Origin of the sequence: Undibacterium sp. Di26W (genome assembly GCF_049340265.1) — a bacterium.
In the GTDB taxonomy this organism is placed as follows: domain Bacteria; phylum Pseudomonadota; class Gammaproteobacteria; order Burkholderiales; family Burkholderiaceae_D; genus Undibacterium.
This window is the reverse complement of record NZ_JBMPOR010000024.1, coordinates 56,637-112,291: the sequence shown is the minus strand read 5'-3', so window position 1 is coordinate 112,291 and position 55,655 is coordinate 56,637. Positions and strand designations below refer to the sequence as shown.

Genomic DNA, 55,655 nt, shown 5'->3' with positions numbered 1-55,655 from the left:
AATACATCCCAGGTGCCAGCGACATCACCCGACCAGGTGATGGCGGCATTGCGTTGCTGCCCCAGATAGGCAGAACGGGTCAGGATAATCGGGCGTTTTTCGGGGATGTCTTTTCGCATGCCGTCAAACACGGCGGTGGTGTGCATCAATGGGTAGGCGTTATACACTTCAGCACCCGGGCCTGCCGCTGTTTGTATGTTGCGCAGCTCGCCCCAATTGCCACCCAGTTCGGCTTCACTGGCATCCAGCCACCAGCCGTCAAAGCCGACTGTGCCCAGGTTCTTCATGATCTGTGACCAATACATTGCCCGCCCTTTGGGACCATACGGGTCATACCATTTGCCCTTGCCTGCGGGATACACATTGTTATACACCGGTGGGAAGATGGCACCGGCCTGCTCCAGTTCAGCCAGATTGGCCGTGCCGACATCAAAACGCGGCCAGACGGAAATGATGGCGTGGATATTTTGCGCATGCAGTGTGGCCAGCATGGCCTTGGGGTCAGGATAGCGGCTGGCCTCCATCACATGGCTGCCCCAATTAACGGGTGCCCAGTATTGCCAGTCCTGGACGACGGCATCGAAAGGAATTTTCAGCTCGCGGTATTTGGCGGCAACGCCCAGTATTTCTGCCTGGGTACTGTAACGTTCTTTGGATTGCCACAGGCCCCAGGTCCAGCGTGCCATCATCGGTGCGTCGCCCGTCAGGCTGCGGTATTCGGCAATGATCTGGTCGGCGTCGGGGCCATACATAAAGTGATAATCGATGCCACCACCCGCTTCTGAACGAATGCCCAGCAAGCCGTGGTTCTGCGGCAGGCGCACGTCGACATTGGTGACCGATGCATTGTTCCACATGATGCCAAAACCCTTTGATGCCAGCAACATGGGAACGCCGACATCGGTGTTCACCTGCTGTAAACGCACCGAGCTGCCGGTATAGTCCATCAAGCCATTCTGATGCTGGCCCAGACCATAAATGGCACCGCCATCACGAATAGCAAATTGCTGGCTGACTGCGGACGTGGGTGTCGGTTTATCTGCCAGCACACGCGCACCGCCGGGTTCACTCACGATCTCGTTGCCGGACTGATCGTGGAAAGACAGCGTGCCCTTGTTACGGTCAATACGCACCTGAAGAAAATCCGTGGCGATCTGATAGGCTGCCGGTGTTTCGCTGATGCTCCATTTGACTGATGTGGGCTGCGCTATCACCACAGGATTGTAGGTGCCAGGCCAGGCCGCATCCTTATGGAATCTGACCCGGATGTCCCGTGCGGACCAGGGTTCCAGCGTGATCGTGCCTTGTGCCGTCTGGGCGACGATACCTGTTTCTGTCTTGGTTATGGTAACTGACGACGCTGCTTGTACCGTACTGGCCGATGGCTCGGCTGCGATGACAATGTGGGGGGTGCTGTATGCGGCTAACGCCAGAATTGAAATGCACAGAGGTCGGACACAAGGGGACATTTTTTCTCCACTATTATTTTATTGGGTGCTCCTACCCAGAGAAAATAAAGGCTAACCACATGTCCTAATGAAATCCAATCACATTTTGCTTGTTGCTGATACCGATTCGAATATCAGCAACACGGGTTGAACAGACGTAGAACAGATGCTGAAAAAACGCTGATCACACGCTGCAATGCACAATCAGTCGTCAAACGCCCCCAAGTCAGGTGCTGCCCCTTTGTAAGGCAGGTTGACGTTGGTGCCCTTGTTTTTCAGGGCGCTGCCTGGTGCCAGGTGGAAGTGTTTGAGCACGGGCAGGCTGCCATCGGCTTGGCGGGGTGCATCCCAACCAGCGTTTGAGATACTCTGGAAGTCGGCTGCAGTGACACTTACCGGCAGGTTCCAGGAATTGAATTGATTATCTGTGCCTTCCATATTCGCTACCAGGGTTCCGCCGAAGGCAATGTTATTGCGCAAATTACCCAGATGGACTGGCTTGCCGTTTTCATCAATGCCCAGCATATTGAAATCGATACCGTTGTCAAAGCTGGTATTGTTGAAGAAGTCGTTCGCTAGCGGATGGTGATTGGCGTAAAAACCCGACACTTTATTATTGAATGCCACTGAATTCCGAATGGTATGCTTGACGCCATTTGCTACATATTTGCCGCCATAACCACCGAGCTTGAAGCCATTGCCATTGCCGTCTGGCAGCGATATACGGGTGCCCGGTATATAACCTTGCGACCACGTCCAGGAATTTTCTATCAGCACCGGGGAAAAAGCATTGATCAAATCAAAGCCATCATCGGTATTGGCCCAGGCGCGGCAACCACGAAATACATTGCCAGGGTTGTCGGCCTTGATGTGGGCACCAAAACCATCGGCACTTTGCCCGGCACCGTTCGAGGTGTAAGGGTCGTAGTTGTGGTGGGAATCGCTATTGAGGACCAGATTATAGCCGCCGTTTTTGATGAACACACCCGGCCCCATATTGTGATGGGTATTGAGTTGTTCAAAAATATTATGGCTGCCGTTGATCCACACCCCCCATGATTCATGGTTGAGGTGATTTTCTGGCTGCTGCGGCACGCCGGTGACTTCCAGCCCTTTTAAATGCAGCCAGTTGGCAACGACGTTAAAGCCTTTGACGCGGCAATCGTCTTTCATTTGCGAGAAATCAAAGACCGGTGTTTCACCCGGATAAGCCCAGTAACGAATCGGGCTGCCATCACTGCCACTCTTGTCCAGCGTGACAGCATTGACGGTGTCGGTGCGGGTGGCACAGGTATTGACGCCTGCGGTGTAGGTATAGTTACCGCCCCTGAAGTAGATGGTGTCACCAGCGGTTGCGGCAGTCTGCGCACGGGCGATGGTTTTCCATGGCGCTTCTTTGCTGCCGTTTGCAGCATCGTCACCAGTCGGTGCCACATAATAGGTGGCGGCGCTGCTTGCTGCGGACAGGCTCGCCGTCAGGCTCATCGTCAGACTTACCATCAGGTTGGCTACTATCAATTGCATGTTCATCTTGCGTTGACCTCTTGGGCATCTCAATAAAACAGAGGGACAAGATACACGCACCGCATGTACCCCATCCCCCTCATTCCTCTTACATCTGTTGCAAGTCTATCAGTTTTCAAACGCTCCCAAATCAGGTGCAGAGCCGTTGAAAGGCAGGCCGACATTGGTGCCTTTGTTGATCAGGTCACTGCCAGTAACCAGGCGGAACTTGTTCAACACCGGCAAGCTGCCATCGGCCTGGCGTGGCGCATCCCAGCCAGTGGTGGATATGCTTTGGAAGTCAGCTGATGAAACCGTGACTGCCAGGTTCCATGAATTGAACTGATCGTTGGCACCTGTCATATTGGACACCAGTGTACCGCCAAACGCAATATTATTGCGCAAGTTGCCCAGGTTAACTGCATTGCCATTCACATCAATGCCCAGCATGTTGAAATCGCTGTTGTTACCGTAGCTGGTATTGTTGTAGAAGTCATTCGCGATCGGGTGATGATTGGCGTAAAAACCCGCAGCCTTGTTATTGAAGGCGACCGAGAAACGTATAGTGTGCTTGGCGGCATTGGATACATACACGCCACCATAACCACCCAGCTTGAAGCCATTGCCGTTACCTGCTGTCACGGGTGTCGTGGTGCCGGGCAGATAGCCTTGCTGCCAGGTCCAGGAATTTTCTATCAGCACCGGCGAATACGCATTGATCAGATCAAAACCATCATCCGAATTGGCCCATGCACGGCAGCCACGGAATACATTGCCGGGGTTGCCCGCTTTGATGTGGGCACCAAAACCATCAGCACTTTGGCCCGCGCCATTGGAGGTGTAGGGGTCGTAGTTGTGGTGGGAATCACTATTAAGAACGAGGTTGTTGCCACCATTCTGGATGAACAAGCCCGGCCCCATGTTGTGATGGGCATTCAACTGTTCAAACGTATTGTTGCTGCCGTTGATCCATACGGCCCATGATTCATGGTTGAGGCGGTTGCCGGGTTGCTGTGGCGCGCCTGTTACTTCCAGCCCTTTCAAATGCACCCAGTTGGCGACCACATTGAAGGCTTTGACGCGGCAATCATCCGTCATTTGCGAAAAATCGAATACCGGTGTTTCACCTGGATAAGCCCAGTAACGAATCGGGCTGCCATCACTGCCGCTCTTGTTCAGTGTAATGGCGTTGACGATGTCAGTGCGGGTGGCACAGGTGTTGATGCCTGCGGTGTAGATGTAGTTGCCGCCTCTAAAATACACGGTGTCGCCGGCGGCAACGGCTGTCTGGGCGCGGGCGATGGATTTCCATGGTGCTGCCTTGGTACCGGCGGCGGCATCATTGCCGGTGGGCGCAACGTAATACGTGGCGGCATTGCTTGCAGCAGACAAACCCAACATCAGGCTTGCCAGTATGAGTTTTTTATTCATCTTGCGTGTCTCCTTGTTACATCGTTGATATACATTCATATGCCGAATGCGATGTGAATGCGTTAGGGATTCTTACTGATCCTTGATCGCATTATCGAACGTATATCACCGGAATTGTACGAAGTTAACCCGCGTTTTCGATCATCTTGCTGATTCTTTTATCTTATGGCACTGCACAAAAATTTGCTTGTTCGCTTGATGTAAGCCTGTTCTGTACACGCGAGAGACAGGCGCACATCACTTCATGCAAGTCAGAAAACTCTCTTTGTTCAGCGTGTATTTGCGACTAAATTTTCCCGTCTTGTGTGATTCGGAATGCAGTTCCAGGCAGGTATCCAGTCTGTTATTCACTGCCGTCAGACAGACCGCATCACCGGCACAGGCTGTCTCGGCCAGGCTGCGTGATTCGGCAACAAATTTGGCTTTCTGATCGCTTTTCAGACCGGCGATAAATTGAACTACAACGATCAAAATGATGATCGTCACCACCCAGCCGATTATCTTTGACAACCAGGATTTTTTCGGTGGATCTTCAGCATCGGTAATCTGGGCATGGTTTTCAGACATGGGGGCGCTCTTTCACAGTGAATGGGCTTGATTGACATTGAATACAGCGAGAAAGTGAGAAAAACCGCACAAAAACACATAAGCGCATAAGCAAATGCGTAAATTGCATTCACTTTCCCGACAGGCTTGTGGGCATTGTATTCAGCCACGGCTCAGGCAACAATGATGACTATGTCAGGTGCGGCTGACGACGGTTGACACCGCGTCAAGTGGCGGGGCAACTCTGTAGAATTTATTTCACTGCCAGGCCCAGTCTGTCCCAGCGCACCGACGATACCCCGTATGAAAACGAGATCAGCTCTACACGGGCGTAAATTTTCTCGGCAGGTACCGGACCAAAATGGCGGCTGTCAAGACTTGCGTTGCGGTTGTCACCCAATACAAAATAACTGTCGGGCGGCACGGTAAATTGCTGATTGCTGACTTGCTCTGGCTTGCTGAGATCATGAAAGGCATGTTCATCCGCAATCGCCTTGCCATTGATCAGCACCCGGCCATCACGCATGGACACCTGCTCGCCCGGCAAACCCATGATGCGTTTGACGTATTTAAGGTTGGCCTGCGCAGGGTTCTGCAACACCACCACGTCACCGCGTTGTGGCTTGTATCCAGCAAGCCCGCCTGATCCACTATAGGCCAGGGTATTGGCAATGAACTTGTCGCCGACCAGCAGCGTGGTTTCCATCGATGCGCCTGGCACATTGAAGATGTCATAGCCAAACAGAGTGCCACGGATAGACATGCAATACTGCACCACAGCGTAAGCACCTATGCCAATTGCCAGCAGCACATACCAGCGTTGCAACCAGCCACGGCTTGCCAGTGGATGACGCCGCGCCAGCCTGAACACCACGATAGACGACACCAGCCAGAAACCGGTCAGCACCAGGGTCACCAGCAAAAACCCCAAGGCAGAAAAAACCAGGCCGGCGCGACCAGCAATCAACAGCACCAGCGGAAAGAAAAGAATAGTGGCCGCCGCCAGTGCCAGCCGGTTCAGATACACCAAACCCAGTCCGGGCATAAAGAGATTCAACAAGACTGCGAGCCAGGGGCGGGATTTATAGTCTGTAGTCATAGCACGCTGTTTTCCATCTTGAACAAGTCATGGGCCGGAATGTGCACTTGCGCATCAGACCCTGGTCACCTTCTTGAAATCCCTGGGCCTGAAACCCATGGCGGCCAGTGCTGCAAAATAGGTGACGGCAGAAGCCGTCAGCACCAGCCCCAGTGCACCGGCACGCAGGATGGGTGTGCCGCGCATGGCCATCCAGTGGAATTGCTGCGAGGTCCACAAGGCCACGCCCCCCATCAGCAACAGAGCCGCGCACAGCTTAACCAAGAACATCAGCCAGCCTTTTTTAGGCTGATAAATGCCACGCTTGCGCAAGCCCGTGTACAGCAAGACCGCATTCACACAAGCCCCCAGGCCGACCGAAAGCGCAAGGCCAGCATGCGCAAAGTAAGGCACAAACACCAGGTTTAGCAACTGCGTGACGATCATCACCGCAACAGCGATTTTGACCGGGGTGCGGATATTTTGCTTGGCATAAAAGCCGGGGGCCAGGATCTTGACGACGATCAGGCCCAGCAAACCCAGGCCATAGGCCATCAGTGCCTGAGATGTCATCTGTACCGCATGGGCAGTGTATTTTTCGTGATGATACAGGGTGGCTGTCAGCGCTTCGGGGATAGTGGCCAGACCAACAGCAGCGGGCATGGCCAGCAAAAAGGTCAGACGCAGGCCCCAGTCCAGCAGTGATGAATATTCTGTCGCATTACCATCCGTGTTGGCCTTGGACAGGCCAGGCAATAAAATTGTGCCCAGCGCCACGCCCAACAAGGCCGTGGGAAATTCCATCAAACGATCAGCATTGGCCAGCCAGGTCACGCTGCCATCCGGCAGTGACGATGCAATACTGGTATTGATGGCGATGCTGATCTGGGTAGCAGATACCGCCAGGATGGCCGGCACCATATTGCGCACAATGCGGCGCACGCCTTCATCTTGCCAGGCCGTGCCAACACGCCAGCTAATGCTGGGCAACATGCCGACACGGATCAGGGCTGGCACCTGGGCCACCAATTGCAGTACGCCGCCAACAAAGACGGCAATCGCCAGCGCATAAATCGGCTGATCCAGAAACGGTGCCAGAAACAGCGAGCCTGCAATCGATGACAGGTTATACAGAACCGGAGTAAACGCCGGCACCTTGAATTCGCGATAAGTATTCAATATGCCACCCGCCAGCGCCACCATGGACATGAACCCAATATACGGGAACATGATGCGCGTCATGACGATGGCAGCATTAAACACATCTGGCTGGCCGGCTTTACCCTTGGCCATGAAGTACAACAATATGGGTGCACCAGCGATACCCAATATACAGGTCAGCACCAGTGTCCAGGTCATGATGGTGGATACATGGTCTACCAGGGTCTTGGTGGCGGCATCACCCTGCTTTTCTTTGTATTCTGCCAGGATGGGCACAAAGGCTTGCGAAAACGCGCCTTCGGCAAACATGCGTCGCAACAGGTTGGGAATGCGAAAGGCGATGTTAAAGACATCGGTATAGGCATCGGCGCCGAAACGGGTGGTGATCAGCACGTCGCGCACCAGGCCGGTGAGCCGTGACAGCATGGTCATGCCACTGATGGCAGCAAGGGTTCGTAATAAATTCATGGTGCGGCATTATACTTTGTCATGCCGATGGGGATGGAAAATGACAGTACATGGGGTCAGTATCCACCTATTTTAATGCAAAATTAATAATTCAGGCTTTGCCTGAAACCGCCACCAGCGCAACCAGTTGCCTGCTGACTTGCTGCACCACGCCAGCCCAGTCACCCGCCTTGCCTTGCCTGAACAGGCGCACCACACCCGGATACCAGGGGCTGTCGTCGCGCCCATCCAACCAGCGCCAGTCAGGCTGATAAGCAGGCAGCATGACCCAGCAGGGCTTACCCAAAGCCCCTGCCAGGTGCGCCACGGCGGTGTCCACCGTCAGCACCAGGTTCAGTTGCAGGATGATGGCGGCGGTATCTGCAAAATCATGGATGTGCGGTGCCAGGTTGGTCAGTTGCGTGCTCAGTTGCGTGCTCAGTTGCTTGCTCAGTTGCTTGCTCAGTTGCAGGGGCATGGCAGCAGTTGCATCATCGTCTGCATGCAATTCCCCCGCCCCCTTTTGCAGGCTAAAAAAATGCACCCCCACGACAGCGGCCAGCGGCTGCAAGACCTGCAGTGCGTGGATAGAGCGGTCAGCATCGTTTTCAAATTGCGGATTGCCCTGCCACACCAGGCCCACGCGCAGATCGCTGCCTGCGATGCTGATGATGTCGGCATGCTGGTCCATATCTTCCGGATGGGTGTACAAATATGGCAGGTCAGCGGGAATATTGTCCAGCCGCGTACCAAACAGGCCAGGCAGGCTCAGTGGTGCCACCCAGTAATCCCAGTCATTAATGGTCAGATTATTGGTCCGATTATTGGCGATGTCTTCATCAAAGGCCCATGCATCATCCAGACCATGCAGGCTGCTGAACAGCCTTTTCAAGGCCGGGTGGCACAGGCAACTGACACGCGTAGCACCACGCTGCTTCAGCAGGCTGGCATAGCGGGCAAACTGTATCATGTCGCCATGGCCGGATTCAAACAGGATGATAATGGATTTGCCACCCAGGTCTTGCCCCAGCCAGCGCTGCACGGATGGTGCATCAGGCAAATGATCTTGCAGCAGATTTTGCAGCATATCCAGACTGTCCCGCGCTTCCAGCATGGCCCAGCCTTCTTCATAGCGGCCCTGACGCAATAACAGATACGCCAGGTTGAATGCCGCCTTGCGATAATCCGGCGCCAAGGCCAACGCCTGCTGGTAACAGGCTTCGGCCTCGTCTTCACGCTGCATGCTGGCCAGCAAGACCCCCAGGTTGGACCAGGCAGGCACCCTGCCCGCATCCTGCGCCAGAATCTGGCGATACCATTGTTCGGCCTCTACAAAGCGCTTTCGCGCCGCCAGCATGACAGCAAAATTCAAGGCAATCTGCAGATTGTCGGGGGCCAGTTGCAAGGCGTGCAGATACGCCGCCTCAGCCTGCACAAATCGACCTTGCTGTGCCAGCAACCAGGCCAGGTTGGCATGTACCTCTGCCAGATCCGGCTCCAACACCAGCGCTTGCCGGAAGGCGGCTTCGGCAGCATCCACCTGGCCCTGCGCCATCAGATCATTGGCCTGATAGAACAGGGCTTCGGCCGCGGTGACGGTGTCAGTATCAGTGTCAGTATCGGGGTTCATGCATTTTTATGCAGATCAACTTCAGGCAACATGCCATGGTAGTCAACATTATAGCCTGCCAGTTTGTCATCACTGCGCCAGCGGTTCGGGGGAATCGGGTGCCAGGTCGCTGATCAGTTGCACCAGCGTGCGCGCAGGTGCACTCAGGTTAGCCTGCGTTCTGTGTACCAGCCCGATGTCGCGATGAAAGGTGTGTGCGCCAAGATCAATGGCCCGTACCGCCGCTGGCCAGCGCTTTTGCGCTGCTGTCTGTGGCAGCAAGGCCACGCCAACGCGGTTGGCGACCAGTTTAACGATGGCATCCAGTTCATCCACCTCGCAGACCTCTTGTACCGGAAGATGCAGCTTTCGCAAAAAACGATCAACCTGCCGCCCACCGAATGAAACACGATCGTAACGAACGAAGGGGTGCTGCGACAGCAATTCCATCCAGTCGTCCCCCTTGGTATCGCGCGGAACGATGAGCCGGAAAGGCTCGCGCGCCAGCGTGGTCCAGCGCAAATCGCTCTGCAACGCAAACGGCGGGCGGATGATAGCTGCCATATCAATTTCCCCCGCATCCACCATGTTGAGCAAGGCCATGGACAAACCTGGCAGTACGCGCGTGCGGCACCCCGGGCATTGGCGATGCAGCGCTGCCAGCGCATCTGGCAGCAAAGAACGCTGCACTGAAGCGATGGCCCCTATATTCACCACAGTTGCCGGGTCGCCTGCCGTGGTTGAACCCAGATTGTCGTAAAGGCGTATCAGTTCCTGCGCTTGCACCAGTATCTGGTGACCCATCTTGTTGAGGCGGGCCGAACGCCCCGCACGGTCAAACAAAGGGAAGCCAAGTTCGTCCTGAAGGCGCTGCATCTGCGCGCTGACGGCTGCCTGTGTCAAGCCTATCTTGTCGCCCGCAGCAGCAAAAGTACCCTCTCGCGCAACGGCCACCAGGGTTTTCAGCTCCCGTATCATTCATCAATCCTTTTTATGAATTTCAAAAATATATATTGATATTATTTCTTAATCGGGACTTCTACAATAGGTAATCAGCGACATCCGCATCTGTCCGTTGTCACTGCGCAACCCAATAAACCACCACCCGGAGAACATCAATGAACCTGTCACCTTTTCACCTGGCCATCCCCGTCTATGACCTGCCGGCAGCACGCCGTTTTTACGGCGAAGTCTTTGGACTGGAGGAAGGTCGATCCAGCACGCAATGGGTGGATTTCAATTTTTTCGGCCATCAGTTGGTCATCCATGAACATCCTAAAACGGCATCGCAAGAACAGGTACATTCCAACCCGGTGGACGGCCACGACGTGCCGGTTCCACATTTCGGCGTCATATTGGGCTGGCAACAATGGGAAGCCCTGGCCGAACGCCTGAAGTCATTCGGTACCCAATTCGTGATAGAACCTTACATCCGCTTCCAGGGCCAGGTCGGAGAACAGGCCACCATGTTCCTGTTCGATCCTTGTGGAAACGCCCTTGAATTCAAAGCCTTCCAGAACATCGACCAGCTTTTCGCGAAGTGAACTGAATGGCACGCGTATCAGCTCGTGCCATTCAGATTATAAAAAATACGGGGACAAGTATGAAACGGATTTCTTTGGTTGTTCAAATTCTCACAGGACTGGTGCTAGGTATCCTGGTTGGATGGTATTTCAACACCCACCCACTGCATCAGACATGGGTAACGGCAGAAGTATTGAAACCATTGGGCGACATCTTTATCAGGATGATGAAGATGATCGTTGTACCCATCGTCTTCTGCTGCATGGTGCTGGGCATTGCTGGCGGCGACAACAAATCATTTGGGCGCATGGGAGCGAAATCGCTGGGCTATTTCTTCGCTATTACCAGCCTGGCGATCGTGATCGGTTTGTTGCTGGCGAACCTGCTACAGCCCGGTGTCGGCACTGACATTTCAGGTATGGTGCACGGCGGGTCTGCCGTGAAGATAGAACCAAGCAAAGGCGCGCTGGTTATTCTGCAAAACATCGTGCCAGAGAATATCTTTATGGCGCTGTCAGAAGGGAAATTGCTGTCCGTTCTATTTTTCGCCGTTCTGTTCGGCTTGTCCCTCAATTCCCTGCCGAAAGAAAAAAGTAGCCCGGTGGTAGCGGTGCTGCAAGGTGCACTCGATGCGATGTTCAAGGTTGTTGGCATCGTCATGGCTTACGCACCAATCGGCGTCTTTGGCATGATAGGTGCCACTGTCTGCACCTTCGGCTTTGCCTCGCTGCTGCCCTTGTTGAAGCTGATCGGTGTGGTCTACCTTGCACTGATCATTTTTGCGGTGCTTGTACTGGGTGGTATATGCTATCTGATAGGCGAAAATCTGTTCAGGCTGATCCGTTATTTCCGGCACGAACTGCTGCTCGCGTTTTCAAGCGCCGCATCAGCCGCAGTCATGCCACAGTTGATGGGCAAGCTGGAAGCGTATGGCGTTCCACGTCGTATCGTCAGCTTTGTTGTCCCCGTCGGCTACGCATTCAATCTGGATGGTGCATCGATCTTCCTGGGTGTGGCGACCATCTTCATCGCCCAGTTGTATGGCATAGACCTGAGCGTCTCACAACAGGCGTTGCTGGTGATCACCATGGTGTTGACATCCAAGGGTGCCGCAGGCGTCCCCGGTTTTGCCATCATCATACTTTCAGCCACATTGGCTTCGGCAGGGCTGCCATTGGATGGTGTTGCACTGATTGCCGGCATATTCAGGATTATTGACAGCGGAACCACGACTCTCAATGTACTGGGAAATGCCATTGCCCCTCTGGTGATTGCCTGGTGGGAGAAGGAAGAGATAAGCCGGCCTGACTTGCGTCGCGTCGGCAGCGAAACAATGCAGTGATAACCAGCCACCACGAAACGGTGGCTAGAACTCATTTCATAAATAGGGATGAGTTCTAGTGGTTCGACTTGCGCACAGCAACGCAAATAAATAGCTTGCTATATGCGCTTGCTCTTTGCGCTTGCTACAGAATCGAGCTGATGTTGTATCATCAGCTCGACAGCCGTGCGTCAAGGTGCATGCAGGAGTGGTGTGATAAAGCAGCGATACATTCAAGGGAACCTAGTGAACAGCCATATTGAACCCGTCGACCTGAAAAAAGCCTATCGATTGATTAACCACGGCCCCACCGTCCTGGTGTCGGCCCGTCACGGTGGTATAGATAACGTCATGGCCGCGGCCTGGGCCTGTGGACTGGATTTCGCGCCACCAAAGCTGACGGTAGTACTCGATAAAACTGCCAAGACGCGTGAGCTTGTCGAAAAAAGCGGCTCTTTCATGATCCAGGTGCCAACGGTCGCGCAATTGCAGTTGACGCATGAAGTCGGTACCCATAGCCGCTTCACAGAGCCGGATAAATTGGTGAATGCGGGTGTGCAACTGTTCAGTGTCGAAGGCCATGACCTGCCTTTCGTCGCGGGGTGTTCAGCCTGGCTTGCGTGCCGCTTGATGGTGGAGCCAGGCAATCAAGAAAAATATGATCTTTTTATTGGCGAGGTCGTGGGTGCATGGGCAGACACGCGCGTTTTCAACAATGGACATTGGAACTTCGAGAGGGCAGACCCGGCCTGGCGTAGCCTTCACTACATTGCTGGCGGACACTTCTATGCAATAGGGGACGCCCTGTCTGTCGACGAAGGCAGTAAATCGTAGGTCAACCGTAGGTCAACCATAGAGGCAAATACGGCTGGCATTTCAGGCTATAAACTTTGCATAAGGCCCCGGTTTCTTCACGCAATGGCAAGACTGCGGCTTAACTTATATGCGCCTCGCCAGATAGTGCATCCCCCTTGCGCCATTGAACGCATGCTTTTGTTACACTGTGCGCAAAGGTAAAAACCATCGCGGTCTTGCCCCATCCTATTTGCACGGAGTATCTCATGCCAGCCATTCGTACTGTATTTACCGCCCTCGTCGCCACAACCCTGCTCGCTGCACAGTTCATCACCACCCACAGCATTGCCGCACCGGCTGGCAACATCCCCAGCCTGGAAGTGGCCGTCAAAAACCTGAAGAACAGTGGCTTCCAGGGCATCGTCTTTGCTGCCCGTGGCGATAAAATCTTGCTGGAAAAAAGTCTGGGGGCCGTCAAAGACAGCAAGCAAACCTTCCGCTTTGCCTCCATCACCAAGCAGATGACAGCCCTGCTCGTCATGCAGGAAGTGGAAGCCGGCAAGCTGCAACTGGATCAGCCGCTGGGCACCTACTGGCCCGACTACCCCAACCCGCAGGCGCGTGCCGCCACCTTGCGGCAACTGCTGACCCATTATTCCGGTCTGTACAATGACATGGCCAACCCAGCTTTCCACATGCTCAACGCCAACAGCGGTGACGACATCCAGAAATTTGCCACCGGCATGTGCGCGGGCCCCAGCAACGCCGCCCCCGGCAGCAAGTTTGATTACAATAATTGCGACTACATCGTGCTGGGCGCATTGCTGGAAAAAATCAACCAGCAAAGTTTTATCACCCTGCAGCAACAACGCATCTTCACCCCCGCCGGCATGAACAGCGCCAGCTACTACACCGCCGCCCTGCCCGACGTCAAACAACATATCCACGGCAGCCTGGGTGGCAAACCCGAGCCCGAAGTCAATTTCGCCAGCTACGGCCCGGCCGGTTCCAGCTTTGGCACATTAAAAGACCTGCATGCCTTTGACCTGGCTTTCATCAACAACAAACTGCTGTCGCAAAATAGCCTTGACGTGATGGTCAAACCGAATGCCGTCGGCGGCGCCATCGGCGTCTGGTCCTACCCCTTCAAAGGCGCAGACGAACGCAACCCCACCATCATCGTCGAACGCCAGGGCTGGATAGCCGGCGTACGCATCCTCAACCTGGTGGATTTGCAAACCCAAAACATCCTCATCCTGGTCAGCACCAACGGCGACCTCGACCTGAGCCAGACCTGGGCCAATCAAGGGCCAGCGGCGGAAGTGTTGAAGGCGCTGATTGTGACGAAGTAAGAGCAATTGCAACTTAACACGATTACAATTGCGATAAAAGTCATTGAAAAATTTAGTTGTAGGGCGTGAAAACACAGCACGCCATTTACCCAGTGCCGCTGTAAAAATGCTAGCGATGTCAAATATAACGCCAAATAGATAAACAACAATGGAGACAGAATGAAAACGTGCATTCATGTGACTTTACGGTATTTGCTGCTTTGCTCATTAATCTTGACCTTTTCGGCAGCAAATGCCGAAATAAAACCAATAAATTTGCCAACTGCAGAAGATGGAAATGTAAGCTACCAATTCAATACCGAAACCAAACTGCCGATGAGCGTAAGCGATGAACGTGCTGAAGTCGTGGCGGTCACATTTATGGCGCTGCCAAAGGAACCCAATACGCCCCTATATTGGGCATTTGGTTACGACATCAGATTCAAGAATGGTGTCGTCCCCACTTCGATTAAGGTTGAGGATGAAAGAAAAAAACCGATTACACAAGATGTATTTGATGCCAAACCTTCATTGAACTCTGGTCTATGGAAAGCACATTCGAAGCCCGTGCTTTTAAACAATGAATGGTTCACCGCAATTACTGCCAAGGACCCGTGGATACTTCAGGAAAGAATCACCATTCTCTATGAAGATGGCAGTAAATCTGTTTTGCATCAACTTGCAGTCATCACAAACCCAATGCGATTTAAAGTGCTTGAAACAATTATTGGGAAATCCATTTCTGAACCATCAAAATAGAACTTCGCACCGTCCCGTCCGGCAAAACGAACCTCTCCTACAGCATTTTGAAACAAGCATGTGGTGGTGTAATAAATCTGATCGCGGTGTGTTGCAAGTGTGTTGTTCGACTGCGTGACTATAGGGGGCTAATGGGTGACCCTAGCTTCCGAATGACCCTAGCTTCCATCATATGAAGAAAAAATTGAAACTTGTTTTATTGTTTTGTTTCGTGTTGACTTTAATGTTGCCATGGATTATCGACTTTGGATCATATGCGTCTGATTGGTCTTTCTCGGCACGGTTTTTTTTGGGAATTGTCGGTTTGTTTTTGGCTTTGGGAATTATTGTTGCCGGTCATTTTTCTTGGCGTAAAGTGATTTTTGTCGTATTAGCTTATATTTTTGGGCACTGGTGGTTTATCTTGTCGTGTGTTGTTTTCATAATTTGGAGTATCAATGGATTTGCTCCTTGATTGTTCAGACCAGCTGTCTACAATCAAAGCCAGGGGCACCCCTTGGGCTGTAGGCTGGAATTTTTAAAAAGCGCCGACAAATTTATAAAAAATTGCCGTTTCCGCGTTAGTGTTTTTACGAAATGGACGCGGGTGAGACAATGACGACAATTCAACAAACGCTCGTTCGAGTCGGATCAAGATAATTAAATTCAGCCGCTTCGAATCGCTCCTCTAGATTTTCAACACCATTAATTTTCTTATATTCGACTTCACGCTGAGTAATGGGAATAAGCCATAAAAACTTCACGCATTTCCCGTTTTCGATCTCCATATCCTCTAGCTGCGGCCCATCCAGATAAGGAAGGGAAATCAATCCATACTCGCACTTCGACTCATTTATCCACGACTTTCCAAAATTAACAGAATCGCCAAGACCTAGCCTTGCCCCGGTCCGATGAAAGTGAGCAGTCGCCACCATGAGCTCCACTATCTCCTCACTTTTCTCTGGACTAAACATGTGTAATTCAATAGGATATTCGTCAGATTCTTGAGACATGCAACACGTTGCATATGTCCACATATTTTTATTTGCGCGCGGCGCAAATTCAAGAACCGAAAATTCCTTTGGTAAGTCACTCACCGGCCCTTTTGCAAAATCGATGCCGACCCCTTTCGATTTCCAAATTTCGGCATAGTGTGAGATTACTTTCTTCTTGTACATTGAAGCCCCTAATATCATAATCCGTACTCCTTCTTCTTGGCACGAGAATGTCATCTCCCCGTGCAACCCCAAATATATACGCGCTTTTGCACAGGCCCTCAAAGCCAGAGTCAAGTCACTTAAGCAAAAATTCTAAGTCATTGATTTTCAATGGATAAAAATCTCGTGTTTGCTTCGACGCGATTTTCGGCAGGGGCCGATTACTACGCAAACATGACGACATTTCTAAGCTGACCGCCGTGCATGTCGATGTTTGAGGCAAGACGCCAAGCAAAGCAAACTCAGTCAGTCTGCACGGTCTCACCGCGAGGCCATGCAAACGCTGCGGGCATCTCGGCCAGAATTCCCTCATACGGTTTCACCGTGCGGGGTCACAGGCCAGGGACAGGTTCTATATTACGACAATTCTACGCCGAGAAAATGTATGAATGCCAGACCTGACCCAGGTTTCCGGCTATGTATTCAGAGATTTGGACGCCGTATTGGCAGAAATTGAATGGGGATAAATGGCAGTGAATAACAGTTTGTAATTGTCGTTCTTGCTATTAATTAATTTTTAATTTAAATTAGCAACAATGCACAATTCTGCTGTTCAGGTTGGCAGCCAAGTTCCCTTATTTTCATCGCAAAATGCCTTAAAAGCATAGGCAAGTGTATTGAATGTTTGTAAGAACACTTAAACAATCAAAACTATTCGCATTCAGACTCACAAAAAGGAAGATCTAGTGACATCACTAACCGTTTCAGGTTTACCAGCACTTGCTTGGGAAATAGGATTTGTAATCGTTGGCGCGCTACCAGTTTGGTTTGGTGCAAAGATTACAGATGCGACCAATCCGACATTGGTACGTTCAGTTTTAGCACTTTTCTTAGGAACAATTGGCAGCATTGCCGGTTTCATGATTGGCGGCCCTTTGGGAATATTTTTAGCGCCTGTATCTTACATACTTTCTTTTAAATTTATACTCGGCACTTCTTTAGTCGGTGCATTTTTGTTAGGCATTTTATCTTTGTTTGGCTATTTTTTGATGGCAAAACTAATTGGTGGAGGGTTCTCTGTTAATGAAGAACCTAAAGAAAAAGTCGACACGCAGACTTCCTTTTTTTAGAACAAAGAGCGACGCAACAAGGCTAGGGTTCACAAGGCAAGGCTAGCGGTCGGACCGTCATTTCCAGAGCCGTGGGCGATTAGCAGCGCGTAATCGCCCGCCTTGAGCGGAGCCGGACCTTAATATACCAAAGCACCCCCGAAGGGTTTTTACCTGATTTCCTGAGTTTTCTTAGTTCGTCAATTACTTCAGGCTTCAAAAAAATGGTCATCGGTATTCCATTTATTTCAGTTTGATAAAACGGCGGGGGCAGAGTTTAAATTCGTGTATTGTCGATACCCGGCGGGTAATTACACCCTGCCAAGCGCACCTTGCGCTAAATTCTGGATAGCAAATGCGTGCGAATACGCAGAGCTATTCGCACCTACGCTGGCTTTTGCCCTATTTAACAACCCGGCTATTTTTAATCATGTCATACAAAAGCTGTGCCGCCGGTGACAGGCGGGCGGCTTTGCGGGCGACCAGGACCAGGGTTCTGGAAATGACAGGGTCTTGCAATTTGATCACACGCAGGCGTGGATAGGTGCCTTTTTGCATGGCAAGATTGGGCACGATGGCGGCGGCAATACCGGCTTCTACCAGGCCCAGTGCGGTGGAATTGCGCTGCACTTCGTAATGTATCTGCAAGCTCAGGCCAGCTTGGCCACCCTCGCCACTTTGGCGGCCTTGCATGCTTTCGCTACCCAGATAACCATCAAGCAGCGCACGGTTGCCGCTGGCCTGCCCGGCAAAGATCAGCGGGTGTGATTGCAACTGTGCCCAGGTGATGCTCTTGCGTCTGGCCAGCGCATGGTCGTCGCGGCAGACCAGCACAAACTTGTCTTGCAGCAAAGGCGTGGTGCTTAGTTCTGGGTGATTGGGGCCAGCCAGGTTGATGCCAAATTCGGCTTCGCGCCGCAATACGGCTTCGGCAACGCCGACCGATGCGTGATCGAGTATCTTGATACGATTGTCGGGGAACAATGCCGAATATTCACGGATGACCTGCGGCAGGTAACGTATGCCTGCCGTCGGTATGCAGGCAATCGACACATCACCGCGCTGGGCTTTGCCTGTTTCGCGTATCTCGGTCAATGCTGCTGACAGCTCCTGCAGCAGACGTCTGGCTTGCGGCAAAAAATCCTGGCCCGTCCTGGTCAGGGCGATGGAACGCGTGGTTCTTTCCAGCAGCGTCACCCCCAGAAAAATCTCCAGATTGCGCAGCCGCTGCGTCACCGCCGTTTGCGTGACATGCAGCACATCTGCCGCCTTGTTGAAACTGCCATGGTCTGCAATGGCGACAAAAGCCTGTACCCCGAGGATATCGATTTTCATAAGAAAAATGAATCAATTGTCTAAATAAATTCATTGTACTTTTAATTGGCCGGGTACGAAGATAGCCACATAGAAAAAATTTTCCTGGCTTTCAAGAGTGCCTTATGTTGAATCCCCCATTGCCCACAGTTGCCGTTGTCGTTGCTGAACCTGCCAAGCTGTCGGCGATGCGTCTGTTTTTTGCCTTTTCAAAAATTGCCCTGACTGGTTTTGGTGGTGTCATGCCCTTTGCCTACCGCGCCCTGGTCGAGCAATACCGCTGGCTGAGTGCAGAAGAATTCGCCCGCTATCTGGCCCTGAGCCAGGTCTTGCCCGGCCCGACGATCTGTAATGTGGCATTGATGATAGGCAAGCGCCATGCTGGCATCGCGGGTGCCCTGGCCGCCATGGCTGGCCTGATCATTGCCCCTTTTCTGCTGGTGATAGCGCTGGGTGTCGCTTATCAGCGCTTTGGTCAACTGGCCATGGTGCAGGATGCGCTGACCGGTATGACGGCAGTGGCAGCAGGCCTGGTACTGGCAACCGCCGTCAAGATGGCGATGCAACTGTTTGGCAAAGCTGGGAATGCCGGTAAGGCTGGTAAGACAGTTGGAATTGACAGCCCGCACAAAGACAAAACGCGCAGCCACCAGGCCACTTTGCAGGCGGTCTTGATGGCATTGGCCTTTGCCGGCCTGGCCTTGCTTAAATGGCGTTTGATTGTTGTGTTTGTCTTGCTGGCGCTACCTGGCAGCATCGTCGCTTATTTTTTGAAAGATAAAAATGGATGAGCAATCCCCCCTGCTGGACCTGTGCCTGCACCTGTCCTTGTTGTCGATGATGGCAGTCGGCGGCGGCCTGGTGATGATGGCGCCTGACATCAGCCATTTTGTCGTCACTGAAAAACACTGGGTGACCAGCGCGCAGTTCGCCTCTGCTTATGCCATCGCGCAGGCAGCACCCGGCCCCAATTTATTGTTCATATCCCTGGTGGGCTGGCTGATCGCCGGCTGGACGGGGGCGATTGTGACGACCCTGGCAGTCATCGTCCCATCTACCGTACTGACCTTGTCCGTCGTCAGCCTGAAGACATCAAACTTCAACACCCGCCTGACAGCCGCAGTGCGCGATACCTTTGCGCCGATTTCCATCGGCTTCTTGCTGGCGACAGCCTGCCTGTTCAGCCAGTTGGACCATGCCAGTTGGCGCACTGACGTGATCACGCTGCTGACCGCCGTCATCGTCGTGCGCAGCAAGCTCAACCCCGTCATCCTGATTGCCGCCGGTGCCGTCGCAGGGATGCTGCACATCCTATAAGCTCAACTCAGTTCAGGAGGAATACATCATGCCGGACGCACATACCAGCCTGACCCTGCAAATGCTGGAATGGATACAGCAACAGCCGCGCAGTTATTCAGAAGTACTGGACGCCTGGCACAGCACCTGCCCACGCCTGTGCATCTGGGAAGATGCCTGTGCAGATGGCTTGATCAGTTGTGATGGTGGTACTGCGGGTCTGGTAACTGTATCGGCAAAAGGCACGGATATGCTGGCAGGCACAATAAAAGTACCTGTGTCTTTTCCAGCCATGAAGCAGATAGATGAAGGTATGAAAAATTGAGTTGCTGAGCAGATGAATAAATTATTCAGCAACGAAACACAAAACCCCAAAACAGAAACAGCCATGCTCTGTCAATCGGACTTCGAGCACGGCGAAAAAGATACTTCACTCTCCATTCGCCTTGGAAACAAGCTCAATGGCTTCTGGATCAACAGCAATAGAGTGAATCTCCGTAAATCCGTCTTGTCTTATCCAAGCTAAACTTACCCAAACAAGTCCATCGTCATAAACATCAAATACACTTAACGTTTGACCAAGCATAGCAGAAACATCCGCATACTCATCGCCTGTTATCCTCCTAAGAATGGAGGGTCGGATACTCAATAAACGAACAAAATCCCCTTCTTCAACTATTCGACCAAATCGGTCAAATCCTGATTTGTTAGCCATTTTCTTATTCCACTTACGAAGGATCAAGGACTTACAATTGTTTCTTAAGATATCTCGTTTTTTTACTGAAAAAAAGCGGCCTAGGCGGAATATATGCGGTTAATCGCATGTCTAACCTGGCTGCGCCCTACTGGTTACTTATACCTTCTTGCCAAGCTTCTTTTTTGCCTTCACTATATTTTTTTGAGATGAATTAAATATAATCTCATCCTCTGAACTGATCGTTTCATACATTTTTATAGCAGCCAGATATTTACCTTGGTCAAATAAAGAATTTGCGAGGTTGTAGGTAATCGTGGAACTTGCGGGGAAAAGTTTTTTACTTTCTCTCAAAAAATTTTCAGCCTCATTAAGCATTTCATTTTCCGAGTAACAGTTTCCTACAGCGATCATAGCGTCTAGATCATTTGGCCAATGAGCTAAAGCTTTTTTGAATGCATCAGTTGCAAGTCCATATTCTGCTTTTTTGTAAAAAATATCTCCAATTATGTACCATGCATGATTAGCATCGACATCATATCGAGATTGAACATTATTTGTATTGGAATCCAATAATAATTGAAGCGCCTCGTCATACGCCTTTTTCTTTAATAGCAAATGAATTTCATCGAAAACATCACTCATTATATAAACACCTTTTAACCGCAGAAATACGGATAAGGAGGTAAGTTCTCAGGTACTTCTATGAAGTAAAGATCATAAAGTAAGGGTCACATGAAGTCAGGTCTTATATTACGACAATTCTACGCAAAGGAAATGAGTGAATATTTATCGAAAATTTTACGTATAAAAAACCGCTCTGGTCAAGTGAGTGTTCGAGTGGTTTTTTATTAGACTGCCGAATTTTTCAGGCTTTGAACATGTCACCAATCTTGTTTTTAATGAGGGCCTGAATCAGTAGATGGACACTGATATATTTCAATAGGAGTTGGATAAAAATTGCATGTCCATTGCATTCCCTTTTCTGTAAAAACTGGTTTCGCAATCAATGTCACCTTCCCGCCGATGCTCTTTACTGTAATAGTACCAACTTCACTCACATCCCAGTAGTCAATACCATTCGCATATATAAAATCATTCGAGAAAAAAGGTTTAGAAGTAGTAATCAAAGCACTTGAAGTTGTTTTGTTTTGAGCGACAAAATCTCTAAGCTCAAAAAAAACCTGATTCTTGTAGAGCGCGTGCGCACGGCAAGAATAATTGCAAAACGGCCAAATTAAAAAGACAGATATTATTGCAACTAATAGTACGGGAAATATAAAAAACAGTTTTTTATAAACCAGAAAGACATTTAACGAAAACAATTTTTCTTTACACATACAATAATTTTTTCTCTGTATCAGCATGCCACCCGAGATTCAGTCGTACAACATTTCCGAAAGCTTTGACAATACTTTTCCATCCCTGTCTGAATGAACAGTGCATTCAGCTTTGTCAAACATAAAACCGGGGAACAAGAAACGGTGCCCTTCTCCTTCTTTAATTTCATAATGAAGCGTTTCTTTTTTCCCGATCTTTTTCTCAAATTTTTTAATTGCCAGTGAAATATTCAAACCTATCTCAACCTCATCGCAAAATGTCTTCGCATCATTTTCAGCAGACCAGTTTGCGTACAAAACGGTGGCAGTAAAAAACATCAATATTAAAATTAGAGACAAAATTATCTTCGTTACTTTACGGTGAATCTTATTCTTTGGGGGGGATGTATCACTCACGGGACTTAACTTTCAAAAAAAATCCGCCATTTAGTAATGCCTTATATTCATTTGCGCATACACTCGCGAATACCAGATCGTATGCGACTTTCCATGCCAATCCCCGGCCAAGGAAAACAGGGTGATGTAGACTTTGGAGCAAACCATTGACGAAGTGCGATGCGATTATTTTTCGTCACACTGAGGTTTATCATCACGTTGAAATGTAACAGTTTGATCTGGTGCTTTTTCTCCTTCAACAACGTCTTTTTTTTCAAATAAAACATGTCGAATAGAGAAAATCATGGTTGGAACGAATAAGAGAAATATGCACGGAAAAATAATCCTTCTGATATCCACCCCGAATAGTTCGATTAACGAAACGAATAAAAGGACTAAAAGAAACATTAGGGAAAAAAGTATTGAAATAAGCTTCATTTTTCACTTCCTATTTATCATTTTCGCAGCCTCACAAAGTTGCGTGTATTTGAAGTAAGGATCAGGTCTTACATTACGACCATTCTACGCAAAGAAAACGTGTGAGTATTTATCGAAAATCTCACATATAAAAAACCACTCGCGTCAAAAGAGTGTGCAAGTGGTTTTTTATTGGGCTACCGAATTTCTCAGACTTCAAACATGTCACCCATCTTGTGTTTAACGAGCACCCGCTATCATCCCAGTCATCAATATTATTGTATTATTGGAGCTCAGTCCACCGTAGAATTGGGTTTAGTTCTTTCTGGACTGCTTGTGAAAAATACGAATTTCAACGCCTGTGATCTAACGGACCTCATTGCAATTCGTGCGAATTTTTAGATACCTGTATTTCAGGCCAGTCGTCTTACATGAAAATGTCGACGGATGCCGTCGTTCGAAACCTTTTCAATCGCCCCACTTATACCTGGATGTAGCAAATGAAAATATTTAAAAATATTCTTGTAACTACTTTGTTGCTCATCTCTCTTTCTGGCTGCATGACTTTATGGTGTGGAGATTCGGCACGCCATACGCCTGCTGGTGCAGTTCCATGTAAATAAATAGGATCTACAATCAGTGCGTTGGCGCACAAACGCAGGACAAAAAAAGTAATGGGTGCCATGAATAAATCTGCGTTGCAACTACCTATGTGCGCAGACGAACAGACATGCCCGCCCCTTATACGTAATCTTCTTCGCACGCCACACTTGCGAGACTGAAGTTCCGGTCAAAATCACCCAACGCGGCAACCTCGCTTCCTTCTGTCGCTTGGCGCTGAGCAATGAAAGCCCCTTGCATATTAAGCGCAGCGTCTGGACGCTAGCTCAAATACGTCTCTTCTTGATGAGTTACATTTCGATGACAACGCAAAGCAATGCCGCAACTTATCCGGTGATATATAAAACGACCACCGTGGACGGCGTGAAAATGTTCTATCGGGAAGCGGGGGCGAAAGACGCACCCGTTATACTCCTGCTTCACGGATTTCCGTCCTCTTCGAGAATGTTCGCCACGTTGATTCCGCTGCTGGCGGATAAATATCACGTGATCGCACCGGATTACCCGGGGTTTGGTCACAGCGATGCGCCGCCTCCCGACAAATTTGCATACACCTTCCAACATCTCGCGGGTTGCGTGGACAAATTTACCGAACAAATCGGCATCACCAGCTACGCTCTCTACCTTCAGGACTACGGCGGTCCGATCGGCTTCTGGTTGGCTGTTGCCCATCCGGAGCGCGTCACTGCCCTCATCATTCAGAATGCCGTGGTCCATCTCGAAGGATTGTCGGAGGCATGGACCATACGAAAGGCATTTTGGGATAACCGTGCAGCTTATGAAGAAAAAATGCGGCAGGCGCTTCTGTCACCTGATGTCGCGCGCCAGCGGCATACGGGTGGTGTTACCGCTCCAGAGCAGATAGACCCCGACACGTGGACAGATGAGTTCGCATTCCTGACGAGACCGGGTATGGATCGAATCCAGCTAGAACTCATGTTCGACTATCGCAGCAATGTCGACGCATACCCCCGCTGGCAGACCTACCTGCGCGAGCACCGTCCCCCGACTCTGGTCGTGTGGGGCAAGAATGATCCGCTCTTTACTGTCGACGGTGCGCTCGCATTCAGACGCGAAATCCCTGACGCCGAAATTCATCTGCTGAACGCGAGTCACTTCGCATTGGACGAACAAGTGAATACCGTAGCGTCACTGATGAAGCAATTTCTCACGCGACCTTGTTAAATGGTGGTCATTGCATAAAAGGCCCCCAAGCGGGCTCTATGATGTTGCCCGCCTTAGTGGTCAAGCGTTGTTTCACACGTCCGTCTACCGACACTACGACCAGTGATTTGCGGTTACCGGACCGGGTCGCGTAAATGACATATTTACCGTTCGGGGCAAAACTTGGAGACTCGTCATCAGTCGCGTCCGACAGCCGCTGTTCCTGGCCGCTGGCAAGATCCAATGCGAACAGTTGATAGTTGCCATCACGGCGAGAAATATAAGCCAGGGTTTTTCCGTCAGCCGAGATACGCGGGCTGGTATTCTCGCCGCTGTTGAAGGTCAAGCGCTGGGCCTCGCCGCCGTCTGAGCTCATGCGGTAGATTTGTCCTTTGCTGCTACGGTTACTGGTGAAATAAATGCTCTCGCCGTCTGCGGACCATTGCGGTTCGGTGTCGATGTCAGTGCTGTTTGAGACGCGGCGTAACCCGCTGCCGTCGACGTTAACGGTGTAGATCTGCGTGTGCTCGTCTTTCGACAGCACCACTGCCATCTTGTTGCCCCTCGGTGCCCAAGAGGGACCCGAGTTGTTACCTTTTTCGTTTGCCACCAAGGTGCGGGCACCAGTGACCAGATTCTGCACGTAGACCACAGGCTTATTTAGTTCAAATGACACATAGGCCAACTTGGTGCCATCCGGTGACCATGATGGCGACATGATTGGTTCCTTCGAACGCAGCGCCACCTGCTCGTTCTCGCCGTCGGCGTCGGCCACCATCAGATGGTAGTTGCTGCCCTCCTCCTTGACATAAGAAATGCGGGTCGAGAACACGCCGCGGATGCCGGTCAGCTTGAAGTACACGTCATCGGCGATCAGGTGGGCGGTCTGGCGGGCGAATTTAGCGGTGACAGCCTTGCCCAGGTCAGATATTTTTTCTTGCTTGACAGTGTCTAGCAGTTTGTAGCGCACGTCATAGTGGCCATCGGCGAAGACGTCGACGGTGCCGACCACCAGCGCGTCGGCGCCCTTGGCTTTCCAGCCGCTGTAGTCAATGTTGTTGAGGTCGCTCACGACGCCGGCGTCGATGATCTTGAAGGCGCCACTGCGTTCCAGGTCGGCCTTAATGATTTCGGAGATTTTTTGCGGTGAGACGCCTTCGTTGACGAAGCCGGCCACGGCAACCGGAATCTGGTTGCTGCCGACGCCGGAAATCTCAACCCGCATCTGGGCATGGGCGCCGCTGATGGTGGCAGCAATAGCCAGGCAGGTGAAGAATATACTACTCAATTTTTTCATATCAATGCAATTTCTTCCAGCTTGAAGTCAAGGAATTGGCCACGCTCTACACTCTCACACCGACTCTATTGGTACCCGCCGAGCGTGTGAAAAAAAGGGGCACGGGGAAAAAGGGCCAAGTCTTATATTACGACAATTCTACGCCAAGGAAATGTGTGAATATAAGACTTGACCCCGGCTTTGTCACCACGGCTTTGAGCGCGTTTTGAATCTTTGAATTTCTGGAGTTTCCATTGGCGCTACGGCGCTAGCAGTTATTTCAAGCGGCGAGATACTCGCCGATCGCAGCCTCAACTTGCTCGCGCAGACGCTCCTCTGCAACGACAGATCTTTCTTTGTTGAGCCGTTGGACGCAGATAGCAATTGCGGATTGGACCTGATCGGCAAGATATTCTTTCGTTTGAGATTTGGTCATTGGCTGCCACACAGCCTCAGGAATTTGAATTTCCACCTTGATGTAGCGCCGTGCCTTTTCGAACCGTAGACGAGTGATGCCCTCCGCACCAAACTTATCCAACGACCCATCAACGCGAAGAATGATGGCGTACTCGTCTATTGCCGCGCAATGCGTAGAGGTTACGTGCTTTGCGAACGCATGGTAAAGGGGAACCTTGAGCTCGCCGACCAGACAAGGCTCTGGCCCTCCCATTTGGGCGCCGATCGAAATAAAATTGTTTGCACCCAGGCTCGTATTCATGTGTCAGATCCTTCAGTGTCAATATCCGGGTTTCTACTGGACTGCCACAGTTTAACTAAATCGGAAGTAGTGGCCAAGTCTAATATTACGACAATTATACGCAAAGGAAATGTTTGAATGTAACGCCTGAGCCAGGCTTTGCCGTCTCATGTTCATCGCCCGCTGTCACACCTGATCCAACGCCATATAGAACGACGCAATGTGTGAAAAAAGGGGTCAGGTCTCGCATTACGACAATTCTATGTAAAGGAAATGTGTGAGTATAAGACTTGACCCCGGCTGTTCACAACCACTGCTCTTAACGGCAGCAGCTCAAGGCGGCTTGCAACCTCCGTCAGGACAGCGGTTGCAGGAGGCCTGCTCCCATCTCTTCTACAGCAAGCAGCTTCACAGTGTATTACTCTCACTGTTGCTGCGTTCACAGCACAACGAACGTCGAACAGGACGGCAGCAGCAGCAGAAAATGCTACTACATCTTAACTTTTATCGTTATTATCTAAACGTCCCCTATAGAGAAGTTTATCAACAATCATACTTACAATTACCCCACCAAAAAACAATGCGCCAAGAGCTATTGAATTTGTATATAACGTATTGAAAAAAACATTTCCAGGGAAAAAGGGAATTAAACCAAGTGGAATACAGACAATTAATAAAAAGATTGATACAAAAATAATATCTCTCTTGTCAATATTACGAGATTTTTTTTCATTTTTCATTTTTCATTTATGAGTAATGTTATAAAACCACGTCCTACCGCAGAAACGAAACAAAAAAAACCCAAACAGAAGCGGTCAGACTTCAAATCTGTTTGGTTTCGCTCTTTTTCTCCCACGCCTCTCGCGCCCTGAACACTGGCCTTCAGAACGTGCTCAGCTCAGTTTGCGCTGAGCACGTTCACAGAAGAGTGCAAATCCCTTTGCATATCTCACAGAGAGTATTGAATTTTACGCAGGATGCAAAATATTTTATGGACATCCAAAAAATGTAGATCGGATGGAGTGCTGTTATCAGTTACGAACAATCCTAGATTCACCGGTTCTGTCATTGATAACAACCATAATATTTCCGTCTACAACCAGAGTCTTTTTTACAAAGAAAACTGTCCAAGATTTATCTTTTTTTGTAAGCTCAAAAAAAACTTCTGGATCATTAAAATCAGTCAATTTAATACCCCTTTTTTCCGCCATTTGTTTTGCCATAAGCAAAGCGCTCTCTTTCGAGAAATTGGTCCTCAATACAGGTTTTGACGCATCTTTCGCACTTCCCGTACAAGGAGACAATAAAATTGCAGCGATAATAAGCGTGCTTGCCAGCAAATGATTCCAAGTATGCATAATTTTCCATTTAATAAGGGAAAAGGGGTCTTACATTACGACAATTCTACGCTAATGTAATGTATGAATATAAGCGTGGTAATCGGCCCCTGCCGAAAATCGCGTCGAAGCAAACACGAGATTTTTACTCATTGAAAATCAATGACTTAGAATGTTTGCTTAAGAGACCTGAACCCTACTTTTTTCATCGCCCGCTGTCACACCTGATCCAACGCAAAATAGAACGACGCAATGTGTAGTGATTGCGAAAACTCGCCACTGGCGATCATCGCTTTCACTTCAGATGGATGGGCGAAAGATTCAATGATGTCTTCGCTGGCATCCAGTGTTTTTTCAGCCTGCCGTTGAAGGCCGCGCGCAATAAACAGGTGGATGCTGTTTGTCTGGCGTGCTGGGTAGGCGTAGTATTTTCCAAGCAGGGTCCAGCTTGATGCGACGTAGCCCGTTTCTTCCAGCAATTCGCGCTTTGCTGCTTCCAGCACAGACTCACCGGCATCCACCACCCCACCCGGCAATTCGGTACAGACCACATTTGCCGCATAACGGTATTGCCGGACCACGAGAATTTTTCCATCCGCAGCCTGGGCAAACACATGTACCCATTCGGGTTCTTCAACAACGTAGTAGGGTTCAATGATCTGGCCATTGTGCAATTCGCAGGTATCAGCACGCAGGGTGAGCCAGCGGTCATCAACAATAGATTTGCTAGCTAACTGACGCCATGGATGCATGTTGATCGCTTTCAATCTGACAATAAGCGCCATTGTAAAACACCTGTCGCTGTCGTTTGCGGAGCATCAGAAAAATGTATTTTTCAGCTTAATGCTGCTTCGACCCCAGCGTCAATATCGCTGATAACAGTCGCATCAACTCGGCTTGCCGGGTCGTTCCTGTTTTTTGAAAAACCGATCTTAGCTGGCTGCGCACTGTTGCCACTGATACCCCGGACTGTGCTGCAGCCTGGGACGGGTTGGCACCATGCAGTATCAACAGAGCGATGCGCGCTTCGGAAATGGTCAGGCCATAAATCTGCCTTAACAGTTCTGTTCCGCTTGAAAACGGCAGATCCGGATCATGCACCAGCACCAGTGCCAGTGGCCTTGCAGGACCGGATAATTGCGCATGCTGAACCGGCAGTGGCGTGACCAGGATTTGCAATTGCAGGTTGTCGGCCATCTTGCTGGCCTGCACCCCGCCGGCAATACAAGGGCCATCAACGCCACAGGCGGCACGGATCAAGTTCACCAGCCTGAGTTTGTTTGAGCCGCACAGGGCAATGCACCCAGCCGTCACATGCAACATGGTTTGTCTGCGGAACAAGGCCTCGGCAGCCTGATTGGCAAAGACAACATGCCCAGTTTCATCCGCAATCAGCATAGGGGAACGCAATTGCGCCAGCATAGCAAAAGCCAGATCGGCCTTTTGTGTCATGGTTTCGCAATGCAGGCGCAGACACAAAGCTCGCTGCAAATGGACTAACAGAGGGGCCAGATTGGCTGTAGCATATTGACGATGAAAGGGCTGCCCTATTCCATATTGAATGACCAGAAAACTGGTGATCGCACCGTTGCGCAACACGGGAGACACATTAATGGAACCCAGGTCAAATTTGTGCATGAAATCCTGGTAAAAGACACTGCGCTGCATGGCCCACGTGCCGACATGCTGATGATCGATATACCAGCTGCCAAGCGCTATCTTGTCTACCCAGTCAAGTGCGGGATCATAGGAAAAATAATGCGCCTTGAATTCATCACGACAGGCTTCCGTCAAACCTATACTTTCATTGACGATCACGGTATTGGTCTGCCGGTTCAAGGTGGTCAGGGCAACGTGCTCACTACCTATCATCTGGCAAAGCAGACACAGGGCATTACTCCAGGCTGAGGGTGTCAGTATCCCTTCATAAAACTGCGTAATGATCTGGTTCGCCAAGGCATCATCATGCTGACCCACAGTCACCCCCTTCTCTGGTAGTGCATGTCAATTTTCCTGGTGGAAATTTCTCTATTGGAAAATTCATCGGGAATGCCATTTTTCTAAAAAAAATCAGCCATTTCATCCATTTGGATGATGTCATTTGTGTTAACAAATTTTATGCTTAATTTGTCAACAAATCATGAATTCTTTGTGGGTGAACTCAATTTCAGTTCGATTCTTGACTGGGAATGTGCATGCATTGGCTTGGGGAAACCATCAAAGCATCCGAGGAATAAGAGGCAGATGGGCGGATGCGCTCTATCAACTTGACCAATTGGCAATCCGTGCGTTCAAAAAGCTATCACTTACAAAATAAAAAAATGGAGGGTATTGTGCTGATCAATTATGTCGAAAATCTGTTTGCCTCACTTAAAAAATATAGCTCATGTGCATCCATCAAAAGAAGTCTGATTTTTCTTGCATTGGCCATGTCGGCGCAAAACTGCTTTGCCGTGACCTGCATGGAAAAATGGCTGCCTATGTTTTTGAAAGAAAAATACTCGCCAGAAGATATTGATAAACTGTTGGCTGTTGCATGTAAGACGCCTGTTACTCTTGTCGCAAAAAGCAACGTGGTTGCGCAACCTGATAAAGCTGCTGCCGCCGGTGAGCCAAAAGCCGCCACTGAAACGCCACAAAAACCGCCTGTGCCTCCCGTTGCAAGTGCTACCCCTGCTCCCGCATCAGCAGCGGCTACAGATCCAGCCGAGAAAGGAAACGCTGATAAAGCCCTTGACAAGGCATTAGTTGCCTTCCCATCACCGGCAAGTGATAACGATGACTATCTGGGTGATCGCATCAAATATGGCTACAGCCGGTCGGCCTATAAAGTCGACATGCTATCTGACAAAAAAACACTCACACTGGTATGCGTTCCGCAATATTTTACACTCAAAGGTATTGGAAAATTAAGTGTAAAGCTTGATCCAGCAAAAGATAGTAAGCTTGAAAATGCATTTGTGGTAACCGGAGTTGAGTCAAAAAAAATAGATAGCAAATTATGCGAAGGCACGACCACAATTGCGCTAGGAGAAGTAGTCGTTTTTTCGCAAAATGAAACTGCATCCACGCCACCCGACCGCTACGGTTTAACATACGGAACGCTCATGGTGCCCTATAAATATCATGTGGGATCCAAAAACTTCAGCGGCGGCACCTCAGTGGGTGGTTATCTGGGCTATCGACAAGAAAAATCCGGCCTGGGGCTGGGCTTGCAATGGGTGGGCTTCGTGGGAGCTGGCCAGATACCAGTAACACAAAGCGTCAACGGGCAAGACAAAACACAAAATCTGACAGGTTTTAGCTACGGCTTAGGTATACTCGGTACCGTAAAAGACAAGTTTCACATGGGTTTTATTTTGGGTGCGGACCGCGTCAACACAGATGCAGGATACAAAGACAATGGCAAACCCTGGATAGCGATTGAAGTGGGTTATGCCTTCTCTAACTGATTTGCAATCATTCAGGAGATTTACATGAAAATAGTAGTCGACCGTTTCATCTCTGACGACGAAGCCACCATCAGCCATATCACCGTAGACGGGCGTTTTGTCTGTTTCGGCCTGGAAGATGAATATCGCGTCACGAAACTGGTGAACGAAACCCGCATTCCCGCCGGTACTTACAAGGTGAAGTTGCGTACCGAAGGCAAGCACAATGAGCAGTACAAAGTACTGTTCCCGGATATCCATCGCGGCATGCTGCATATCCAGAATGTGCCTGGCTTTGAATATATCCTGATCCATTGCGGTAACACACAGGCCGATACATCGGGCTGCCTGCTGGTGGGCACCAGTGCCGTCACAGACACACATAATATGTCCGTCGGTGCCAGTCGCCCTGCTTACAAGCGCCTGTATCCCATTGTCGTAGACGACGCCGCCAAGGGCACACTGGAAATCCAGTTGATTGATAACGACCGGCAAGCGAGTCTGCGGTCTTAGTGCTGGTTGCAGTTAAGGTGCAGTTACGCCACAGGTCTGCATGAATCCATGCAGACCTTTTTTTTTGACCCACCCTGCTATACCCACCCACCTGTAACGTTTAATTACACAATCACCCATGGCGATTGAATAATTAACATGCCCTTACAATTATAATATCCTGTAACCCAGTACCCAGTAGGTAGATGTCCTGACTGGGCAGGCAGCCGCCTTTTTTCCACCACACGCGAGGTCTATGCAAGATGTTGTCTTTACTAAAGCTGAATTTTGTCAGGAACGTGTTGATCGGTTGCTTTTTACTTTACCTGATAGGAAAAATCACCAGCGTCCAGTACATCCAGAATATATTGGGCTTGCCGGTGCTGTTGTGGATCGCTGGCAATGTCATTTATGGGCTGGGGCATAATCGGCGTGTGCGCAAGAAGTTTGAGAAAAAGGTTCATGCCTTTTGCAAGTTCACTGACGACAATTGCCTGGACATTTGCGATGGCAGCGCCATCGCCATCCATTACGACAGCAAGACCATTTACCTGATCAACAACACGGCCCAAATCGCCCTGCAGCCATCGCAAGTCTTACGCTGGGAAATCGGCATGGCCCGTGACGAGGTTAAAGCCAAACTGACCTCTGCCACCGACTATGCACCTAGCAGTGCAGAGTTCACCCAGAAACAAGGCGGCGTGTCCCATGTCACGTTCTGGATAGGTAATGGGGCCTACAACGTCTTTACCGTGCTGGTGTCTTCCGAAGCGATTGTCAACCGGCTCAAGCATTTTTCGCTGGTCAACAATATCGCCATTGCCTGAATCTTTTTGCCCCTGAGACCCTCATGAAGACTTTACGCCTTGCCTTGTGCGTGGCAGTGGTCAGCGTCAGCTTTGCTGGCGTAACCATGGCCAGCCACGCCCAGACCTGGACGGACATGCCTGCCATGGACACCAAATCCAATGTCGTCACCCAGCGTGCAGATAGCCCGATCTACAGCCGCATGGCCAGCGACCCGGCGTTCCGTACATTTGCCCATGATGCCATCAACGTCAGGGGCGAAAAACTGAATTATGAGCTGGTGCTGGAATCGCGCGCCGCCTTGTTTAACACCAGCGACCTGCGCAAGGTGTATGAAACCCGCGCCGGCACCTACTATGTCAGCTATTGGGTGAAAGAAAGCCGCAACTACCGCCGCATGCCCTTCCGTCGCAATGCTTACCTGGCCCTGATCGTGGTCGACACCGTGCCAGCAGACCAGAACAGCCCGCAGTTCAAGGCCGTTGCGGGCAAGCTGCCGTATGTGGTGTACCAAATCAAGTGGGATCAACCCAAAAGCAATGACCATGGCACCATCCGGGTAGACGACAGCGGCTCTGCCGTCAAATGGAATTGCAAGACCAAGGACGGCCGCGCCATGCCGACCATGCTACAAACCATGATCATCCACAAACCCAATTTCGAAAAAGAAACCGAGTACTACCACACGGCGTATTACGTCACCGACGATGGCCAGTTGAAAGACAACGGCTGGGGCAAATCCAACATCTGCACATCACGCAGCGTGGGACCGGATGATGAGGTGTCGAAGTGGGTGAGGTTTTTTGGTGGGGAGTGAGGCAACCATTCTCATACCTGACACTATCATTGACAACAGCGCCAGGTATTTGCCTGCTTGATTTGACTATGGTCGCGTAGGTTTTCCGCTACCATTTTTGGCGTTCAACATGTTTTGGTAATTGACTATTCAGACAATATATTTACCCCTCCCCAAACTGCGGATAACTCGCCCCTTCCAGCATGGATTGCACCGAGCAGTTCACGCCTGGCAGGCTGTCCCAGCTGGGGTCGCCCGGTTTGGTTTCGAGCATATTGGCCCAATGCAGGGTTTGATCGCCGCCGCCTGAGGTGGCCATTTGCATTTGGAATACCCATTGCTGGTCGAGCTTGCTCATGTGGCCAAAGCCGGTCACGATGGATTCGCGCAGGCCGCTGCCACGGATAAAGCTGATTTGTACCTGGCCGTTGGCGGTGACGGTACCGACCATGCTGCGTTGTTGTGGGCTGCCGGATGCGCTGCTGCCCTGGTCGGCATCAGTAATAATGGCGGATGATACGCCCCAGAAATAACCGTTTTTATAGCCAGAGATATGCCAGACGGTTTGGTCGACTTTCCAGCTCAGCAGATTATCTGAAGCTGAAAACCCCAGGGCGGGCAGGTCCAGGTAAGTCACGTACCAGTAGGTATCAGCCAAAAAATCCCAGGTAGTGCGATTGATGTCAGACATGTGCGTCTCCATTCTCAAGCTAAATACCACGACGTCAGGGAAATACCATGATGCCATTATAATATTAAAATGAAAACTTAAATGCAAATTTACTATGTACCCAAGGAAGACTCCTTGGATGGAGGCAGGCAGGCTATCGATGAACATTCGTAGGTATCAAGCCTACCTGGCATGAAACGAGCGCTAGTCTTTTTTAACTTTGCCCGCCTGCAAGCTACGATGCAATAGCGCACCCACCAACATGGCTGGCAAGAATATCCATGTCTCCCAACTGGGGCTAGCCAATGAGGCGATGGCAGGGCCAGGACAATACCCGCTGATTCCCCAGCCGATTCCAAAAATAATCGACCCGACGACCAAATTGCTATCAATCGCCGTCAGTGTTGGAAGATTGAAATGATCTGAAAACAGTGGCTTGTTTCGACGCAATATCCACCTGAATGCAATCACCGTCACGCCAACGGCAGCACCCAATACGAATAGCAAACCCGGATTCCAGTTACCCGCCAGGTCCAGAAAATCAAGGACTTGACCGGGGTCGGTCATACCTGATATCGCCAGCCCTAGACCGAATAAGAGACCTGTAACCAGGCTGCTTAGGCAGAACACGAAGCTAAACATCAAAATACCTTGAATAGATGACGGACAATCATCGCAGTGACGATGCCGGTCGATAAAAAGATCAGTGTTGCTGCGATGGACCGTGTCGACAAGCGCCCTATTCCACACACCCCGTGGCCGCTGGTACAGCCATTCGCCAGCGAGGTGCCAAATCCGACGAACAAGCCAGCGACGGCAAGTAACCAGGAGGGAAAATGTGCTCGTGCAGTGGGTGCATGGCCAGCGACCGCATAGCAAATTGCCGCACCGCCAATCAGACCGAACAGAAACAGGCCGCGCCACCACCGCTTGCCAGGGTCGGCAGAAAATAAATTGCCCGCTATATTGCTGATACCTGCAATACACCCCGTGGTCCAAAGCAACAGCGCGGCAGACGTGCCTATTAACGCGCCGCCCGCCAAAGAGGTATAAATAGCCAGGTTAGTCATTCGTTTGTATTTTGTATTTATGGGCTCAACAACTCAATTGCTGATTCTATTTGTTTATTTTAATTGCTCAATCTAATTGCTCATTCTGACAGATTCGCTGTTCAATTATTATACCGTCCCAGCCGGATTGCTTGCCGCCGCATGACTATCCTGCGGCAGTGCGTAGGTGCGATTAGTGTAGCGTAATCGCACGTATGTTGTGCCTGGCAAGGATGAAGATGCTTCAAATTTTCTTATCTTTTATCCCGCCGGAAGAACTTCACCGCTTTGTATTCTCTTCAGAAAATCAGCAGTTGAAGATAGCAAGCCGTGACGGACATTCGTACGATTACGCTACGCTTGTACCTACGTTCTATGCCGCTGGCACCTGACTCGCCCCCAGCAGGCTGTAGGCAAATTCATCCATCGTTTTTTGTGACAGGTCGGTGTTGTTGAGGAGGATGACGGTGTCTTCGCCATCGAGCCTATGCCCGAGTACGGAACGATAGCCGGTGGTGCGGCCAGTTTCCCAGCCGAAGCGATGGGTCTGGCCGGCGATTTGCAGATTCTTGACGCGGCCACCCAGGGCATAGCTTTCACTGTCGACTTCGATATGCGTCAATTGGGTCAGCGATTGGGGCGTGATGAAGCCCTGGTTGAAGATGGCTTGTGCTGCCTTCATCAAATCGCTTGCGGTGCTGTAATAACCGCCACCGGCGGCCAAATAGGGTTGACGCATATCGGTTTTGCGGGCTGGCGGGTTGATGGTGGCATAGGGTACGGCGGTGGCGGCATCGTCAGCATAGGCCTGGTCGGCCCGGGTGGCGGACAGCTTCAAGGGATCAAGCGTGATGTTGCGCATGGCTTGCTGGAACGGCTGGCCGGTGACAGCTTCCACGATGCCCACCACGATGATCCAGTTGGTGAGGGCGTAATCGAACTTGCTGCCGGGTGGGAAGATGGATTCGCCCTGGCAAAACTGTTGCATGGCCTGTGCGGTGCTCATGCTGGCGGTGAACAGGCTGCGGTCGGCCTTGATCATGCTGGAAAACTGGTTGGGAATGCCGCTGCTGTTGGACAGCAAATGCCGCAGCGTGACCTTGCTGCCGGTATCGGCGCGGTGTGCTGGCAGATAGCGATTGATAGGTGCGTCCAGATCGAGCTTGCCCATTTCGATCAGCCGCAGCACGGTGACGGATGTCAGCCATTTGGAAATGGAGGCGATGGCAAACGGGGTGTCGGCCCGCAGCGGCTTTTGCGCTTCGATATTTGCCATGCCTATCGCACGTACATAGGTGGGCCGGCCATGCTTGCCCAGCATGACCACGCCATAGAATGGCTGGGCTTTGACGAAGGCATCGACGATGGGGTTGTCGGCACCGATCACGTCGCTGCTGCCAATACCACTGCTGCAGTCGGCAAAAGCATGTTTGCCCAATAGCGCGGCGGCACCACCTAGCATGAAGTGACGTCTGGTCCAGTATGTCATGGCTTACCCTGCGGTGAAATCAATCGGCAATGTGATAGTGACTGCCATACTGACCGCCACCCGCATCATTGGTTCATTTTTTCTGCCAGGATGGATTTCAATATGTTTTCAGAACGGCGCTGGCCATAGCCTTTTCCATAGGCGCTGGAGGTGATGACGACGACGGCATGCAGAGAGGGGATGACATAAATTTTATTGCCGCCGTTGCCGGATGCAAAAAAGACTGGAACCACCTGCCCTTTGCTCATCTGCGCTTTCTGCGTTTTTACAGTGTGCGTCCTGGCATACCAAAAATAGCCATAGGTGTCGGCATAATTATCCACATCAGCAATGCTTACCTGCGGTGCCAGCATGGCGTCTATCCAGGCGGCGCTGAGGACGCGCTGGCCTTGCACCATGCCTTTGTCGAGCACCAGTTGACCAATTTTAGCGAGATCGCGGGCAGTCAGCGACAGGTTGCCCTGGCCTTTGGGGTGGCCGGCGATATCACGCCCCCACTGCCAGTGGCTGATACCCAATGGCTGGAACAAGGCTGTGCGGGCGAATGCTTCCAGATCCTGGCCGGTGGCTTTTTCGACGGTGATGCCAGCCAGGTAGGCGGTGACGGAGTTATAGCGGTAGCTGGTACCAGGAGTGCTATCCCTGGGCAAGGATAGGACAAAGGCCAGCGGATCGGGGGCGATGTCGAGTTTGTCTTCATTGCCGGGGGATGCAGCATCTTCATCAAAGGCAGCCAGGCCAGAGCGCATGTTCAACACCTGGGCCAGGGTGGCCTCACCTGCTGCGCTGCCTTTGCTGGCAGGCCAGTACTGCCACACCGGGTCGCTGGTGCTGCGTATGCTGCCCCGGTCTACAGCAGCACCCAGCAACAAGGAGGTAATGCTTTTGCCGACCGAGCGGGCATCATGCAAGCCATCTGCCGTTGCGCCGTTGTAGTAACGTTCGGCGATGATGTTGCCATCTTGCAGGACCAGGACGCTACGCAAATCCGGATGTTCATCCTGATCCCATTGCGCCAACAAGGCCTTGAGTTTGGGATCGGACCGTGGTTCTTGTGCCTGTGCGGGATGAAGCATGAAGATGGCGCAGGCAAGCACCGATATGATGATGGGCAGGTAAAGTCGCATGGCAGGTGTCCGGGCAATCAAATGGCAAAAATGGTGCGCACGGCGCACCCTGCCAGGGATGTAAATAGCTGAAGGATATCAACGACAATTGGTCACGGCAAAGCAAGTAATATCACACAGTATGCACCTGCTACTCTGGCGCAGATTCATACTTATTACGCATATCTAAATACGCCTTTTTGCAGTGTTCAAAGTAGCTACGTTCATCATCTTCCATTTTTTTAGCCTCGCTACCGCTAATGACCGGGTCAACGACTGTAGTTTCTACAATCTCGATCTGAACTGTATCGCCGACCTGAAGTGGCATCTGGGATAACCAGCGCAGATGTTCATCGGTCTGATTCTCGTTCCTTGCTGTCAGGCCGCCGACAGAAACGGCAAAATCATACGTATCGTCACCACGACGCGAATTTGCCTGAGAGCCTAATTTTCCTGTGCCATCAATAATGGTATTGAGCACTACCAGGTCCTCACCACCCGCAACAATTGGCGTACCGCCATTAATACTAATTTTTAACGCATACATGAATGAATGCCCCTTATAAATGTCCTGTAATCCAACACACAAAATGTATGATGCTCACCGCAGCAGCGCAGGGTGTGCAGGGTGTGCTGCGTGCACCGGACGCTGAACCCTTTTTGCATGGATGATGCACACGGCGCACCGTGCATCATATTACAAGCACTCAGGATTTGTCGCGCCTGGTTTTTGGGTCCGGCATTTTTTGCATTTCCACCTGATCCAGGCGGACGAAGACAAAGCCCTGTTTCAGGGCCTTGTTCAATCCGGATGACAGACCCTGGGCGGATTCGGATTGGGGTTTGTTCATGTGGGCGATGATGACATCGCCGGGCTGCAGGCGTTTGAACTTGTCAGCGATGGCTTGTTTGTGCAGGGTGGCACCGTGATCAGCATTCAGCGAGAAACCGGCGATCTTGTAGCCCAGGCGTTTAATTTCGGTCATCGCTTCGGCATCATATTTGGCGCCGGCACCGCGATACCATTGTGGCGCGATGCCGATGGTGCTGGTGATGGCCTTGGCACCTTCGGTGACTTCGCGTTGCAGGTGGCCGACGTCGGGTTCGCCGGCCAGGCCATACACGGTTCTGCCGCTGCCGATGACGGCGGGTATATGCTTTTCGCCATGGTCTTCGACATCAAACAAATCCAGGTTGGATTTGATGACGGCGACACCACGGGGATTTTTATCCAGCCATTTTTTGGTGACAAAGATGGTGGCGGGTATGCGCTTGCGTATCAGGAAGGAGAGCAAGTATTCATCAAAACGGCCCGAGCAGGCGTCAAGAGTCAGGGCCACTTTGTTTTCTGCCCTGGCTTGCGGTGCCAGCCGCGCATGCACTTCCACCGGTTTGGCATAGGCGGTATAGCAAAAAAACAGGTTGGTGCAGGCAAGAAGAAAACTGTGGCGCGTAGAGAAAATCATCAATGAATGTGTGGATGCAGGTTTTTGTTCCAGTATACATTTTGCATGCCGAATAAACAGCGTAATTACATTTGGTAAAAATTGGATGATGAATGCACGGCGCTGCGGCTAACAGGCCGTGCACGTTACCCTGGAAATGATGCTATCCGCGCTTTTGTTTATCCCTTTCCTTGACGGATCGCATCAGCACTTTCCACTTTGACCGGGTGGCGATTTTATCCAGAGGCGTTTGTTGATTGCGGCGCGCTTCGCGCAGCAGTTTTTGATAGTTGTGCAGACGGTCTTCATCCACCGCTGCCCGCACGGCACAGCCGGGTTCAGCCTGATGACTACAATCGCGGAACTGGCATTGCATTGCCAGCGCGTCGATGTCTTCAAAACTGGCGCTGAGTGCGGTTTCATCCAGATCCAGCTGCAGGCTGCGCAAACCCGGAGTGTCGATGATGCAGGCCCCATGCGGGCACAGGTGCAATGAACGTGCCGTGGTGGTGTGGTGGCCACGGCTGTCACCGGCTCGTACTTCGCCCGTGTCTTGCGCGCTGGCGGCCAGGGTATTGGTCAGGGTGGATTTGCCGGCACCGGATGAGCCCAGCAAGATTAACGTCTGCCCTGCCCCCATCCAGGGTGCGAGCAGCTCTGCCGTTGTTGCGCTTTGCCCATTGACGGCAAACACGGGCACGCTGCCAGACAGGCGCTGTGTCACTTCAACCAAATGTGCATCTGAAAGCGGGCTGACATCGGCCTTGGTGAGGATGATGACAGGGTCAACCTCTGCCGCATGGACGAGTGCCAGATAACGTTCGAGGCGGCGCAGATTGAAATCATGGTCCAGGCCCATGACCAGCAATGCGGTATCTACATTGCTGGCAAGCGCCTGTCGCCGCCCATCATTGCTGCGGCGTGCCAGGTGGGTCAGCGGTGGCATGCGGGCGATGATATGCGGCGGTTCATGCTGGTCCATCAACACCCAGTCACCTACAGCCAGGCTGGTGTCATTGCTATCGAGTGCCTGCAACAGGCTGGGCTGCAATCGGGCATGCAAGGGGCTAACGCCCTGGTGAACGGTGAACCAGTCGCGGTGTACTTCGGTAATACGGCCTGCCTGCAACGCGCCGGTGCTGGGCAGGGTCAGGGAGAGTGTGTAAAGCTGGTTGGCGATGACTTGTGTCAGGCCGATACGGCGTAGTGCTGCAAAATCGAAATCGATCATGATGTACTGGTCCAGATTTGGTGATCGTGCAATGCATGGGCACGCACGATGACTTCCCGCAGGCATGGCGTGTTTAACACGCGTGGCGAGCAGGGCCTTAAAAAGACAATCGAGGTCGGCGCGGGATCAACCGCAGATCAGCACGTCAGTATCGGCAAGCAATGGCAAGTACCGGCAAATACGGAGATACAGAAAATGGAAGGTGTAGCGGAATCAGGCAGCCGACAGGGTGGCAATATCAATGGTACGCATGGTGTTGTCTCCTGTGGATGGTGGATGGGGGATAGTTGACGCTAACCGGAGTGTGCCAGCAGACGCGTGGCGCGTCAATACTGGCGACTCAGGGTGTTGCAGATTGAGGATGATGGGCTAGCTACCCTGTGGCACGATCGCAGCATAATCGCGGCATGGTGTGGTAACGCACAGACCCAGGCTTCAGGATTGGATAAGCTTCTACCTACATTGCAGTAACCGGTGTCACTTTGCAGATAGCAAGGGATGCAGGCAAGTATTGTCAGTGGCGCGAAAGACATCAGGGCCTGTAGGTCTATTGATCTATCGGTCTATTTTTTGGGATAAGAACCTGTTTACGATCTGTAGCGAGCAAGTGTACGTGTGTCAGCGGGGTCAGGGTAACTAAGCGCAGCGCAAAAAGCGAAATGTACTCTGGTACATGAGCATTTTGAGCCGCGCATGAGCCCCGCATGGACTCCGATTGCGCTCGCGCAGTAAGATCAAAAACAGGTTCCAAGGACGCACCGTACAGATAGTACGGGCTGTCATATTCTCTCCAGAAAATCGGAAACCCGCCAGTGGCGGGTTTTTTAACGACCAGCCTGTCATACATCTGTATTCAAATATCAATAGGGGAACAGCATGGGTAATCCATTCAGATTGGGGCAGCAAGAAAAATATTGCCTGTCCTGCGTATTGACCGCATTCATGGTGTCGATCACGGTACCGGCATTGAGTGCTGAACCGCCAGAAACCAATACCACCTTGCCTGTCAGTGAAGACACGGCAGCACTCACATTGCAACATGAAATCACCACCGCGGTCGATGACAATGCGGTCAGCGTGGAAGTGACATCCAGCCCACGCCAGCTCAGCATTGACTTAATCAACAGCAAGCACAGCAATGCTACACCGGCGATACGCAAGAAAGAAGCGATCAGGCTAGCATCGATATTGGAAAACCTCATCGCGGGGAAGAAATCGTATTCTGACGTCACTGCCTTGCATGTCAACTACAGCAGAGTGAACGAGGGCCGCAACCGGCCAGTACAAAAATTTAATTTCATACGCTCGCAGTCGGGGGGTTTTGTACTTAAACGCAATTAGCCATGGCAGCTTAAGGTACACAACAGAAAGGGAGGCACATGGCCTCCCTTTCTGTTGATACCTACGCTAGCCATACGCTAGCGCTCAATGATCAGCTTACGGATTACGGATTACGCTTGGCTACTTCATTGCCGACATAACCGCCACCGACTGCACCGGCGATAGTGGCCAGAGTACGGCCATTGCCATTACCAACCTGGCTACCCAACAGACCACCGACAACTGCGCCGACACCGATGCCGACTGCGCTGTTCTGGTTATTGTGGGCCACTGGCTGGGCAGGTGCATTGTTGCTATACGTTCTAGGCTGGCTGCCATGGCTGCTCTGTGCCACTTTAGGGTGGTTGACAGGGGCGGCATATTGCTGCGCAGGCTGCATGCTGTTCATGCCGGATGTGCTGTTGCCGTTGCTTCCATTATTACCGTTCATGCCATTGACATTGTCAGTCGCAGCAAGCGTCGTGGCGGCTGGTGCTGTGGTGCTGTGCGAGCTGGGCAAAATACCGGTGATGGCTGCTACACCCAGTAAGCTGACCAGTATGACCGAGCAGGCTGCGCCGGCGACCAGAGGATGAATTTGCTTGCCTGTTTGTGCTTGTTCCATGTTGATCTCCTGAAGATGGAAAAAAGTAGTGCTTGCCACATTAACGCATAAGCAAGCAAAAAAGGAGACAGAACAGGGTGTTACAAAAGTAAGCGTTTGTAAGAACCTGCTTACGACCTTAAGCGCGAACGTGATCGGGGCTCATGCGCTGCTCAAAATGCTCATGGTCTTAGAGTACATTCCGCTTTTTGCGCTGCGTTTTTGTTACCCTGACTCCCGCTGACGTTCGCTCGCTACAGATCGTAAACAGGTGCTGACGCATCAATAACAAAAAGCATCCAAACCAGACGGATCAGGCAAATAAATGAATCAGCATCCTGTTGCTTTGCGTTGCGCTACCAGCTTCAACAATTCACCTTTGGCAGCAGCGCCAGACAAGTACAGACGCAGTTCGGTGACGTTGTATTGGCTGGATGCGTCGAAGATGAAATCGAGTTTGCCGTCGTGATCAAGATCCCCCACCCAGATGATCTTGGCATTGTTGTCTTCCTTGTTTTCTGTGTAGTCGAACAGGTATTGGGCTACGCCATTCAATTCCAGGTAGATGCGACCTTCGCGGTTTTGCAGGTGGTATTCATCACCGTGCAGGTGCATTAGCCGTTCTTGCCCCAGCGGTGGCAGGGTCGACAATTCAAATTCTTCGTCTATGGAACCATTGACGACCTTGGCTTCATCTGACAAGGTAACGGCACCGGCTTTCAGGCCAGGGGCAGACAATATCATGCGGGTATTGCTGATATTGGCCGATACCCGCACACCGGATTTGTCGAGAGGGTCGGGGATTTTCTTGAATTGTGGCTTGACCGCCACCAGCCGCCAGCCCTTGGATGCCTGTTGCAAACCCAGCCACGGTCCCTTGCTCTCGGTTTTGGCTTCTGACGCATGATAGTCTTGCAGTTCCAGGATGTCAGATGCAGCCGCCGACCCGCACCAGGCTGTCAAGGACACCGTCAACAGCGCGCAGTAAAGCGTGGAGGTGAAGATGGGAGTGGATATTCTGGATAAAGACATGGCGGCTTCCTCGGTGTTTTGCGGCATTGATATGTCATTCGTGCTTCATCAGGTCATGCACAGCTTATACACATGTCATACACGTCATACACAGGCGATCAACAACGAAACATAGCTTTCAGGCATCATTTTACTAGCTTGTGGCCAAGCTTCAAGCTTTGTTTGTGCGAAACAATGATTATTCGTCTTTTTGAACTGGCTCTAACTGTCTCTTCCACCTCAGACAACACTTGCGCAAAATTGTTTCATGGCACAATACGTTGTATGACTAGCACCCCTCACCTACCGATGCCAATTGGCATGCGTGCCGATATGCTGCATCAGTTGGCCGCCCTCAGTAAAGCCGGCATCGCCCCGGCGCAGGCCATGCCCATGATCAGACTGCCGGGCAGGTATCAGGCCAGGATGGATCGTACCCGGCGTGCCATGCAGAATGGACAGAATATCGCCCTGGCCGGATTGCAACACGGCTTGTGGACACCGCTGGAAGCGGGCCTGCTGGGCGCGGCACTGGCTGCCGGTGACCCGACGCCGATGTACCGCCGCATGGCTGACTATTACACAGAAAAAGCCCGGCAATTGTCTGGCATCCGTTCACGCCTGGTGATGCCGGCATTCACGTTTGTGGTGTTTTTATTTGTGACACCCCTGCCCCAGCTGGTGGCCGGGACACTGACGACGGGAGCCTATCTGTGGCAGGCACTACGTGCGCTGGGCCTGGTGGCCGCCGTGATCATGGCCGGGCAATATGGCTTGCGCCGGTTTCAGATGCGTTCTCTGGATGCATCTGTGTCCTGGGCAGATCATCTGATGCTGCGCCTGCCGGTTTTTGGTGCCATGCACAGGCGGCGTAATCTGGGTGATTTCTGGCAAAGCATGGCTTTGTTGCTGGAAGCGGGCCTGCCGATGTTTGATGCCCTGCCACTGGCAACGCAGGCGGCAGACAATGTATTGATACGGCAAGAACTGGCACGCCTGTTACCGCTGGTGCAGCAGGGCATGACACTCAGCGACGCCTTGCGCAACATGCCATCCATCACCGACAGTACCCTGCAAGGCATGGTGCATACCGGCGAAGCCAGTGGCAGCCTGCCCGACATGCTGACACGCTATGCCAAGACAGAGAGCATCAAACTGGAACAGCAACAAAGGCTGGTGGCAGAATGGATACCGCGTGTCATCTACAGCATGATCGCGGCGATGATCGCCTACAGCATTTTTAAAAGCGGCGCATTCATGCCGCACGCGCCTTTGAATCCATAGCAAAATGCATTTCATGAACAGCGATGGGGCGACCAAGTATGACTGAAGATCACAAAATCGAATCTGTCATACGCGGAGAGAAATTAGAAAAGGGGAAGCGCCCACATCGTGAGACTGAATCAGATGGTCCCTGGTTTTATTTTTGACCAGGAAGGGAATTGAGAAATTTTTCTTTCAGTTCTTTTTCAATTTCTATGAAATATTGACAGATCAAACGATCATCGCGCAGGCAGCGTTCCGTTACTGGCTTACCGGTGGCTTCAGAAAATAATGCGGCCAATGTAACGCAGAGACAAGGTTCCGACCGCACGGCACCACCCACTGGGCAACTATAGTTGCGAACCATAATTCCACCCGGTACTGCTATTGCTTCAGTACTCGCCCCCATCGAATCAGCCACTTTCATGACACGTGACAGGTCATCATTAAAGTCTGCGGATGCTGAAAGACCGGCTGTACGGGCCAAATTTCGTCCTGTCTCATCCAGTACATTCAACATCTCATCTGGGTTCAACTTTTTACGCAAGGTTGAAATTAAACCCATTAAAAATACAGGATACGCTTTTGAAGTCGCATCCTCACTGCCAGGCGCTGCCTCATAGGTAATTGCAGGCTTACCAGGAACGCCCGTCTGCATTCCTTTTTTACGACGAACCCGCCCCTCGGCTTCCAATTGTTTCAGTTGGACGTTGATGGCGTTTCGCGTGACGCCCAAATGCTCACATAGCTGAATTACTGTCAGCGATTCACGCCGGAGTGCATTGAGGATGTTATTTTTTGTTGTCACTTTGCCGTCTAAATAATTTTTCCTATCGGATTATAGCCGAGACAAAAAACCAATAATGACAATACATATTGTCATTATTGGTTTTAATAGTTATACTTCCTACCTCCCCTCCTCATCACAAAGAGAGTTTCCTATGTCGATATCCAAATCAATCGTGAAAATTATTGCCCTTCCCATCATCTTTTCCATGACACAAACGACCTCTGCACAAACAGTGACGACAGCAGAAACAGTCACCCCGGTAGAACTTGTTGATGCCTTAAATGGCGTTTTTGGCAAGCACCCTGGAGCACGGGCTGTGCACGCCAAAGGCATTGTTCTTGAGGGCAGTTTTACTGCGAGTAAAGAGGCAAAAACGATCAGTAAGGCCCCGCACTTTCAAGGATTTAAAGTCCCTGTCGTTGTGCGGCTATCCAATTTTGCGGGGATACCGGATATTCCAGACAATCATCCACTGGCAGCACCCAGAGGATTGGCAATTAAATTTATGCTGCCCAAAGGCGCAATGACGGACATTGTGGCGCATTCATTCAACGGTTTTCCAACACCAACAGCAGGCGATTTTCATCAGCTACTGATTGCGTTGGGAACGAGTGGGCCAGATGCACCAAAGCCGACACCGCTCGATAATTACTTGAGTGGACATCCAATTGCTAAAACTTTTCTCACCACACCCAAACCTGCTCCCGTCAGCTACGCGAGCTTGCCCTACTATGGCGTCAACACATTTAAATTTATCAATGCAACTGGAAAAATCACCTATGGCCGTTATCAATTCTTGCCTGTGGATGGTGCCGAATACCTGAGCGACGAACAGGCAGCCAAAGTTGCATCTGACTACCTCCAGACTGAGATAAAGCAGCGCGCTACCCTCCGTACCATCAAGTTTAAAATGATGCTGCAAATTGCAAGTGCGGACGACAAACTCGATGATCCGTCAATCGCCTGGCCGGACAGTCGCCCCACGCTGGAATTGGGTGTCTTGTCCATCACTAAAGTAGCAGAAGACAACCATGCAGCACAGAGTAAATTACTCTTTCTGCCAAATGCATTGCCAAATGGTATTGAAGCAGCAGATCCGATGATCAATGCGCGTTCAAATGCTTACCCTGTTTCGTTCGGACGCAGGCAACAATAAACAACAACGGCCTTTTCCCCCACTACCAATACTTCACCCGGTTAGTATGCGTACTGACCGGGATTAATTCAGGGCGTGTTGCCCCAGTGTAGTGCTGCACTAATTTTGCTTCAGGTAACGTTGAATATCCGCCACTTTAATCTTGCGCCCCATCTTGTGCTTGCGTTCTTTCATTTCACGCACGATGACATTCAATTCGCTAACCTTGGGACGCAAGGGTTTCAGTGAAATCGCCAACACGGGGACGATCTGTTTTTTCACATAACGGCTGCCGGATGTCAGCATTTGCCAGAACACCAGCAGCAAGCTGAAGATCAGGCTAGCCTGCAGCGCATTGTCTGCATAGTACGGGAAGTATTTCTCGGCCAGGCTGGGCGCGACCTTGATGAGCACAATGCTGGCACCAACGGCCAACCAGAATTCCAGATCAAGCACGACCTTCTCCAGCCGCCTATCCACCATGGGTGACAAGATATAGAAAGGGCTTTTGATGAGCGAAAAACGGACGTCATCCTTTAAGGTTTCCGGTGATTTCCTGACGATTTCTTCCAGCGCCAGTCGGTCTTTCAACACATCCAGCATGTGCGGGTTGGACATCTTGACCAGCGCAGGCATGGGTTCATTCTTTTTGGGAACGGTTGCATAATCCGCCAGGTCAGCATTCAGGATAGTTTTGCATGTCTGGCAGGTGCGTTCATAGCCGACCAGGTCACCCCGGCTGACGGTGATGTAATAGACATGGCCAGCCAGCCCTATGCGCTTGATTTCAAACGCCCTGGGCTTGCGACAAAGAGGACAAAAATCGGCAACATAGCCAAACTTTGTGAAAACATGTTTTTTCCCCCAGACGATAACCATCTACGCTCCGTTTTTTACCATTTATTCAGAGGGTATCATTCACCTTCACGCTGCACAATATGTGGTGCGGTGAGTTGTGGCTGGGCCAGCACAAGGGCGAAGAAGTGCTGAGGGAAATTATTCTGCTGCCACCAGCAGACTGGTGGCGATCTGCTGCGTATCCTTGAGCGTCTGCAAGACGATGTTGGAACGAATGTCGAGCACACCGGTGGTTTTATACAGGCGTTCCAGCACAAAAGCAGAATAGTGTTTGAGATTGCGCGCACGCACGCGCAACAGGTAATTGGCGTCACCGGTGATGATGTAAGAACCGACGACTTCTGGCCATTGTTGCAGGGCTTGCGAAAAATTTTCATGCCACTGTTCAACATCACGCCGCATGGTGACCTGGACAAAGGCATCCACTTCCAGCCCAACGGCAGCGGCATCAATCACGGCACAATAGTGGTGGATGATGCCGGCGTCTTCCAGCATGCGCACGCGGCGCAGGCAGGATGAAGGCGACAGGAAAACCTTGTCAGCCAGATCCTGATTGCTGATACGGCCATCAGTCTGCAATTGCTGGAGGATTTTAAGATCAGTGGCGTCGAGTTGCATTTGGCAGTCTCCTATTATTACCTAAGGGCAAGACCTCTCAACACAGAGACACAGAGAAAGGCAAAGAGAAAAAACTAAGAACAGGAGAGTAACGGCTGTGCCTTCAACTATTCAAGATTTCTCTTGCTTTTCTCTGTGGCGTCACAGGGAATTCATGCGGCTGCCACATCCCTCAGAACGAAGGCCGCTTACAAACAGCCTTTATCCTCTTTGCCATTCTCTGTGTCTCTGTGCCTCTGTGGTGAGTGGTCTTTTTTCTATTATTATGATTACTGGATATCAGCCCCAAACAATTGCAAAAACACACACAATCTGGTGTCTTTGCGCAATGCACAACGCCATTCCTGCATTATCCATCAATATTTCACTTATTTGACGCAGTATATTCTATAAATATAGGTTTTGATGTGGCAATTTGCAAGAACAATTCAGGCAAAACGGCATAAAATCTCTGCATGTTTTTACAGGAGTCAGCATGTCTCTACCCGCCCCACAGATCTGGGATATCACCCCGCCCATACAGCCAGGCATACCGGTCTGGCCGGGTGACAGTGCCTATAGCACTGAGACCACCTGGCAGATTGCTGACGGTTGCCCGGTCAAGGTCAGCAAGATCACCATGTCCACCCATACTGGCGCGCATTGTGATGCCCCATCACATTACGATGCCGACGGCAAATCCATCGATGAAGTGGCGATCAGTACCTATATCGGCCCTTGTCGCGTGATCCATTGCATGGGTGTGGCCCAGGTACTGCCTGAACATGTGCAAGCGTTTTTGGCGCAGTTGCCGCAGCGGGTATTGTTGCGCACCTACATGCAGGCACCACAGATGACATGGGACAGCGATTTCCCCAGCGTTGCATCTGCCACCATCGATTTGCTGGCCCAGCATGGCGTGCGTCTGATAGGCATAGACAGCCCATCGCTGGACCCGCAAGAATCCAAGACCCTGGATGCCCATCTGCGCATGAAGGCCCATCAGATGGCGATACTGGAAGGCATTGTCCTCGATGACATCGCCGCCGGAGATTACGAATTGATTTGCCTGCCACTGAAACTCGCCGGGCTGGATGCCAGCCCGGTACGCGCCATCCTGAGGAGCCTGCAACAATGACACAAACGATACAAACCACTGTCACTAACATCACCCGCAACGATTGCGTCAAGTTGGATCAGCAAGACCCGCTGGCCACCCTGCGCGAAGAATTTGATTTGCCTGCCGGCGTGATTTACCTGGACGGTAATTCGCTCGGTGCCCGCCCCAAAGCTGCGCTGCAAAGAGCGCAAGAGGTCATCACCAAAGAATGGGGAACCGACCTGATCAAGAGCTGGAACACGGCTGGCTGGTTTGACTTGCCTTCCACGCTGGGCAACCAGCTCGCGCCGCTGATCGGTGCCGAAGTGAATGAAGTCGTGGTGACGGACACCACATCGGTCAACCTGTTCAAGGCCATTGCTGCAGCCTTGCAGATACAGTCGCCACAGACCCAGCGCAAGACCATCATTACCGAACGCAGTAACTTCCCTACCGATATTTATATGGCGGAAGGCATTACCCGCTGGCTGGATCGCGGTTATCAAATTCAACTGATCGACTCGCCGGATGAACTGCCGCAGGCCATGAATGACAGTACGGCGCTGGTGATGCTCACGCATGTCAATTACCGTACCGGCTATCTGCATGATATGGCCGCCGTCACCGCACTGGCCCATCAGCATGGCGCATTGATGCTGTGGGATCTGGCACATTCTGCCGGTGCCGTGCCTGTGCACCTGAACGTGGCGAATGCCGACTTCGCCGTCGGCTGCACCTATAAATACCTGAACGGCGGCCCCGGTTCACCTGCATTTATCTGGGTGCCGGCCCGCCATCAGGAAGCGTTTCACCACCCCTTATCCGGCTGGTGGGGCCATGCCAGCCCGTTTGCAATGAACCCCAGCTTTACACCCACCCCGGGCATACGTCGCGCCCTGTGTGGCACCCAGCCGATTACCTCGCTGGCGATGGTAGGCTGCGGCCTGGACACCTTCGGCAAGACCGATATGCAAGCCATACGCAAAAAATCACTGGCACTGACTGACCTCTTCATCACGCTGGTAGAAACCCGCTGTGCCAGGCATCCGCTGGAACTGGTGACACCGCGCCCGCACCAGCAGCGCGGCAGCCAGGCCAGTTTCAAACACCCGCATGCCTATGCGGTGATACAGGCACTGATACAGCGCGGCATCATCGGCGATTACCGTGAACCCGCCATCATGCGCTTTGGCTTTACTCCGCTGTACACCCGCTACGTCGATGCCTGGGACGCCGCCGAAGGCCTGCGCGATATTCTCGATAGCAAGGATTACGATACGGCAGCGCAGCGGAATGCGGTGACTTGATTTTAAGACCTACTAATTAAGACCTCTCAACACAGAGGCACAGAGGGGGCACAGAGGGGCACAGAGAAAAACGAAAGAAAAATTTTGAAGTAACGATATTTTATGCATTTTAGATTTTCTCTTTGCCTTTCTCTGTGCCTCTGTGCCTCTGTGGTTAATGGTCTTAAAACGGCCTTAAACGGTCTTCAGCTTTAAATTTTAAGGAAACATCATGAGCAATAACGAACAAGCTGGCAAATGTCCTGTGTCATGGCATGGCGCGCAGATGGATTTTAGTGATTCCATGAGCTATGGCGACTATCTGGGTCTGGATCAGATCTTGACGGCCCAGCATCCACGGTCGCCCAACCATAATGAAATGCTGTTCATCATCCAGCACCAGACCAGTGAACTATGGATCAAGCTGATGCTGCATGAACTGCATGCCGTGCGCCAGCACATCCGCAATAATGATTTGCCACCGGCATTCAAAATGCTGTCACGCGTCGCCCGCATCATGGATCAGTTGGTGCATGCCTGGGATGTCTTGTCTACCATGACACCGAGCGAATACACCGCCATCCGCCCTTACCTGGGGGCGTCATCCGGTTTTCAGTCACATCAATACCGCGAGCTGGAATACCTGCTGGGCAATAAAAACGCCGCCCTGATGACCGTTCATGAAAGCAAACCCGACGCCCATGCCACACTGGACGCAGCATTGCGCACGCCATCGATCTACGACGAAGCCATCATGCTGATGGCACGCCAGGGTTTCACGATCGACGCAGAACGCCTGCAAGCCGACTGGTCACAAGGCGTGGTCGCCAATGAATCGGTCAAGGCCGCCTGGCTGCAAGTGTATCAGACACCAGAACAACACTGGTCCCTGTATGAGCTGGCAGAAAAACTGGTGGACATGGAAACCGCCTTCCGCATCTGGCGCTTCCGCCATGTCACCACGGTAGAACGCATCATCGGCTTCAAAACCGGCACCGGCGGAACCGCCGGCGTCAGCTACCTGCGCAAGATGCTGGACGTCGTCCTGTTCCCGGAATTGTTTGCTTTGAGGACGGCGTTGTAAGCGAATTATTAAATTGGGGTATTGACGCCCACCGTTATAGCGTGGCGTCAATCAGTGCAGGAATATTTCACTCGCCGATCTTCAGCCCCAGCCCTTCTGCCGTTGATGGTTCTAGCGGTTTGGATTTTTCGTCAGCACGTTCAAGAAAACTGACATGAATATCGCTCTTGCCGGCAAGATATTGAATCATGATGCTGGCAACGTCATCACGGACCAAGTATATTTTTCTGATGAAGTCTTTGGTAACTTTACCGTCACTGCGTGTGATTATTTCTTCGATCAGTGTGTCGGTCTGTTCAACAAGAAATTCATGATATAGATTGGTAATGGGCCGCAACACCACTCTGGTTGAGCGATTATTCGCTGCGGGCAATACCGTGCGTGTGTAACCGGTCATGAATAATAATGCGCAAGAACCGACGCATAAACCACGGGCAGTGGTGGAGAGGCGATATTGTTTTATTCTGTCATGCACGCCCATGATGGCGTCGATATCAATGCCTGCGAAATCCGTCACGCCATCGAATTCAAGCACAGATATGGCAGGATTGGCTTTGATGGCAGCATCAAATTTTTCCAGCACGGCCTGGTCAATTTTTCTTTGTATGCGAAAGAGCTGATCTGTCACTGGTGACACTGCGGCAGGCATCGTGGTTTGTGCAGTATTTTCTGAGTTTGCTGATACCGATACAGGCGATGGTGTTTGCGCCAAAGCACCACTACTGGTTATGAGCATGCTGGCTGCCAGACATAAGCCGGCAATATGTTTAGACAGGTGACGCACCTGATGTTTGGGAATATGAATATGCTTATTCATCGACCTTGATTCCTAAATCTTCTGGTGTAGCATCACTGATCTTGATTCGCTTGGCGCCGTATTGCGCCTGAAAGAAAACATGACCGCCAGTACTGATGGGCTTGCGGTAAATATAAATGCCGCCGCTTCTGTCTGTGGTGTCATACATTTTATTGAGCAATTCCAATGGCAGTTTGCCCTGGCTGCGCTGATGCACGATGGAAATCAGGTCATCATTGTAGGTGCGTTCAAAGGCACCTGTGGCGGCAGAATGGATGGAATGCATGAGCAACACGGTTTCGCCCCCAATCCTGGCAGGCAATAAGGTGCGTTCATGCCCCATCAGAAAGATATAGGCACAGGTAGACGCGCATTCGCCACGCGCAAAGGTGTGCAACTGATGCTGATTGATGCGCCACTGAAACTGATAAGCGACCTCTGGTGCGATGCCGGATGCACCGGGGATGTCGATCAGTTCAATTTCTTTCAAATCCGGGTGTGCTGCCAGGGCAGCGTCGAGCGCGGCGATATGGTCACGTGTGAGTGAACCGGTCACCAGATGGCGCAGATGCGGAGTACTGGGAGTTGGAACGTTGGCCTGATCATTGCTACTAGTGTCAGCGAGTGATGGCATGGATATACCCGCCAGCAAGCTGGCGAATAAATGGGGCAGGAAAATCCTGATATGGGGGATGGGGCGCATGAAGTCCGGGCAAAATAAAATGAACAGGTTTGCTGCTCCCCGCCATGGCTACGCAGGCATGAAGAACAAGGTCTTCATGTAATCATGAAAATACTTTTTTGGCAAGATGCAAGGTATCAAAAACTCAGTGCGTCACTCGCGTCTTGGCAATCTATCGCCAGCCTTGATTGCTGAAATTTCAATCAGCAATCTCAGACAGCTTAGAACATGAGTATCCGCTATTGACAGTACACCTCAGTGCTTCGGGTGTTTGGGCCGTTTATTTTTTATTTAATTCCTCATTCAACAAACGATTTACATCTTCTGCATTATCAAAGAAATATATCGGTTCAAATTCTGCAGATACGCCTTCAAACTTATTTGAAACGTTTTGCCATATTGAAGAAAAAAAATCCTCTCTCACCATAACTTTGATCTCATTAACATCAGAACGAAATCTCGAAACCTGTGAATTTAAAAGATGCATCACCGTAAACTCTTCGAGTGCAATCCATTTTTCGCGCAAATAATTTATTGCTTCCTCTTTGAGTAATAAACTGTCAATATCAAATCTAAAAGATGCCCACCCCCATCGGACAGGTAACGCTAAGTGAGGAATTTCGTCTTCAGAAACAATTACACTACTGCAATTTGTGCAGGTCATATCGCTTTTTGAATATTTACCACAAATATCACAAATTATTTTCATACTTAACTCCCCTTAAGAAGAAATGTTTTGGCACCGCCACTATAAGTCTTAAGCATTTCTTCCCAACTCATCGTCTTACCAGTTTGGGCATCGTATAAATATCTCTCACCGTTCGGTGGCGAAGCTGCCACCCGAATTTCTTTAACATGGCACCGCCACGCGTTTTATGGAATCTATTCAAAAAGTTGGACTGCTGCCCGGCTCTCGCCAGTACGTGCATATGTCGCAAGACGAACAGACCGCGCTTGCCGTTGGCCAGAGGCATGGCAAATCAGTGGTGCTAAAAATTAAAGCCCTACTCATGTATGAACAAGGCCTTAATTTTTTTTAGGCTGAGAATGATGTTTGGCTAACCAATGCCGCACCAACTCTCTTTATCATCGAATAAAATTAATCTTCCTCCGCGCGTTCCGCTTTGTAACGTGCGGATTCCTCTCCCGCGACGCGCAGCCACTCGGAAAAATTGGGCAGAAAATACCTATCAGCCCAATCAACTCGTTTTGGATTTGAATAATCGTGGAAATAGACCTTCGGATCCCCGCTTTTGTCATTGCCGTCAAAACACGCCAACACCACGTACCCGCCGTTATAAAAACCGCTCTTATCATTGATGATTGCGAAGGGGATCAATGGATTATCCGGATATTTCTGAAGCATAGCACCATAGTAATTTAGTGAACCAGGCATATTCAAGAACAAAAACCCCCATGGCTCAAGATCGGGAATATCATCACCTTGAGCCAACTCCAAATAATGCTTCGGAAAACTGAATCCGGCGGGGAGAATAGGTGAATCGTAAAAAAATAACTGACTCATTATGGTTTTCCTTTAATGCGAGGCGAATTAGGGGAACCGTGTGGATTTGCGGTGCGTCACTCGCGTCTTGGCAATCTATCGCCAGCCTTGATTGCTGAAATTTCAATCAGCAATCTCAGACAGCTTAGAACATGAGTATCCGCTATTGACAGTACACCTCAGTGCTTCGGGTGTTTGGGCTGTTTATTTTTTATTTAATTCCTCATTCAACAAACGATTTACCTCTTCTGCATTATCAAAGAAATATATCGGTTCAAATTCTACATCCCATCAATTGATGGTCGTACACTCAACTTTTCTAGCTAAAATACCAATGGATGACTCATGACCCCGTACAATGAAGTGTTGCATGTTCTTGACGACAGGAAGAAGGCTCTTTCCGAATTCTTGAACATAAGAATCCAGAAAACAGTCCACCCATGAGCTATTGCCAATCTGCATAAGTAAGTATTTACCTGAAGTACGTCGATCAGAATCATCGTTTACTCTAGCTTGCGTCACTCCGATAAATGTAAGCTGAATCCGTTTTTCGGAAACATCTTTCTGCATTTGTACATTTAAGTCAATAGTCCACCGCCCTTCTTCTTCACCATAAAATTTCAATTTTGTTCCATAAGCACTCGGAATCAATTCAAATGGATATGTGATTTCGTTCATTGTTTATTCTCCAAGAATTTTCACGATATAGGCAGGAGGTGTCTGCCGCGTACTACCAAGAGGTCTTACTCCAATCTGCGGGGATGGTTTGAAATTCATTTCACGTAACCTTTGCATCACTGCAAAAATATTATCTGGATTTCCCAAATCTTTGCTGATCGTGCTCGTAATATCAACTATATTTGTAGGCGAATGACCCGCTTCACTTAAAGCAGTAAGTGAGCGATTGTTGACAGCTATCCTCTGTCCACCCCACCGAATGGTATTGATTTGAATATCGCTAACGGCAATCTCTCCAGATCGGATGGATTTAGCGACATCACTAACTAACGCCCCTTTAAAACGACCGGCATTACTGAATTCAGGTGAAACACCAATTTGCCCAAATTGAACAGACCCACTAGCCGGTGCTGCAGACTTTTGATTAAACATAGTTAAGTCTGCTGCTTGTTGCTCAAGGGTCGCCAATTGCACCGCATCACGCACAACACTTATTTTACCAGCATTACTCCAGGCATTAGCCCCTCCTGCGGCAGCCATGGTTGCGTCGGTTCCATACTGCCCGAAGCGTTGTGCGTCATTACTTGGCGTCCAGGTATGCAATTGCCAGGGTTGCGAATCGCGGAAGGTTTGATAGATGTCATTTGGTACCAGTCCGAATTGATTGCCTATTGCCAGGTATCCTTCGGTAGCCAGCTTGGTA

63 protein-coding genes and 1 pseudogene (2 of these 64 cut by a window edge) are annotated in these 55,655 nt (G+C 50.8%); 24 read left to right on the top strand and 40 right to left on the bottom strand.

All coding sequences use genetic code 11. From position 1 onward, the window contains the following. The 8 genes from ACO0LM_RS23365 to ACO0LM_RS23330 form a co-directional block, all read right to left on the bottom strand. On the bottom strand, positions 1-1,469 hold the 5' portion of the coding sequence (locus ACO0LM_RS23365; protein WP_423040449.1) for a glycoside hydrolase family 31 protein. It extends 889 nt beyond the left edge of the window; only the first 1,469 of its 2,358 coding nucleotides appear in the window; its start codon is at positions 1,467-1,469; the stop codon falls past the left edge of the window. 183 nt (positions 1,470-1,652) lie between these two features. Then, positions 1,653-2,972 (bottom strand): right-handed parallel beta-helix repeat-containing protein, encoded by a 1,320-nt coding sequence (locus ACO0LM_RS23360; RefSeq protein WP_423040447.1) that lies wholly within the window; start codon positions 2,970-2,972, stop codon positions 1,653-1,655. Between the two features lie 108 nt (positions 2,973-3,080). Then, a complete protein-coding gene (locus tag ACO0LM_RS23355) occupies positions 3,081-4,382 on the bottom strand; it encodes a right-handed parallel beta-helix repeat-containing protein (RefSeq protein WP_423040445.1) in 1,302 nt (433 codons plus the stop codon). Between the two features lie 237 nt (positions 4,383-4,619). After that, positions 4,620-4,949, bottom strand: a complete 330-nt coding sequence (locus tag ACO0LM_RS23350) for a hypothetical protein (RefSeq protein ID WP_423040443.1) — start codon at positions 4,947-4,949, stop codon at positions 4,620-4,622. Positions 4,950-5,181: 232 nt separating this feature from the next. Continuing rightward, a complete protein-coding gene (gene lepB / locus ACO0LM_RS23345; RefSeq protein WP_423040441.1) occupies positions 5,182-6,027 on the bottom strand; it encodes a signal peptidase I in 846 nt (281 codons plus the stop codon). A gap of 54 nt (positions 6,028-6,081) precedes the next feature. Next, the gene (gene murJ / locus ACO0LM_RS23340) at positions 6,082-7,635 is read right to left on the bottom strand and encodes a murein biosynthesis integral membrane protein MurJ (RefSeq protein WP_423040439.1); all 1,554 of its coding nucleotides are present in this window, start codon (positions 7,633-7,635) and stop codon (positions 6,082-6,084) included. A 91-nt stretch (positions 7,636-7,726) separates the two neighbouring features. Continuing rightward, positions 7,727-9,244 carry a tetratricopeptide repeat protein gene (locus ACO0LM_RS23335; RefSeq protein WP_423040437.1) on the bottom strand — a complete coding sequence of 506 codons (1,518 nt, stop codon included), beginning with the start codon at positions 9,242-9,244 and terminating at the stop codon, positions 7,727-7,729. A 69-nt stretch (positions 9,245-9,313) separates the two neighbouring features. Then, positions 9,314-10,201, bottom strand: a complete 888-nt coding sequence (locus ACO0LM_RS23330) for a LysR family transcriptional regulator (protein ID WP_423040435.1) — start codon at positions 10,199-10,201, stop codon at positions 9,314-9,316. A 140-nt stretch (positions 10,202-10,341) separates the two neighbouring features. Here ACO0LM_RS23330 and ACO0LM_RS23325 point away from each other — a divergent pair, with 140 nt between their 5' ends. The 6 genes from ACO0LM_RS23325 (at position 10,342) to ACO0LM_RS23300 (ending at position 15,407) form a co-directional block, all read left to right on the top strand. Continuing rightward, positions 10,342-10,767 (top strand): VOC family protein, encoded by a 426-nt coding sequence (locus ACO0LM_RS23325; RefSeq protein WP_423040433.1) that lies wholly within the window; start codon positions 10,342-10,344, stop codon positions 10,765-10,767. A gap of 59 nt (positions 10,768-10,826) precedes the next feature. Then, on the top strand, positions 10,827-12,089 hold the full coding sequence (locus tag ACO0LM_RS23320) for a cation:dicarboxylate symporter family transporter (RefSeq protein ID WP_423040431.1): 1,263 nt from the start codon (positions 10,827-10,829) through the stop codon (positions 12,087-12,089). Between the two features lie 225 nt (positions 12,090-12,314). Next, positions 12,315-12,902 (top strand): flavin reductase family protein, encoded by a 588-nt coding sequence (locus tag ACO0LM_RS23315; protein WP_423040429.1) that lies wholly within the window; start codon positions 12,315-12,317, stop codon positions 12,900-12,902. Positions 12,903-13,129: 227 nt separating this feature from the next. After that, positions 13,130-14,215, top strand: a complete 1,086-nt coding sequence (locus tag ACO0LM_RS23310) for a serine hydrolase domain-containing protein (RefSeq protein ID WP_423040427.1) — start codon at positions 13,130-13,132, stop codon at positions 14,213-14,215. A 159-nt stretch (positions 14,216-14,374) separates the two neighbouring features. After that, on the top strand, positions 14,375-14,953 hold the full coding sequence (locus tag ACO0LM_RS23305) for a hypothetical protein (RefSeq protein WP_423040425.1): 579 nt from the start codon (positions 14,375-14,377) through the stop codon (positions 14,951-14,953). A 172-nt stretch (positions 14,954-15,125) separates the two neighbouring features. Then, on the top strand, positions 15,126-15,407 hold the full coding sequence (locus ACO0LM_RS23300) for a hypothetical protein (protein WP_423040423.1): 282 nt from the start codon (positions 15,126-15,128) through the stop codon (positions 15,405-15,407). Positions 15,408-15,558: 151 nt separating this feature from the next. On the opposite strand, the gene ACO0LM_RS23295 is transcribed toward ACO0LM_RS23300, so the two are convergent. Further along, a complete protein-coding gene (locus tag ACO0LM_RS23295) occupies positions 15,559-16,110 on the bottom strand; it encodes a suppressor of fused domain protein (RefSeq protein WP_423040421.1) in 552 nt (183 codons plus the stop codon). Positions 16,111-16,835: 725 nt separating this feature from the next. On the opposite strand from ACO0LM_RS23295, the gene ACO0LM_RS23290 reads away from it, so the two are divergent. After that, positions 16,836-17,219 carry a hypothetical protein gene (locus ACO0LM_RS23290; RefSeq protein ID WP_423040419.1) on the top strand — a complete coding sequence of 128 codons (384 nt, stop codon included), beginning with the start codon at positions 16,836-16,838 and terminating at the stop codon, positions 17,217-17,219. Positions 17,220-17,600: 381 nt separating this feature from the next. Here ACO0LM_RS23290 and ACO0LM_RS23285 read toward each other — a convergent pair whose 3' ends face one another. Then, positions 17,601-18,533: a LysR family transcriptional regulator gene (locus tag ACO0LM_RS23285; RefSeq protein WP_423040417.1), complete on the bottom strand. Its 933-nt coding sequence runs from the start codon at positions 18,531-18,533 to the stop codon at positions 17,601-17,603. A 104-nt stretch (positions 18,534-18,637) separates the two neighbouring features. Here ACO0LM_RS23285 and ACO0LM_RS23280 point away from each other — a divergent pair, with 104 nt between their 5' ends. From ACO0LM_RS23280 to ACO0LM_RS23270, 3 genes are read left to right on the top strand one after another with little or no spacing between them, the layout of a single operon-like run. Further along, the gene (locus tag ACO0LM_RS23280; protein ID WP_423040415.1) at positions 18,638-19,303 is read left to right on the top strand and encodes a chromate transporter; all 666 of its coding nucleotides are present in this window, start codon (positions 18,638-18,640) and stop codon (positions 19,301-19,303) included. Further along, the gene (locus tag ACO0LM_RS23275) at positions 19,296-19,829 is read left to right on the top strand and encodes a chromate transporter (RefSeq protein WP_423040413.1); all 534 of its coding nucleotides are present in this window, start codon (positions 19,296-19,298) and stop codon (positions 19,827-19,829) included. Before ACO0LM_RS23280 ends, ACO0LM_RS23275 begins: the two co-directional genes overlap by 8 nt. 28 nt (positions 19,830-19,857) lie before the next feature. Continuing rightward, on the top strand, positions 19,858-20,133 hold the full coding sequence (locus tag ACO0LM_RS23270; RefSeq protein ID WP_423040411.1) for a hypothetical protein: 276 nt from the start codon (positions 19,858-19,860) through the stop codon (positions 20,131-20,133). 105 nt (positions 20,134-20,238) lie between these two features. Here ACO0LM_RS23270 and ACO0LM_RS23265 read toward each other — a convergent pair whose 3' ends face one another. The 5 genes from ACO0LM_RS23265 to ACO0LM_RS23245 form a co-directional block, all read right to left on the bottom strand. Continuing rightward, positions 20,239-20,523, bottom strand: coding sequence for a hypothetical protein (locus ACO0LM_RS23265; protein ID WP_423040409.1), 285 nt, complete (start codon positions 20,521-20,523; stop codon positions 20,239-20,241). Positions 20,524-20,661: 138 nt separating this feature from the next. Further along, a complete protein-coding gene (locus tag ACO0LM_RS23260; protein ID WP_423040407.1) occupies positions 20,662-21,147 on the bottom strand; it encodes a hypothetical protein in 486 nt (161 codons plus the stop codon). A gap of 254 nt (positions 21,148-21,401) precedes the next feature. Further along, positions 21,402-21,842: a hypothetical protein gene (locus ACO0LM_RS23255; protein WP_423040405.1), complete on the bottom strand. Its 441-nt coding sequence runs from the start codon at positions 21,840-21,842 to the stop codon at positions 21,402-21,404. A gap of 39 nt (positions 21,843-21,881) precedes the next feature. Next, a complete protein-coding gene (locus ACO0LM_RS23250) occupies positions 21,882-22,238 on the bottom strand; it encodes a hypothetical protein (protein WP_423040403.1) in 357 nt (118 codons plus the stop codon). A gap of 877 nt (positions 22,239-23,115) precedes the next feature. Then, positions 23,116-23,319, bottom strand: coding sequence for a hypothetical protein (locus ACO0LM_RS23245; RefSeq protein ID WP_423040401.1), 204 nt, complete (start codon positions 23,317-23,319; stop codon positions 23,116-23,118). A 170-nt stretch (positions 23,320-23,489) separates the two neighbouring features. Between ACO0LM_RS23245 and ACO0LM_RS23240 the strand changes: the two genes are divergently transcribed. After that, complete coding sequence (locus ACO0LM_RS23240; protein ID WP_423040399.1) at positions 23,490-24,440, top strand: alpha/beta fold hydrolase; 951 nt, start codon at positions 23,490-23,492, stop codon at positions 24,438-24,440. A gap of 7 nt (positions 24,441-24,447) precedes the next feature. On the opposite strand, the gene tolB is transcribed toward ACO0LM_RS23240, so the two are convergent. The 6 genes from tolB to ACO0LM_RS23210 form a co-directional block, all read right to left on the bottom strand. Continuing rightward, positions 24,448-25,716 (bottom strand): Tol-Pal system beta propeller repeat protein TolB, encoded by a 1,269-nt coding sequence (gene tolB / locus ACO0LM_RS23235; RefSeq protein WP_423040397.1) that lies wholly within the window; start codon positions 25,714-25,716, stop codon positions 24,448-24,450. A gap of 259 nt (positions 25,717-25,975) precedes the next feature. Beyond that, positions 25,976-26,413 carry a hypothetical protein gene (locus ACO0LM_RS23230; protein ID WP_423040395.1) on the bottom strand — a complete coding sequence of 146 codons (438 nt, stop codon included), beginning with the start codon at positions 26,411-26,413 and terminating at the stop codon, positions 25,976-25,978. A 476-nt stretch (positions 26,414-26,889) separates the two neighbouring features. After that, a complete protein-coding gene (locus ACO0LM_RS23225; protein WP_423040393.1) occupies positions 26,890-27,132 on the bottom strand; it encodes a hypothetical protein in 243 nt (80 codons plus the stop codon). 291 nt (positions 27,133-27,423) lie between these two features. After that, positions 27,424-27,750, bottom strand: a complete 327-nt coding sequence (locus tag ACO0LM_RS23220) for a hypothetical protein (RefSeq protein ID WP_423040391.1) — start codon at positions 27,748-27,750, stop codon at positions 27,424-27,426. Positions 27,751-27,947: 197 nt separating this feature from the next. Next, a complete protein-coding gene (locus tag ACO0LM_RS23215) occupies positions 27,948-28,514 on the bottom strand; it encodes an NUDIX hydrolase (protein ID WP_423040389.1) in 567 nt (188 codons plus the stop codon). A gap of 55 nt (positions 28,515-28,569) precedes the next feature. After that, complete coding sequence (locus tag ACO0LM_RS23210; RefSeq protein ID WP_423040387.1) at positions 28,570-29,706, bottom strand: helix-turn-helix transcriptional regulator; 1,137 nt, start codon at positions 29,704-29,706, stop codon at positions 28,570-28,572. Positions 29,707-29,981: 275 nt separating this feature from the next. Here ACO0LM_RS23210 and ACO0LM_RS23205 point away from each other — a divergent pair, with 275 nt between their 5' ends. The 4 genes from ACO0LM_RS23205 to ACO0LM_RS23190 all read left to right on the top strand — a co-directional run bounded on the left by ACO0LM_RS23205 (position 29,982) and on the right by ACO0LM_RS23190 (position 33,276). Next, positions 29,982-31,181, top strand: coding sequence for a hypothetical protein (locus ACO0LM_RS23205; RefSeq protein ID WP_423040385.1), 1,200 nt, complete (start codon positions 29,982-29,984; stop codon positions 31,179-31,181). A 24-nt stretch (positions 31,182-31,205) separates the two neighbouring features. Beyond that, entirely contained in the window at positions 31,206-31,673 is a 468-nt protein-coding gene (locus ACO0LM_RS23200) for a DUF5675 family protein (RefSeq protein WP_423040383.1), read from the top strand. Positions 31,674-31,915: 242 nt separating this feature from the next. Next, complete coding sequence (locus tag ACO0LM_RS23195) at positions 31,916-32,479, top strand: hypothetical protein (protein WP_423040381.1); 564 nt, start codon at positions 31,916-31,918, stop codon at positions 32,477-32,479. A 23-nt stretch (positions 32,480-32,502) separates the two neighbouring features. Further along, positions 32,503-33,276 carry a hypothetical protein gene (locus ACO0LM_RS23190; RefSeq protein ID WP_423040379.1) on the top strand — a complete coding sequence of 258 codons (774 nt, stop codon included), beginning with the start codon at positions 32,503-32,505 and terminating at the stop codon, positions 33,274-33,276. A 142-nt stretch (positions 33,277-33,418) separates the two neighbouring features. Here the strand turns inward: ACO0LM_RS23190 and ACO0LM_RS23185 are convergent, their stop codons facing one another. From ACO0LM_RS23185 to rsgA, 8 genes are all read right to left on the bottom strand, one after another. Beyond that, complete coding sequence (locus tag ACO0LM_RS23185; RefSeq protein ID WP_423040377.1) at positions 33,419-33,946, bottom strand: hypothetical protein; 528 nt, start codon at positions 33,944-33,946, stop codon at positions 33,419-33,421. A gap of 183 nt (positions 33,947-34,129) precedes the next feature. Further along, positions 34,130-34,567: a DUF6691 family protein gene (locus ACO0LM_RS23180; protein ID WP_423040375.1), complete on the bottom strand. Its 438-nt coding sequence runs from the start codon at positions 34,565-34,567 to the stop codon at positions 34,130-34,132. Continuing rightward, positions 34,567-34,995 carry a YeeE/YedE family protein gene (locus ACO0LM_RS23175; RefSeq protein ID WP_423040373.1) on the bottom strand — a complete coding sequence of 143 codons (429 nt, stop codon included), beginning with the start codon at positions 34,993-34,995 and terminating at the stop codon, positions 34,567-34,569. The genes ACO0LM_RS23180 and ACO0LM_RS23175 overlap by 1 nt, the downstream gene beginning before the upstream one ends. Before the next feature lie 352 nt (positions 34,996-35,347). Next, entirely contained in the window at positions 35,348-36,463 is a 1,116-nt protein-coding gene (locus ACO0LM_RS23170; RefSeq protein WP_423040371.1) for a serine hydrolase domain-containing protein, read from the bottom strand. Between the two features lie 65 nt (positions 36,464-36,528). Then, entirely contained in the window at positions 36,529-37,590 is a 1,062-nt protein-coding gene (locus ACO0LM_RS23165) for a serine hydrolase domain-containing protein (RefSeq protein WP_423040369.1), read from the bottom strand. 130 nt (positions 37,591-37,720) lie between these two features. Next, positions 37,721-38,116, bottom strand: coding sequence for a hypothetical protein (locus ACO0LM_RS23160; protein ID WP_423040367.1), 396 nt, complete (start codon positions 38,114-38,116; stop codon positions 37,721-37,723). Between the two features lie 160 nt (positions 38,117-38,276). Further along, positions 38,277-39,035, bottom strand: a complete 759-nt coding sequence (locus ACO0LM_RS23155; protein WP_423040365.1) for a polysaccharide deacetylase family protein — start codon at positions 39,033-39,035, stop codon at positions 38,277-38,279. Between the two features lie 142 nt (positions 39,036-39,177). After that, positions 39,178-40,245: a ribosome small subunit-dependent GTPase A gene (rsgA, locus tag ACO0LM_RS23150; RefSeq protein WP_423040363.1), complete on the bottom strand. Its 1,068-nt coding sequence runs from the start codon at positions 40,243-40,245 to the stop codon at positions 39,178-39,180. A 48-nt stretch (positions 40,246-40,293) separates the two neighbouring features. Here rsgA and ACO0LM_RS23145 point away from each other — a divergent pair, with 48 nt between their 5' ends. Then, entirely contained in the window at positions 40,294-40,536 is a 243-nt protein-coding gene (locus ACO0LM_RS23145; protein ID WP_423040361.1) for a hypothetical protein, read from the top strand. 585 nt (positions 40,537-41,121) lie between these two features. Further along, positions 41,122-41,586 (top strand): hypothetical protein, encoded by a 465-nt coding sequence (locus tag ACO0LM_RS23140; RefSeq protein ID WP_423040359.1) that lies wholly within the window; start codon positions 41,122-41,124, stop codon positions 41,584-41,586. A gap of 103 nt (positions 41,587-41,689) precedes the next feature. Here ACO0LM_RS23140 and ACO0LM_RS23135 read toward each other — a convergent pair whose 3' ends face one another. Both ACO0LM_RS23135 and ACO0LM_RS23130 read right to left on the bottom strand, forming a co-directional pair. Next, complete coding sequence (locus tag ACO0LM_RS23135; protein ID WP_423040357.1) at positions 41,690-42,190, bottom strand: glycine zipper 2TM domain-containing protein; 501 nt, start codon at positions 42,188-42,190, stop codon at positions 41,690-41,692. Between the two features lie 309 nt (positions 42,191-42,499). Then, a complete protein-coding gene (locus ACO0LM_RS23130) occupies positions 42,500-43,201 on the bottom strand; it encodes a hypothetical protein (RefSeq protein WP_423040355.1) in 702 nt (233 codons plus the stop codon). A 264-nt stretch (positions 43,202-43,465) separates the two neighbouring features. On the opposite strand from ACO0LM_RS23130, the gene ACO0LM_RS23125 reads away from it, so the two are divergent. Next, complete coding sequence (locus tag ACO0LM_RS23125) at positions 43,466-44,464, top strand: type II secretion system F family protein (protein ID WP_423040353.1); 999 nt, start codon at positions 43,466-43,468, stop codon at positions 44,462-44,464. Between the two features lie 136 nt (positions 44,465-44,600). Here ACO0LM_RS23125 and ACO0LM_RS23120 read toward each other — a convergent pair whose 3' ends face one another. Continuing rightward, the gene (locus ACO0LM_RS23120) at positions 44,601-45,251 is read right to left on the bottom strand and encodes a helix-turn-helix transcriptional regulator (protein WP_423040351.1); all 651 of its coding nucleotides are present in this window, start codon (positions 45,249-45,251) and stop codon (positions 44,601-44,603) included. 55 nt (positions 45,252-45,306) lie between these two features. Here ACO0LM_RS23120 and ACO0LM_RS23115 point away from each other — a divergent pair, with 55 nt between their 5' ends. Then, a complete protein-coding gene (locus tag ACO0LM_RS23115; protein ID WP_423040349.1) occupies positions 45,307-46,389 on the top strand; it encodes a catalase family peroxidase in 1,083 nt (360 codons plus the stop codon). 99 nt (positions 46,390-46,488) lie between these two features. Here ACO0LM_RS23115 and ACO0LM_RS23110 read toward each other — a convergent pair whose 3' ends face one another. Further along, positions 46,489-47,247: a hypothetical protein gene (locus tag ACO0LM_RS23110; RefSeq protein WP_423040347.1), complete on the bottom strand. Its 759-nt coding sequence runs from the start codon at positions 47,245-47,247 to the stop codon at positions 46,489-46,491. Between the two features lie 117 nt (positions 47,248-47,364). Continuing rightward, complete coding sequence (locus ACO0LM_RS23105; protein WP_423040345.1) at positions 47,365-47,844, bottom strand: Lrp/AsnC family transcriptional regulator; 480 nt, start codon at positions 47,842-47,844, stop codon at positions 47,365-47,367. Between the two features lie 475 nt (positions 47,845-48,319). On the opposite strand from ACO0LM_RS23105, the gene kynB reads away from it, so the two are divergent. The 3 genes from kynB to kynA all read left to right on the top strand — a co-directional run bounded on the left by kynB (position 48,320) and on the right by kynA (position 51,292). Continuing rightward, positions 48,320-48,961, top strand: a complete 642-nt coding sequence (gene kynB, locus ACO0LM_RS23100; protein WP_423040343.1) for an arylformamidase — start codon at positions 48,320-48,322, stop codon at positions 48,959-48,961. Beyond that, entirely contained in the window at positions 48,958-50,229 is a 1,272-nt protein-coding gene (gene kynU, locus ACO0LM_RS23095; protein ID WP_423040341.1) for a kynureninase, read from the top strand. The genes kynB and kynU overlap by 4 nt, the downstream gene beginning before the upstream one ends. A gap of 211 nt (positions 50,230-50,440) precedes the next feature. Beyond that, positions 50,441-51,292, top strand: a complete 852-nt coding sequence (gene kynA, locus ACO0LM_RS23090) for a tryptophan 2,3-dioxygenase (RefSeq protein ID WP_423040339.1) — start codon at positions 50,441-50,443, stop codon at positions 51,290-51,292. A gap of 67 nt (positions 51,293-51,359) precedes the next feature. Here the strand turns inward: kynA and ACO0LM_RS23085 are convergent, their stop codons facing one another. Then, positions 51,360-52,109 carry a hypothetical protein gene (locus ACO0LM_RS23085; protein ID WP_423040337.1) on the bottom strand — a complete coding sequence of 250 codons (750 nt, stop codon included), beginning with the start codon at positions 52,107-52,109 and terminating at the stop codon, positions 51,360-51,362. Continuing rightward, the gene (locus ACO0LM_RS23080) at positions 52,102-52,722 is read right to left on the bottom strand and encodes a hypothetical protein (RefSeq protein WP_423040335.1); all 621 of its coding nucleotides are present in this window, start codon (positions 52,720-52,722) and stop codon (positions 52,102-52,104) included. The genes ACO0LM_RS23085 and ACO0LM_RS23080 overlap by 8 nt, the downstream gene beginning before the upstream one ends. Between ACO0LM_RS23080 and ACO0LM_RS23075 the strand changes: the two genes are divergently transcribed. After that, positions 52,721-52,873 (top strand): hypothetical protein, encoded by a 153-nt coding sequence (locus ACO0LM_RS23075; RefSeq protein ID WP_423040333.1) that lies wholly within the window; start codon positions 52,721-52,723, stop codon positions 52,871-52,873. The two genes, ACO0LM_RS23080 and ACO0LM_RS23075, sit on opposite strands and share 2 nt — an antisense overlap. Before the next feature lie 177 nt (positions 52,874-53,050). On the opposite strand, the gene ACO0LM_RS23070 is transcribed toward ACO0LM_RS23075, so the two are convergent. Further along, positions 53,051-53,479 (bottom strand): hypothetical protein, encoded by a 429-nt coding sequence (locus tag ACO0LM_RS23070; RefSeq protein WP_423040332.1) that lies wholly within the window; start codon positions 53,477-53,479, stop codon positions 53,051-53,053. Positions 53,480-53,636: 157 nt separating this feature from the next. Here ACO0LM_RS23070 and ACO0LM_RS23065 point away from each other — a divergent pair. Next, positions 53,637-53,810, top strand: a pseudogene (locus tag ACO0LM_RS23065) (RNA 2'-phosphotransferase); the annotation flags it as partial. 59 nt (positions 53,811-53,869) lie between these two features. On the opposite strand, the gene ACO0LM_RS23060 reads toward ACO0LM_RS23065, so the two are convergent. The 3 genes from ACO0LM_RS23060 to ACO0LM_RS23050 all read right to left on the bottom strand — a co-directional run. After that, complete coding sequence (locus tag ACO0LM_RS23060; RefSeq protein ID WP_423040330.1) at positions 53,870-54,295, bottom strand: hypothetical protein; 426 nt, start codon at positions 54,293-54,295, stop codon at positions 53,870-53,872. Between the two features lie 270 nt (positions 54,296-54,565). Further along, entirely contained in the window at positions 54,566-54,952 is a 387-nt protein-coding gene (locus ACO0LM_RS23055) for a hypothetical protein (protein ID WP_422979769.1), read from the bottom strand. 3 nt (positions 54,953-54,955) lie between these two features. After that, a protein-coding gene (locus tag ACO0LM_RS23050) for a hypothetical protein (protein ID WP_423040328.1) crosses the window boundary here: on the bottom strand, positions 54,956-55,655 show its 3' end. 1,184 nt of this gene lie beyond the right edge of the window; only the last 700 of its 1,884 coding nucleotides appear in the window; the start codon falls outside the window, past its right edge; its stop codon occupies positions 54,956-54,958.

Bases quoted from the DNA above. Each gene is read 5' to 3' on its own strand.
- ACO0LM_RS23360 (WP_423040447.1), bottom strand. From the start codon at position 2,972: ATGCAATTGATAGTAGCCAACCTGATGGTAAGTCTGACGATGAGCCTG.
- ACO0LM_RS23355 (WP_423040445.1), bottom strand. From the start codon at position 4,382: ATGAATAAAAAACTCATACTGGCAAGCCTGATGTTGGGTTTGTCTGCT.
- ACO0LM_RS23350 (WP_423040443.1), bottom strand. From the start codon at position 4,949: ATGTCTGAAAACCATGCCCAGATTACCGATGCTGAAGATCCACCGAAA.
- lepB (WP_423040441.1), bottom strand. From the start codon at position 6,027: ATGACTACAGACTATAAATCCCGCCCCTGGCTCGCAGTCTTGTTGAAT.
- murJ (WP_423040439.1), bottom strand. From the start codon at position 7,635: ATGAATTTATTACGAACCCTTGCTGCCATCAGTGGCATGACCATGCTG.
- ACO0LM_RS23335 (WP_423040437.1), bottom strand. From the start codon at position 9,244: ATGAACCCCGATACTGACACTGATACTGACACCGTCACCGCGGCCGAA.
- ACO0LM_RS23330 (WP_423040435.1), bottom strand. From the start codon at position 10,201: ATGATACGGGAGCTGAAAACCCTGGTGGCCGTTGCGCGAGAGGGTACT.
- ACO0LM_RS23325 (WP_423040433.1), top strand. From the start codon at position 10,342: ATGAACCTGTCACCTTTTCACCTGGCCATCCCCGTCTATGACCTGCCG.
- ACO0LM_RS23320 (WP_423040431.1), top strand. From the start codon at position 10,827: ATGAAACGGATTTCTTTGGTTGTTCAAATTCTCACAGGACTGGTGCTA.
- ACO0LM_RS23310 (WP_423040427.1), top strand. From the start codon at position 13,130: ATGCCAGCCATTCGTACTGTATTTACCGCCCTCGTCGCCACAACCCTG.
- ACO0LM_RS23305 (WP_423040425.1), top strand. From the start codon at position 14,375: ATGAAAACGTGCATTCATGTGACTTTACGGTATTTGCTGCTTTGCTCA.
- ACO0LM_RS23300 (WP_423040423.1), top strand. From the start codon at position 15,126: ATGAAGAAAAAATTGAAACTTGTTTTATTGTTTTGTTTCGTGTTGACT.
- ACO0LM_RS23295 (WP_423040421.1), bottom strand. From the start codon at position 16,110: ATGTACAAGAAGAAAGTAATCTCACACTATGCCGAAATTTGGAAATCG.
- ACO0LM_RS23285 (WP_423040417.1), bottom strand. From the start codon at position 18,533: ATGAAAATCGATATCCTCGGGGTACAGGCTTTTGTCGCCATTGCAGAC.
- ACO0LM_RS23280 (WP_423040415.1), top strand. From the start codon at position 18,638: ATGTTGAATCCCCCATTGCCCACAGTTGCCGTTGTCGTTGCTGAACCT.
- ACO0LM_RS23275 (WP_423040413.1), top strand. From the start codon at position 19,296: ATGGATGAGCAATCCCCCCTGCTGGACCTGTGCCTGCACCTGTCCTTG.
- ACO0LM_RS23270 (WP_423040411.1), top strand. From the start codon at position 19,858: ATGCCGGACGCACATACCAGCCTGACCCTGCAAATGCTGGAATGGATA.
- ACO0LM_RS23265 (WP_423040409.1), bottom strand. From the start codon at position 20,523: ATGGCTAACAAATCAGGATTTGACCGATTTGGTCGAATAGTTGAAGAA.
- ACO0LM_RS23260 (WP_423040407.1), bottom strand. From the start codon at position 21,147: ATGAGTGATGTTTTCGATGAAATTCATTTGCTATTAAAGAAAAAGGCG.
- ACO0LM_RS23255 (WP_423040405.1), bottom strand. From the start codon at position 21,842: ATGTGTAAAGAAAAATTGTTTTCGTTAAATGTCTTTCTGGTTTATAAA.
- ACO0LM_RS23245 (WP_423040401.1), bottom strand. From the start codon at position 23,319: ATGGCACCCATTACTTTTTTTGTCCTGCGTTTGTGCGCCAACGCACTG.
- tolB (WP_423040397.1), bottom strand. From the start codon at position 25,716: ATGAAAAAATTGAGTAGTATATTCTTCACCTGCCTGGCTATTGCTGCC.
- ACO0LM_RS23230 (WP_423040395.1), bottom strand. From the start codon at position 26,413: ATGAATACGAGCCTGGGTGCAAACAATTTTATTTCGATCGGCGCCCAA.
- ACO0LM_RS23225 (WP_423040393.1), bottom strand. From the start codon at position 27,132: ATGAAAAATGAAAAAAAATCTCGTAATATTGACAAGAGAGATATTATT.
- ACO0LM_RS23220 (WP_423040391.1), bottom strand. From the start codon at position 27,750: ATGCATACTTGGAATCATTTGCTGGCAAGCACGCTTATTATCGCTGCA.
- ACO0LM_RS23215 (WP_423040389.1), bottom strand. From the start codon at position 28,514: ATGGCGCTTATTGTCAGATTGAAAGCGATCAACATGCATCCATGGCGT.
- ACO0LM_RS23205 (WP_423040385.1), top strand. From the start codon at position 29,982: ATGCGCTCTATCAACTTGACCAATTGGCAATCCGTGCGTTCAAAAAGC.
- ACO0LM_RS23200 (WP_423040383.1), top strand. From the start codon at position 31,206: ATGAAAATAGTAGTCGACCGTTTCATCTCTGACGACGAAGCCACCATC.
- ACO0LM_RS23195 (WP_423040381.1), top strand. From the start codon at position 31,916: ATGTTGTCTTTACTAAAGCTGAATTTTGTCAGGAACGTGTTGATCGGT.
- ACO0LM_RS23190 (WP_423040379.1), top strand. From the start codon at position 32,503: ATGAAGACTTTACGCCTTGCCTTGTGCGTGGCAGTGGTCAGCGTCAGC.
- ACO0LM_RS23185 (WP_423040377.1), bottom strand. From the start codon at position 33,946: ATGTCTGACATCAATCGCACTACCTGGGATTTTTTGGCTGATACCTAC.
- ACO0LM_RS23180 (WP_423040375.1), bottom strand. From the start codon at position 34,567: ATGTTTAGCTTCGTGTTCTGCCTAAGCAGCCTGGTTACAGGTCTCTTA.
- ACO0LM_RS23175 (WP_423040373.1), bottom strand. From the start codon at position 34,995: ATGACTAACCTGGCTATTTATACCTCTTTGGCGGGCGGCGCGTTAATA.
- ACO0LM_RS23170 (WP_423040371.1), bottom strand. From the start codon at position 36,463: ATGACATACTGGACCAGACGTCACTTCATGCTAGGTGGTGCCGCCGCG.
- ACO0LM_RS23165 (WP_423040369.1), bottom strand. From the start codon at position 37,590: ATGCGACTTTACCTGCCCATCATCATATCGGTGCTTGCCTGCGCCATC.
- ACO0LM_RS23160 (WP_423040367.1), bottom strand. From the start codon at position 38,116: ATGTATGCGTTAAAAATTAGTATTAATGGCGGTACGCCAATTGTTGCG.
- ACO0LM_RS23155 (WP_423040365.1), bottom strand. From the start codon at position 39,035: ATGATTTTCTCTACGCGCCACAGTTTTCTTCTTGCCTGCACCAACCTG.
- rsgA (WP_423040363.1), bottom strand. From the start codon at position 40,245: ATGATCGATTTCGATTTTGCAGCACTACGCCGTATCGGCCTGACACAA.
- ACO0LM_RS23145 (WP_423040361.1), top strand. From the start codon at position 40,294: ATGACTTCCCGCAGGCATGGCGTGTTTAACACGCGTGGCGAGCAGGGC.
- ACO0LM_RS23140 (WP_423040359.1), top strand. From the start codon at position 41,122: ATGGGTAATCCATTCAGATTGGGGCAGCAAGAAAAATATTGCCTGTCC.
- ACO0LM_RS23135 (WP_423040357.1), bottom strand. From the start codon at position 42,190: ATGGAACAAGCACAAACAGGCAAGCAAATTCATCCTCTGGTCGCCGGC.
- ACO0LM_RS23130 (WP_423040355.1), bottom strand. From the start codon at position 43,201: ATGTCTTTATCCAGAATATCCACTCCCATCTTCACCTCCACGCTTTAC.
- ACO0LM_RS23125 (WP_423040353.1), top strand. From the start codon at position 43,466: ATGACTAGCACCCCTCACCTACCGATGCCAATTGGCATGCGTGCCGAT.
- ACO0LM_RS23115 (WP_423040349.1), top strand. From the start codon at position 45,307: ATGACAATACATATTGTCATTATTGGTTTTAATAGTTATACTTCCTAC.
- ACO0LM_RS23110 (WP_423040347.1), bottom strand. From the start codon at position 47,247: ATGGTTATCGTCTGGGGGAAAAAACATGTTTTCACAAAGTTTGGCTAT.
- ACO0LM_RS23105 (WP_423040345.1), bottom strand. From the start codon at position 47,844: ATGCAACTCGACGCCACTGATCTTAAAATCCTCCAGCAATTGCAGACT.
- kynB (WP_423040343.1), top strand. From the start codon at position 48,320: ATGTCTCTACCCGCCCCACAGATCTGGGATATCACCCCGCCCATACAG.
- kynU (WP_423040341.1), top strand. From the start codon at position 48,958: ATGACACAAACGATACAAACCACTGTCACTAACATCACCCGCAACGAT.
- kynA (WP_423040339.1), top strand. From the start codon at position 50,441: ATGAGCAATAACGAACAAGCTGGCAAATGTCCTGTGTCATGGCATGGC.
- ACO0LM_RS23085 (WP_423040337.1), bottom strand. From the start codon at position 52,109: ATGAATAAGCATATTCATATTCCCAAACATCAGGTGCGTCACCTGTCT.
- ACO0LM_RS23075 (WP_423040333.1), top strand. From the start codon at position 52,721: ATGGATATACCCGCCAGCAAGCTGGCGAATAAATGGGGCAGGAAAATC.
- ACO0LM_RS23080 (WP_423040335.1), bottom strand. From the start codon at position 52,722: ATGCCATCACTCGCTGACACTAGTAGCAATGATCAGGCCAACGTTCCA.
- ACO0LM_RS23070 (WP_423040332.1), bottom strand. From the start codon at position 53,479: ATGAAAATAATTTGTGATATTTGTGGTAAATATTCAAAAAGCGATATG.
- ACO0LM_RS23060 (WP_423040330.1), bottom strand. From the start codon at position 54,295: ATGAGTCAGTTATTTTTTTACGATTCACCTATTCTCCCCGCCGGATTC.
- ACO0LM_RS23055 (WP_422979769.1), bottom strand. From the start codon at position 54,952: ATGAACGAAATCACATATCCATTTGAATTGATTCCGAGTGCTTATGGA.